Source organism: Geodermatophilus ruber, assembly GCF_900114385.1.
Classification (GTDB): Bacteria; Actinomycetota; Actinomycetes; order Mycobacteriales; family Geodermatophilaceae; genus Geodermatophilus; species Geodermatophilus ruber.
In genome coordinates, this window is the sequence record NZ_FOSW01000016.1 from 1 (window position 1) to 55,619 (window position 55,619).

Annotated in this window: 56 protein-coding genes, 1 tRNA gene and 1 pseudogene (1 of these 58 running past the window's edge); 30 read left to right on the forward strand and 28 right to left on the reverse strand. The window is 72.8% G+C overall.

The features are described 5' to 3' along the window. Positions 1-77 precede the first annotated feature (77 nt). The 3 genes from BMZ50_RS20295 to BMZ50_RS20305 all read left to right on the forward strand — a co-directional run bounded on the left by BMZ50_RS20295 (position 78) and on the right by BMZ50_RS20305 (position 1,934). Positions 78-689 carry a signal peptidase I gene (locus tag BMZ50_RS20295; RefSeq protein ID WP_091328881.1) on the forward strand — a complete coding sequence of 204 codons (612 nt, stop codon included), beginning with the start codon at positions 78-80 and terminating at the stop codon, positions 687-689. Continuing rightward, positions 686-1,297 (forward strand): hypothetical protein, encoded by a 612-nt coding sequence (locus BMZ50_RS20300; RefSeq protein WP_091328883.1) that lies wholly within the window; start codon positions 686-688, stop codon positions 1,295-1,297. The genes BMZ50_RS20295 and BMZ50_RS20300 overlap by 4 nt, the downstream gene beginning before the upstream one ends. A 202-nt stretch (positions 1,298-1,499) precedes the next feature. Further along, positions 1,500-1,934 carry a fibronectin type III domain-containing protein gene (locus tag BMZ50_RS20305; protein WP_091328885.1) on the forward strand — a complete coding sequence of 145 codons (435 nt, stop codon included), beginning with the start codon at positions 1,500-1,502 and terminating at the stop codon, positions 1,932-1,934. Positions 1,935-1,968: 34 nt separating this feature from the next. Here the strand turns inward: BMZ50_RS20305 and BMZ50_RS20310 are convergent, their stop codons facing one another. Further along, on the reverse strand, positions 1,969-2,667 hold the full coding sequence (locus BMZ50_RS20310) for a response regulator transcription factor (protein WP_091328888.1): 699 nt from the start codon (positions 2,665-2,667) through the stop codon (positions 1,969-1,971). 244 nt (positions 2,668-2,911) lie between these two features. Between BMZ50_RS20310 and BMZ50_RS20315 the strand changes: the two genes are divergently transcribed. After that, the gene (locus tag BMZ50_RS20315; protein WP_091328890.1) at positions 2,912-4,117 is read left to right on the forward strand and encodes an acyltransferase family protein; all 1,206 of its coding nucleotides are present in this window, start codon (positions 2,912-2,914) and stop codon (positions 4,115-4,117) included. A 103-nt stretch (positions 4,118-4,220) separates the two neighbouring features. Then, positions 4,221-4,586 carry a DUF5335 family protein gene (locus BMZ50_RS20320; RefSeq protein WP_091328892.1) on the forward strand — a complete coding sequence of 122 codons (366 nt, stop codon included), beginning with the start codon at positions 4,221-4,223 and terminating at the stop codon, positions 4,584-4,586. A 45-nt stretch (positions 4,587-4,631) separates the two neighbouring features. Here the strand turns inward: BMZ50_RS20320 and BMZ50_RS20325 are convergent, their stop codons facing one another. Further along, positions 4,632-5,513 carry a Gfo/Idh/MocA family protein gene (locus BMZ50_RS20325; protein WP_091328894.1) on the reverse strand — a complete coding sequence of 294 codons (882 nt, stop codon included), beginning with the start codon at positions 5,511-5,513 and terminating at the stop codon, positions 4,632-4,634. 110 nt (positions 5,514-5,623) lie between these two features. Between BMZ50_RS20325 and BMZ50_RS20330 the strand changes: the two genes are divergently transcribed. The 4 genes from BMZ50_RS20330 to BMZ50_RS20345 all read left to right on the forward strand — a co-directional run bounded on the left by BMZ50_RS20330 (position 5,624) and on the right by BMZ50_RS20345 (position 8,895). Beyond that, entirely contained in the window at positions 5,624-6,472 is an 849-nt protein-coding gene (locus BMZ50_RS20330; RefSeq protein WP_091328895.1) for an aldo/keto reductase, read from the forward strand. A 117-nt stretch (positions 6,473-6,589) separates the two neighbouring features. After that, the gene (locus BMZ50_RS20335; RefSeq protein WP_091328897.1) at positions 6,590-6,895 is read left to right on the forward strand and encodes a flagellar FlbD family protein; all 306 of its coding nucleotides are present in this window, start codon (positions 6,590-6,592) and stop codon (positions 6,893-6,895) included. Between the two features lie 456 nt (positions 6,896-7,351). After that, positions 7,352-8,017: a class I SAM-dependent methyltransferase gene (locus tag BMZ50_RS20340; protein ID WP_091329076.1), complete on the forward strand. Its 666-nt coding sequence runs from the start codon at positions 7,352-7,354 to the stop codon at positions 8,015-8,017. After that, a complete protein-coding gene (locus BMZ50_RS20345) occupies positions 8,014-8,895 on the forward strand; it encodes a class I SAM-dependent methyltransferase (protein ID WP_091328899.1) in 882 nt (293 codons plus the stop codon). The genes BMZ50_RS20340 and BMZ50_RS20345 overlap by 4 nt, the downstream gene beginning before the upstream one ends. 81 nt (positions 8,896-8,976) lie before the next feature. Here BMZ50_RS20345 and BMZ50_RS20350 read toward each other — a convergent pair whose 3' ends face one another. Then, complete coding sequence (locus BMZ50_RS20350) at positions 8,977-10,083, reverse strand: lysylphosphatidylglycerol synthase transmembrane domain-containing protein (protein ID WP_218146361.1); 1,107 nt, start codon at positions 10,081-10,083, stop codon at positions 8,977-8,979. Between the two features lie 97 nt (positions 10,084-10,180). Between BMZ50_RS20350 and BMZ50_RS20355 the strand changes: the two genes are divergently transcribed. From BMZ50_RS20355 to BMZ50_RS20370, 4 genes are all read left to right on the forward strand, one after another. Further along, positions 10,181-12,520, forward strand: a complete 2,340-nt coding sequence (locus BMZ50_RS20355; protein ID WP_218146362.1) for a CDP-alcohol phosphatidyltransferase family protein — start codon at positions 10,181-10,183, stop codon at positions 12,518-12,520. Between the two features lie 35 nt (positions 12,521-12,555). After that, the gene (locus tag BMZ50_RS20360) at positions 12,556-13,635 is read left to right on the forward strand and encodes a glycosyltransferase family 4 protein (protein WP_091328901.1); all 1,080 of its coding nucleotides are present in this window, start codon (positions 12,556-12,558) and stop codon (positions 13,633-13,635) included. Positions 13,636-13,840: 205 nt separating this feature from the next. Beyond that, positions 13,841-14,899 carry a helix-turn-helix domain-containing protein gene (locus BMZ50_RS20365; RefSeq protein ID WP_091328902.1) on the forward strand — a complete coding sequence of 353 codons (1,059 nt, stop codon included), beginning with the start codon at positions 13,841-13,843 and terminating at the stop codon, positions 14,897-14,899. Between the two features lie 73 nt (positions 14,900-14,972). Then, positions 14,973-16,157, forward strand: a complete 1,185-nt coding sequence (locus BMZ50_RS20370) for an LLM class flavin-dependent oxidoreductase (protein ID WP_245753776.1) — start codon at positions 14,973-14,975, stop codon at positions 16,155-16,157. Between the two features lie 132 nt (positions 16,158-16,289). Here the strand turns inward: BMZ50_RS20370 and BMZ50_RS24400 are convergent, their stop codons facing one another. Both BMZ50_RS24400 and BMZ50_RS20375 read right to left on the reverse strand, forming a co-directional pair. Further along, positions 16,290-16,454 carry a hypothetical protein gene (locus BMZ50_RS24400; protein ID WP_177212909.1) on the reverse strand — a complete coding sequence of 55 codons (165 nt, stop codon included), beginning with the start codon at positions 16,452-16,454 and terminating at the stop codon, positions 16,290-16,292. Positions 16,455-16,692: 238 nt separating this feature from the next. Beyond that, a complete protein-coding gene (locus BMZ50_RS20375; RefSeq protein ID WP_091328906.1) occupies positions 16,693-17,037 on the reverse strand; it encodes a hypothetical protein in 345 nt (114 codons plus the stop codon). Positions 17,038-17,812: 775 nt separating this feature from the next. Between BMZ50_RS20375 and BMZ50_RS20380 the strand changes: the two genes are divergently transcribed. Then, the gene (locus BMZ50_RS20380) at positions 17,813-18,607 is read left to right on the forward strand and encodes a hypothetical protein (protein WP_143087237.1); all 795 of its coding nucleotides are present in this window, start codon (positions 17,813-17,815) and stop codon (positions 18,605-18,607) included. Between the two features lie 820 nt (positions 18,608-19,427). Further along, positions 19,428-19,868, forward strand: coding sequence for a hypothetical protein (locus BMZ50_RS20390; RefSeq protein ID WP_091328912.1), 441 nt, complete (start codon positions 19,428-19,430; stop codon positions 19,866-19,868). Positions 19,869-19,896: 28 nt separating this feature from the next. Here BMZ50_RS20390 and BMZ50_RS20395 read toward each other — a convergent pair whose 3' ends face one another. The 3 genes from BMZ50_RS20395 to BMZ50_RS20405 all read right to left on the reverse strand — a co-directional run bounded on the left by BMZ50_RS20395 (position 19,897) and on the right by BMZ50_RS20405 (position 22,949). Beyond that, positions 19,897-20,547 carry an HAD-IA family hydrolase gene (locus BMZ50_RS20395; RefSeq protein WP_143087238.1) on the reverse strand — a complete coding sequence of 217 codons (651 nt, stop codon included), beginning with the start codon at positions 20,545-20,547 and terminating at the stop codon, positions 19,897-19,899. Positions 20,548-20,727: 180 nt separating this feature from the next. Continuing rightward, positions 20,728-21,657, reverse strand: a complete 930-nt coding sequence (locus BMZ50_RS20400; protein WP_143087239.1) for a hypothetical protein — start codon at positions 21,655-21,657, stop codon at positions 20,728-20,730. Positions 21,658-21,941: 284 nt separating this feature from the next. Further along, positions 21,942-22,949, reverse strand: a complete 1,008-nt coding sequence (locus BMZ50_RS20405; protein WP_143087240.1) for a hypothetical protein — start codon at positions 22,947-22,949, stop codon at positions 21,942-21,944. A 670-nt stretch (positions 22,950-23,619) separates the two neighbouring features. Here BMZ50_RS20405 and BMZ50_RS23825 point away from each other — a divergent pair. After that, positions 23,620-23,841, forward strand: coding sequence for a DUF2964 family protein (locus BMZ50_RS23825; protein ID WP_143087241.1), 222 nt, complete (start codon positions 23,620-23,622; stop codon positions 23,839-23,841). 502 nt (positions 23,842-24,343) lie between these two features. On the opposite strand, the gene BMZ50_RS20410 is transcribed toward BMZ50_RS23825, so the two are convergent. After that, a complete protein-coding gene (locus BMZ50_RS20410; RefSeq protein WP_177212910.1) occupies positions 24,344-25,237 on the reverse strand; it encodes a tyrosine-type recombinase/integrase in 894 nt (297 codons plus the stop codon). 690 nt (positions 25,238-25,927) lie between these two features. On the opposite strand from BMZ50_RS20410, the gene BMZ50_RS20420 reads away from it, so the two are divergent. After that, positions 25,928-26,518, forward strand: a complete 591-nt coding sequence (locus tag BMZ50_RS20420) for a hypothetical protein (protein WP_091328922.1) — start codon at positions 25,928-25,930, stop codon at positions 26,516-26,518. A 49-nt stretch (positions 26,519-26,567) separates the two neighbouring features. Here BMZ50_RS20420 and BMZ50_RS20425 read toward each other — a convergent pair whose 3' ends face one another. Further along, positions 26,568-26,855, reverse strand: a complete 288-nt coding sequence (locus BMZ50_RS20425) for a hypothetical protein (RefSeq protein WP_143087242.1) — start codon at positions 26,853-26,855, stop codon at positions 26,568-26,570. A 90-nt stretch (positions 26,856-26,945) separates the two neighbouring features. Then, a complete protein-coding gene (locus tag BMZ50_RS20430) occupies positions 26,946-28,097 on the reverse strand; it encodes a DUF429 domain-containing protein (protein ID WP_091328926.1) in 1,152 nt (383 codons plus the stop codon). 427 nt (positions 28,098-28,524) lie between these two features. On the opposite strand from BMZ50_RS20430, the gene BMZ50_RS20435 reads away from it, so the two are divergent. The 3 genes and pseudogenes from BMZ50_RS20435 to BMZ50_RS25325 form a co-directional block, all read left to right on the forward strand. Next, the gene (locus tag BMZ50_RS20435) at positions 28,525-28,734 is read left to right on the forward strand and encodes a hypothetical protein (protein ID WP_091328928.1); all 210 of its coding nucleotides are present in this window, start codon (positions 28,525-28,527) and stop codon (positions 28,732-28,734) included. 207 nt (positions 28,735-28,941) lie between these two features. After that, entirely contained in the window at positions 28,942-29,154 is a 213-nt protein-coding gene (locus BMZ50_RS25320; protein WP_091329083.1) for a helix-turn-helix domain-containing protein, read from the forward strand. A gap of 74 nt (positions 29,155-29,228) precedes the next feature. Then, a pseudogene (locus tag BMZ50_RS25325) lies at positions 29,229-30,254 on the forward strand (tyrosine-type recombinase/integrase); the annotation flags it as partial. Between the two features lie 200 nt (positions 30,255-30,454). On the opposite strand, the gene BMZ50_RS20460 reads toward BMZ50_RS25325, so the two are convergent. The 9 genes from BMZ50_RS20460 to BMZ50_RS20500 all read right to left on the reverse strand — a co-directional run bounded on the left by BMZ50_RS20460 (position 30,455) and on the right by BMZ50_RS20500 (position 37,438). Beyond that, positions 30,455-30,527, reverse strand: a tRNA-Ala gene (locus tag BMZ50_RS20460). A 116-nt stretch (positions 30,528-30,643) separates the two neighbouring features. Continuing rightward, complete coding sequence (locus BMZ50_RS20465; RefSeq protein WP_091328936.1) at positions 30,644-31,057, reverse strand: VOC family protein; 414 nt, start codon at positions 31,055-31,057, stop codon at positions 30,644-30,646. A gap of 20 nt (positions 31,058-31,077) precedes the next feature. Further along, a complete protein-coding gene (locus tag BMZ50_RS20470; RefSeq protein ID WP_091328938.1) occupies positions 31,078-31,491 on the reverse strand; it encodes a helix-turn-helix domain-containing protein in 414 nt (137 codons plus the stop codon). Between the two features lie 29 nt (positions 31,492-31,520). Next, a complete protein-coding gene (locus BMZ50_RS20475) occupies positions 31,521-32,138 on the reverse strand; it encodes a M23 family metallopeptidase (RefSeq protein WP_245753771.1) in 618 nt (205 codons plus the stop codon). A gap of 353 nt (positions 32,139-32,491) precedes the next feature. Continuing rightward, positions 32,492-33,565, reverse strand: coding sequence for a hypothetical protein (locus tag BMZ50_RS20480; RefSeq protein WP_091328942.1), 1,074 nt, complete (start codon positions 33,563-33,565; stop codon positions 32,492-32,494). Further along, the gene (locus tag BMZ50_RS20485; RefSeq protein WP_091328944.1) at positions 33,562-34,221 is read right to left on the reverse strand and encodes an SCO family protein; all 660 of its coding nucleotides are present in this window, start codon (positions 34,219-34,221) and stop codon (positions 33,562-33,564) included. The genes BMZ50_RS20480 and BMZ50_RS20485 overlap by 4 nt, the downstream gene beginning before the upstream one ends. Next, positions 34,218-34,988: a YcnI family protein gene (locus BMZ50_RS20490; protein ID WP_091328946.1), complete on the reverse strand. Its 771-nt coding sequence runs from the start codon at positions 34,986-34,988 to the stop codon at positions 34,218-34,220. Before BMZ50_RS20490 ends, BMZ50_RS20485 begins: the two co-directional genes overlap by 4 nt. A gap of 30 nt (positions 34,989-35,018) precedes the next feature. Then, entirely contained in the window at positions 35,019-36,797 is a 1,779-nt protein-coding gene (locus tag BMZ50_RS20495) for a copper resistance CopC/CopD family protein (protein WP_091328948.1), read from the reverse strand. Then, positions 36,794-37,438, reverse strand: coding sequence for a zf-HC2 domain-containing protein (locus BMZ50_RS20500; protein WP_091328950.1), 645 nt, complete (start codon positions 37,436-37,438; stop codon positions 36,794-36,796). Before BMZ50_RS20500 ends, BMZ50_RS20495 begins: the two co-directional genes overlap by 4 nt. A 77-nt stretch (positions 37,439-37,515) precedes the next feature. Between BMZ50_RS20500 and BMZ50_RS20505 the strand changes: the two genes are divergently transcribed. From BMZ50_RS20505 to BMZ50_RS20520, 4 genes are all read left to right on the forward strand, one after another. Beyond that, positions 37,516-38,073, forward strand: coding sequence for a sigma-70 family RNA polymerase sigma factor (locus tag BMZ50_RS20505; protein WP_425432022.1), 558 nt, complete (start codon positions 37,516-37,518; stop codon positions 38,071-38,073). A gap of 105 nt (positions 38,074-38,178) precedes the next feature. After that, positions 38,179-38,796 carry a DUF47 domain-containing protein gene (locus BMZ50_RS20510; protein WP_091328954.1) on the forward strand — a complete coding sequence of 206 codons (618 nt, stop codon included), beginning with the start codon at positions 38,179-38,181 and terminating at the stop codon, positions 38,794-38,796. A gap of 5 nt (positions 38,797-38,801) precedes the next feature. Then, positions 38,802-39,803: an inorganic phosphate transporter gene (locus BMZ50_RS20515; RefSeq protein ID WP_091328956.1), complete on the forward strand. Its 1,002-nt coding sequence runs from the start codon at positions 38,802-38,804 to the stop codon at positions 39,801-39,803. Between the two features lie 313 nt (positions 39,804-40,116). After that, positions 40,117-41,118: a sulfite exporter TauE/SafE family protein gene (locus tag BMZ50_RS20520; protein ID WP_091328958.1), complete on the forward strand. Its 1,002-nt coding sequence runs from the start codon at positions 40,117-40,119 to the stop codon at positions 41,116-41,118. Positions 41,119-41,207: 89 nt separating this feature from the next. Here BMZ50_RS20520 and BMZ50_RS20525 read toward each other — a convergent pair whose 3' ends face one another. Continuing rightward, positions 41,208-41,795: a helix-turn-helix domain-containing protein gene (locus BMZ50_RS20525; protein ID WP_091328960.1), complete on the reverse strand. Its 588-nt coding sequence runs from the start codon at positions 41,793-41,795 to the stop codon at positions 41,208-41,210. 107 nt (positions 41,796-41,902) lie between these two features. Between BMZ50_RS20525 and BMZ50_RS24860 the strand changes: the two genes are divergently transcribed. Then, positions 41,903-43,489 carry a methyltransferase domain-containing protein gene (locus BMZ50_RS24860; protein WP_091328962.1) on the forward strand — a complete coding sequence of 529 codons (1,587 nt, stop codon included), beginning with the start codon at positions 41,903-41,905 and terminating at the stop codon, positions 43,487-43,489. A 6-nt stretch (positions 43,490-43,495) separates the two neighbouring features. Here BMZ50_RS24860 and BMZ50_RS20535 read toward each other — a convergent pair whose 3' ends face one another. The 6 genes from BMZ50_RS20535 to BMZ50_RS20560 form a co-directional block, all read right to left on the reverse strand. Beyond that, positions 43,496-44,476, reverse strand: coding sequence for an NAD-dependent epimerase/dehydratase family protein (locus BMZ50_RS20535; RefSeq protein ID WP_091328964.1), 981 nt, complete (start codon positions 44,474-44,476; stop codon positions 43,496-43,498). 115 nt (positions 44,477-44,591) lie between these two features. Further along, on the reverse strand, positions 44,592-45,089 hold the full coding sequence (locus tag BMZ50_RS20540; RefSeq protein WP_091328965.1) for a DUF5994 family protein: 498 nt from the start codon (positions 45,087-45,089) through the stop codon (positions 44,592-44,594). A gap of 224 nt (positions 45,090-45,313) precedes the next feature. After that, positions 45,314-47,203 carry a translational GTPase TypA gene (gene typA / locus BMZ50_RS20545; RefSeq protein WP_091328967.1) on the reverse strand — a complete coding sequence of 630 codons (1,890 nt, stop codon included), beginning with the start codon at positions 47,201-47,203 and terminating at the stop codon, positions 45,314-45,316. Positions 47,204-47,305: 102 nt separating this feature from the next. Next, the gene (locus BMZ50_RS20550) at positions 47,306-47,659 is read right to left on the reverse strand and encodes a hypothetical protein (protein ID WP_091328969.1); all 354 of its coding nucleotides are present in this window, start codon (positions 47,657-47,659) and stop codon (positions 47,306-47,308) included. A gap of 107 nt (positions 47,660-47,766) precedes the next feature. Continuing rightward, a complete protein-coding gene (locus tag BMZ50_RS20555) occupies positions 47,767-48,462 on the reverse strand; it encodes a DsbA family protein (RefSeq protein ID WP_091328971.1) in 696 nt (231 codons plus the stop codon). Between the two features lie 384 nt (positions 48,463-48,846). Further along, the gene (locus tag BMZ50_RS20560; RefSeq protein ID WP_091328973.1) at positions 48,847-49,410 is read right to left on the reverse strand and encodes a YceI family protein; all 564 of its coding nucleotides are present in this window, start codon (positions 49,408-49,410) and stop codon (positions 48,847-48,849) included. Positions 49,411-49,504: 94 nt separating this feature from the next. Here BMZ50_RS20560 and BMZ50_RS20565 point away from each other — a divergent pair, with 94 nt between their 5' ends. The 5 genes from BMZ50_RS20565 (at position 49,505) to BMZ50_RS20585 (ending at position 55,428) form a co-directional block, all read left to right on the forward strand. Beyond that, a complete protein-coding gene (locus tag BMZ50_RS20565; protein WP_091328975.1) occupies positions 49,505-50,008 on the forward strand; it encodes a MarR family winged helix-turn-helix transcriptional regulator in 504 nt (167 codons plus the stop codon). Positions 50,009-50,086: 78 nt separating this feature from the next. Further along, entirely contained in the window at positions 50,087-51,274 is a 1,188-nt protein-coding gene (locus BMZ50_RS20570; RefSeq protein WP_091328978.1) for a sensor histidine kinase, read from the forward strand. A gap of 52 nt (positions 51,275-51,326) precedes the next feature. Then, the gene (locus tag BMZ50_RS20575; RefSeq protein ID WP_091328981.1) at positions 51,327-52,025 is read left to right on the forward strand and encodes a response regulator; all 699 of its coding nucleotides are present in this window, start codon (positions 51,327-51,329) and stop codon (positions 52,023-52,025) included. Positions 52,026-52,193: 168 nt separating this feature from the next. Beyond that, positions 52,194-52,967: an ABC transporter ATP-binding protein gene (locus BMZ50_RS20580; protein ID WP_245753772.1), complete on the forward strand. Its 774-nt coding sequence runs from the start codon at positions 52,194-52,196 to the stop codon at positions 52,965-52,967. Position 52,968: 1 nt separating this feature from the next. Beyond that, positions 52,969-55,428, forward strand: coding sequence for an ABC transporter permease (locus BMZ50_RS20585; RefSeq protein ID WP_091328985.1), 2,460 nt, complete (start codon positions 52,969-52,971; stop codon positions 55,426-55,428). 43 nt (positions 55,429-55,471) lie between these two features. Here BMZ50_RS20585 and hrpB read toward each other — a convergent pair whose 3' ends face one another. After that, positions 55,472-55,619: the 3' portion of an ATP-dependent helicase HrpB gene (gene hrpB, locus BMZ50_RS20590; protein WP_091328988.1), read on the reverse strand. Its footprint extends 2,333 nt past the window's final position; the window shows 148 of its 2,481 coding nt (coding positions 2,334-2,481); its start codon lies beyond the right edge, outside the window; its stop codon occupies positions 55,472-55,474.

Below are 55,619 nucleotides of genomic sequence, written 5' to 3' on the forward strand. Positions count from 1 at the left end.
CTGGTCTTCGAGGGCACGCAGCGCAACGGCACCGCGCGCTGAGCCCCGCCCCGAGCTGACCGACCGGAGAACCCGCCATGACCGCCGTCCTCCCCCTCCCCGCCCCGGGGGCAGCCCGCCCGCTGCCCCCGGCCGCGGCCCGGCCCCGCACCACCGGCACCCTGCGCCCGCTCGCGGCGTTCCTCACCCGCTGGTCGGTCCGCGCCCTGGTGGGGATCGCCGTCCTGGCCTTCGCCGGCCTGGCCATCGGCCCGCACGTCCTCGGCTACCGCACGATGACCATGCTCACCGGCTCCATGGCCCCCGCCATCGACCCCGGCGACCTGCTCATCACCACACCCCTGGACGTCGCCGACGTCACCGAGGGCATGATCATCACCTACCACATCCCCATCGACGACCGCCGCATCGTCACCCACCGCGTGATCTCCGTCGACCACGCCGCCGACGGCACCGTCACCGTGCACACCAAGGGCGACGCCAACGACCACGCCGACCCCTGGACCGCCATCCTCCTCGGCGACACCGCCTACCAGGTCCAGGCCGTCATCCCCGAGGCCGGCCACCTCATCGCCGCCCTGCGCACCCCCTGGCTCAGCCAGGCACTCGTCTACGGCGCCCCCACCCTGCTCGCCGGCTGGCTCCTGCTCACCATCTGGCGCCCCACCAAGGACCCGGAGGAACAGTGACCACCACCCGCCGCATCCTGGTGACCCTCGGCCTGACCCTCGCCGTCATCCTCACGGCCGGCCTGCCGGCGCAGGCCGCCTTCACCGCCAAGGCCACGCTCCCGCAGACCGCGGTCAGCACCCTCACGGTGGCGCCGGTCTCGAACCTGGCCGTGACCGCCTCCTGCACCCTGGTGACCAGGACCGACACCACGACCACCGTGACCGACGCGGCCGGCACCGTCCTGAGCCGGTCCACGACGTCGTCGTACAGCTACGCCCCGACCGACACCGTGGTCACCGAGGGCCCGCTGGACCGCGGAACCACCAGCTACCCCAACGCCGACGGCACGACAACGACGGTCACCAAGGCCGACCACCGGTACACCACCTTCTCGGTAGAGGCGTCCTGGACCGGCAGCCCGACCCGTGGAGTCATCGGCTACGAGATCGTCGCCATCCTGCGGGGTCAGCCGAATCTGTCCTTCGGACTGCAGGCGGGGACGAGCGCCTCTGTGTCCGACATCCCCAGCTCCTACCTCAGCGCCGAGCCGAGGGTGACGGTCCGCACGCACACGAGCTACGGCTGGACCGAGCAGGCCAAACCGCAGGGGCCGATCACCTGCTGACCATCCGACAGCGGGCCCGGCCCGAGCTCGGTCCGGGCCGGCTGTCGTGCGGAGAAGGGCTCAGGCGACGAGGCGGCGGCCCGCGCCCGTTCTCCCGGAAATCCTTGCGGATTTCCCGCGGAGGGCCTGCGGCCCGGGCGGCAGTGTGGTCCGCAGCACCCGGGACATCCGTCCCGGACCGATCGAGGCGAGGAGGCGCGCGATGACGATCCGCAAGCGGATCATGACGATCCTCGGGCTGGTCGTCGCCGCCCTGCTCGCCGGCACCGTGGCCGCCTCGGCCGCGTACAAGGACACCGCCGCGCTGCCCCAGACGTCGATCGCCACACACGTCATCGCGGCGCCCACCGGCGTCGAGGCGACGAGGGCCAACTGCTCCAACGCCCGGTGGATGGACGTGACGGTCACGTGGCAGCCCAGCACCTCGGCCCGGATCAGTGGGTACGAGATCAAGGCCTACCGCGACGACGGGCGCGTGTTCACCGTCGCGACCACCGGGACCGGCACCACTTCGGCGACCACGCGCACCGACAAGCACGAGGGCGCCCCGACCACGTACACCTTCACCGTCACCACGCTGACCAGCTCCGGCTGGACCAGCCCCGAGTCCCTCCCGTCGGGGAGCGTCACCTGCTGAGCCGCGTCCCGACCCGCGGAGGGGCCGTGCGCCATCAGGCGACGAGGCGGTAGCCGACCCCCCGCACGGTGCGGATCTCCGCGGCGGCCAGGCCGGCGGCCTGCAGCTTGCGGCGCAGGTTGGACATGTGCGCCTCGACGAGGCGGACGCTGCCCTCCCAGTCGGTCTGCCAGACCTCGCGCAGCAGGGTCTCCCGCTGCAGAACCCGGCCGGGCCGGGAGGCCAGCGCGGCCAGGAGGTCGAACTCGGTGCGGGTGAGGTCGACGACGGCGCCGTCCACCCGCACCTCGCGGCTGTCCTCGTCGATCTCCAGATCGGCGAGCCGGCGCACCGATTCCTCGGCCGGGGCCGGTCGTGGCGCCGGGACGCGGGGACGGCGGAGCATCGCCTGGACGCGCGCGACGAGCTCGCGCGGCGAGAAGGGCTTGGCCATGTAGCCGTCGGCACCGACCGCGAGGCCGATCAGCAGGTCGACCTCCTCGGCGCGGGCGGTGAGCATGAGGACGTAGCACTCACTCTCGGCCCGGATCTGGCGGCACACCTCGGTGCCGTCGGCGTCCGGGAGGCCGAGGTCGAGGACGACGACGTCGGGCACCTGCCGGCGGACCTCGGCCAACGCCTCCGTACCGGAAGCGACCGCGCGGACGTCCATGCCCGCCTTGCGCAGGACCGTGCAGACCAGTTCCCGGATCTCCTCGGTGTCCTCCACGACCAGCACGGACTGCTCGGGCACGACCTCTCCTCCCCACGGGTGGACGGCGGTGGCGGCACGTCCGTCACCTGACCGGGTGATCGGCCGCGCCGCGGCCGGCCTTGAGCTGCCGTGTGGCGCCTCCCCCCAAGGGAGGAGCGCCGACGCCGGCGCCGTGAGGTGAGTCACACCTGCTACGCGCTGACCGGGTGCGATGACCGGGAGTCGCTTCTCCGTCACCGGTTCGTGATGCGAGCCGAGGGAGGCCCTCCTAGCGTCGGGAACGATGGCTTCGGCAACCGGGACCGAGACACGGTCCGCGCACGCTCCCTCCGGACGGCGGATCGACCTCGACGTGGTCCGCGGCATCGCGATCGTGCTGGCCCTGGGCTGGCACTTCAGCCGCCATCCCAGCGGCAATCCCGTGCTCGACGCGCTCCAGTGGCCGGGGGGCACCTTCGGCTGGGCCGGCGTCGACCTCTTCTTCGTGCTCAGCGGCTTCCTCGTCGGGCAGCTGGTCCTGCGCGAGCACGCGCGCACTGGCCGCTTCGACGGCCGACGGTTCACCGTGCGGCGCGCGCTGAAGCTCTGGCCGGTGCTCTACGTCTTCCTCGCCGTGCAGGCGCTGGTGGGCACCGAGCCGTGGGACACCTACCTCTGGCAGAACGCGCTGCACCTGCAGAACTACGCCGGGACGTCCCTGGTGCATCTGTGGTCGCTCGCCGTCGAGGAGCACTTCTACCTCGCCCTGGTGCTGCTGTTCCCGCTGTTCGCCCGCCGCCGCGGCTCCACCCGCCTGCTCATCGGGGTCCTCGCCGGGGTGCTGGTGACCGCCCTGGCCCTGCGGGTGTGGGGCACCGCCGCGGACCTGTCCGACGTGACGCTGCAGTGGCGCACGCACTTCCGCGCCGACTCACTCGCCGCCGGCGTGCTCCTGGCGGTCGTCGCCGTCCACCGGCCGGAGCTCTTCGCCCGGCTGCTGCAGCGGCGCCGGCTGTGGGCCGGGCTCACGCTGGCCGGCATCGCGTTCCTCGCCACGGTGGGCAAGGACGGCGCCGTCGGGACGACGATCGGCTACACGGTCGCCTACCTGACCGCCGCCGCGTTCCTCCTGCTGCTCCACAAGGCCGAGTGGGTGCCGCGCGTCCGGTGGGTGACCGCGCCGATGGCGGCCCTGGGCCGCTACTCCTACGGCGTCTACATCTGGCACATCTTCGCCGCGCAGGTGCTGCTGGGCTGGCTGCCCGGTGTCGCCTACGAGTCGTGGACACCGGTGGAGCAGGTGCTCAAGTACGGCGCGGCCGTGGCGGTCGGTGTGGTCGCGACGGTTCTGGTGGAGAAGCCGGTGCTGCGTCTGCGCGACCGGCTCCTCCCGGCCTCGGCCGAGGTGACCACGCCCGCCGTGCCGGCGTCGGGGTGGGGGGCGGGCCCGCGGCCCGAGCCGAGTGCCTGGGCCCACCAGCCGGAACGGCAGCTCGTCGGCCTGCGGTGATTCGCTCCCGGGCCGCGGCACGGTTACGGCCCGGACGCCCGGGGAACACCGCGAAAGTCCGCCCAGGCCCGGCGGTTCACCACCGGCCCTTCCGGAGGCCGCCATGGCCGTGGTTTCCCCTGAACAACGCACCGAGTGGACCAGGCTCACCGACCGACTCACCGCCGAGTACCGGGGATACGACGTCACCGTCGAGGTGCTCGACCCCGAGATCGGGGACCAGCCGCTGGTCGACCGGCTGCCGTTCGACAACGTCACCTACGACTACAAGGACGACGTGGCGGTGGTGGCTGCCGCCGAGGACCCGGAGCACGAGGACGTCGCCCTGCGCCACATGGTCAACCACCCGCGGGAGTTCGTGGTGGATCTGATCCCCGAGGGCGCCGCGCTCAAGATCACCGATGACGGCGGGACGACGACTCTGGTCAGCCTGGTCCGCCATCAGGACGCCAGCAGCCAGGGCGCCTGAGCCCAGCGGCCCGTGGCTGCACGACCGCTGCCGGTCCCGGCCGGGTCAGCCGTGCAGCACCAGATCGGTCTCCGCGGACTCGACCAGCCGCTGCAGGTGCAGGCCGTGCTCGATGTCGAACTGGTGCGACCGCCCGTCGCTCACCGCCCGGGCGAACTCGGCCACCATCCGCCGGTGCGAGTCGGGCGTGACGGCGCCGATGGCCTCGACGTCCGCCGTCCCCTTCGGGCCGGTGACCTCGACGAAGGCGACGTCGGGGCCCCGGGTCCTCCCGGCGTAGAGCGTGGCCTGCGAGACGCGACCCACCCGGTGCTCGAGCGTCATGGCCGTCCAGCCGCGCGGGTCACCGCGGGCGTGCATGCCGGCGATGGGCCCCAGCGCCGCCTCCAGCAGGTCCAACAGGTCCGGCCCCTGGTCCCGCAGCACCCCGCGGGCCAGCCGCCAGGTGGGCGTCGCCGCCCCGCGGGCGTGCGTACCGGTGAGCAGCCGGCCGGTGCCCCCGACCGGCTCGACGTCGGGCACGTCATTCTCCAGGAAGCGGCGGACGTCGTCGGTGAAGCGCCAGGTCAGCGAGACCATCGTGGGGACCTTCTCGCGGACGGCGACGGAGGTGAGCTCCTCCGCCCCGGCGATGTCCCCGCCGATCGGCTTCTCCAGCAACAGGCCGCGGCCGTGCCGGGCCGCCCGCTCGGCGTACTCCGCCTGGACCGGCGGCGGCACCGCGAACACGACCGCCCGGCACCGCTCCACCAGGTCCTCGAAGCGTTCGCACGGCGCCGCCCCGTAGCGCTCGGCCAGCTGCCGGACCGGTTCCGGGGAGCGCCCCCACACCCCCACGAAGTCCACATCGGGACAGGCCGACAACGCCGGTGCGTACACCTCGCTGGCCCGGCGACCCGTACCGGCCAGGCCGACGGGAACTGCCACGGCCCGACCTTAGGTGCGCCCCCGGTCCGCCGCCGGGAGCCGCAGACCGGTCAAGGCCTGTCCTCACCCTCTGTATCCCCTTCCTCCACGTATCCCGAGGAGTGCCTGCCATGACCGCAACCACCCACCGCACCGTGACCCTGCCCAACGGGACCGTCGTCCCGGCGCTGGGCATGGGCACCTGGTACATGGGGGAGGATCCCGACGGGCACGACATCGAGCTGGGCGCCCTGCGCACCGGCATCGAGATCGGCCTGAACCTGATCGACACCGCCGAGATGTACGGCGACGGGGCCGCCGAGGTGCTCGTCGGGGAGGCCATCGCCGGCCGACGCGACGAGGTCTTCCTGGTCAGCAAGGTGCTGCCCCACCACGCCACGCTGCAGGGCACGATCGCGGCCTGCGAGGCCAGCCTGCGGCGGCTGCGCACCGACCACCTGGACATGTACCTGCTGCACTGGCGCGGGCCGGTGCCGCTGGCCGAGACGGTGGCGGGGTTCGAGGAGCTGGTCCAGGCCGGGCTGATCGGCTGCTGGGGGGTGAGCAACTTCGACGCGCCGGACATGGCGGAGCTCGTCACCGTGCCCGGCGGGGCGCGGGTGCAGACCGACCAGGTCCTCTACAACCTGGCCCGGCGCGGCCCGGAGTACGACCTGATCCCGTGGTGCCGCGAGCACGGCATGCCCCTCATGGCCTACTCCCCGGTCGACCACGGCCGGCTGCTGGAGCACCCCGCGGTCCGGGACATGGCCGCGGCCAAGGGAGTGACCCCGGCTCAGCTGGCGATCGCCTGGGTGTTGCGGCTGCCCGACGTGTTCGCCGTCGCCAAGGCCCGTAACCGGGCGCACGTGATCGAGAACCGTGCCGCCCTGGAGATCGGCTTCACCGAGGCGGAGCTGGCCCAGCTGGACATGATCTTCCCGCCGCCGTTCACCAAGGTCCCGCTCGAGGTGCTCTGACCGGTGATCGCGGTCCACCCCTACGGGTGGGCGACCACGGCCCGGCTCAAGGAGGGGGCGGCCCTCGCCGACGGGGATGGTGCCCGAACCGGATGCCCGTACAGCAGGAGGACCGCCATGATCGGCCTCACCCGCCGCAGCGGCGAGCGCTGCTCCCTCGACCCCGACACCATCGAGCGGGTCGAGGCGCGCCCCGAGACGGTCGTGTTCCTGACCGACGGGGCCAAGTACTGCGTGGTCGAGACCGTCGACCAGGTGATCCGGCGCGTCCTCGACGACCGCGCCGCGGTGATCGCCGCGTGCTACCTGCTCGACCGCGGCGAGGACCCGGACCCGCTGCAGCTCAGCCGCCGGGAGACCGCACCTCCGGCGCACGGACCGGTGCCGGTCCGCCCGGGCCGGTTGCCCCAGCCGTCCGTGTGACATGTGACAGTCACGCGCGGGCACGGCGGCACCAGGGAGCAACCCTGCCGGCTCCGTGATGATGTGGCTCCGTTTCGACGTGGAACCGAGTCGGCTCGAGTACCTCCCGGCCGTTGTCGCGGAAGGCGCGTTCACTCGTGCCGCCGCCCGGGTCTTCATGGTGCACTCTGCCCGCGTCCCCGCCGGCGATGGAGCACGAACTCGGCACAGAACTGGTCATCCGCCGGCCGCACCGGCCGAGCCACGATCCGTCACCGACCTGAACCACCTCGTCGGCCCATCCGTAGTCCTCTACACAGGCAGTCACGGAGGCACGATGGACACGGTTCCACCGAGACGATGGCCCATCTGGGTCCAGTGGTGAGACAGGACGAGCGCGCTGCATTTCACGCGGCGCTGCAGCGGGCCAGGGAAGCCGCCTATCCTCCCGGCGAGTACGTCGGGCAGGAGAGTTTCATGCGCGCCGACGAGATTCGGCAACTGGCTCGCCGCTCCCGCATCGGCCGCGGCGTCTCGGTTCTCGACCTGTGCTGCGGAGTGGCTGGTCCCGGCCGGTTGATCACGGCGGAGTCGGGCTGCCGATACCTGGGCCTGGACTACTCCGCCAGCACTGTGGAGATCGCCCGGGCCCTGGCCGGTGACCTGCCGTGCCGCTTCGAGCAGGCCCACGTCCCGCCGTTGCCCGACGGTCGCTTCGAGGTCGTGCTCCTCCTGGAGGCGATGCTGGCCTTTCCCGACAAACGGGTCCTCGTCAGGAACGTGGCTCGCGCGCTGGAGCCGGGGGGCCGCTTCGCCTTCACCCTCGAAGAGGGCCGCCCGCTCACGCCGAGGGAGCGGGCCCGGATGCCCGACGCCGATACCGTCTGGCTCATCGAGTCGGCGGAGTTGACGGCAGTGCTGCGTGAGGTCGGGTTGACCGTGACCTGGCAGGAGGAGTGCAGCGCGTCCCATCACGCGACGGCGGTGGCAATGCTGCAGTCGTTGCGCGCCGACTCGGCCGAGATCGCCCGCCAGATCGGGGCGCGGGCCCTGGCCGAGTTGATCACCGCTCATCAGCTGTGGAGTGAGTGGCTCGGCGGTGGACGGGTGCGCAAGTTCGCACTGGTGGCGGAGAAGCGATGAGCTACCCCTACACCCGCTACCTGGCCGCGAAGAAGAGCGTGGATGACCGGGCCCTCAATGGCCGGGTGCTGGCCGACATGCGCCGCCTGATGCCGGCGGGCGCGGCGCAGGTTCTGGAGATCGGCGCCGGTCTGGGGACGATGGTGGCCCGCCTGCTGGAATGGCGGGTCATCAGCGCCGGCGAGTACACGCTGCTGGACGTCGATCGCCAGCTGCTGCGGGATTCCCGCGCGTGGCTCGGCGAGTGGGCGACCACCCGGGGGCTGCGCGCCGAACCGCTGCCGGATGGGTTGCGGTTGGGCGATCTGCGGGTGCGCATGGTAGCTGCCGAGCTCGGCAGCTACCTGGAGGCCGGGCACGGAGAACCGGCCGAGGTGTTGATCGCCAGCGCGTTCCTGGATCTCGTGGACGTGCCGGCCGTCCTGCCCGGACTCCTGCGGTTGCTGGTCCCGGGTGGCGTGTACTGGTTCACGATCAACTTCGACGGCGAGAGCATCTTCCAGCCCGATCACCCCTGCGACGACGACATCATGCGGGCCTATCACCGCAGCATGAACGAGCGCGTTCGCTTCGGCCGGCCCGCCGGGGAGAGCCGGACGGGGCGCTACCTCTTTCGCCACCTGCGCTCCGCCGGAGCGCCGGCGCTGTCGTCGGGTTCGTCCGACTGGGTCGTGCACGCCGGACCGGACGGGAGCTACCCGGATGATGAGGCCTACTTTCTGGACAGCATCCTGCAGACGATCCAGGACGCCCTGAAGGACCGGGTGGAGCCCGCCGACCTTGCCGACTGGATAGCGGTACGCCGCCGACAGCTGGCCAGCGGTGAGCTGCTCTACATCGCACATCAATTCGATTTCGCGGGCAGGGCGCCCGGATAGCGAACCGCCCATCGGGGTCGCGCTCGGGTGCCCTCCCCCCGCGCACGGGCAGTGGCCACTCACCACCCGCCGCAGCGGCACCTACCCGACGGCCGCCGGTGGACCTCCCGTCGGACACCGCCGATCGAGGTCGGCCTCGTCGGGCGGCGGGAGTCGCCCAGCTCCACTCCCCGATCGCGCCGCACCAGCACGGCGGCCGCGGCTGGCAGCGTCGGCGAGAAGCATGCCGGCGCCGGGGACGACGGCGGCCAGGGAGAGCACGCCGTAGACGATCGCGACGGTCACTCCGGTGGCGGCGCCGAGCCCGGCTGCTGCGAAGGCCCAGGCGGCGGCGCCTTCGCGGAGCCCCCACCCGCCGATGCCCAGGGGGAGCACCATCGCGGTCTGGACCAGCATCGCCAGCGCGACCAGTTCGGCCATCGGTGCGGTGCAGCCGGCGGTGCGCGCGGCGATGACGAACGTGGTGGTGTGTCCGGCGATGACCAGCACCGAAGCCACCATCAACTGCGGCCACACGTCTCCGGCGAGCAGGCCGTGGCGCACATCGCCGGCCACGGTTCGCGCGGCGGCCGTCAGCCTCGATCGGCCGCGGCGAGCGGCACGGCGCACCGCCAGGGCAGCACACGCGGTCGCACCCGCGACACTGGCCAGGACGACCGGCAGCACCGGGCGGACCGGCGACGGCAGGGCAAGCAGCACGATGCCGGTCAGCGCGGCCTGGACCAGCTGCCCGCTGAACCGTTCCCAGCCCACCGCGCGCAGGGCACGGCCCACGTGACCGGCTCGCCGGCCGTGCACGACCCCGCGGTGCAGGTCACCGACCACCCCGCCGGGCAGCACGGAATTGAGGAACTGGGAGCGGTAGTAGGCGCCGACCGCGGGTGCCAGGGGCATCCCGACGCCCAGAGCGCGCGCGACGACGCGCCACCGCCAGGCCGAGCACACCGTGGTCATGACAGTGATCGCGACGGCACTGCCGACCGCGGGAAGGGTGACCGCGCGCAGCCCCTCCTGGAAAGGCGCAGCGCCGAGGTGCTGTCCGAGCACCAGCAACACGGCCAGGCCACAGGTCAGCCGTAGCAGGGGCGGCCCGGCGCGGTGCACGACCGGGCCCATCCCGATAGGCACGACGCGCAGAGGCACCACGAAGAGTGGCACGCGGCGGCCGGCCACGCGGTTCACCCGCATGGTTCCATGCAAGCCTGTCCGGGGCGCGTGGTGAACCGTCGCGACCGCGGATCCGTAAATCCCGTCAGAGGTGACGAGGGATCATTACGGAGGCGCCGTGCGCACGATCCGGCTCGAGATGATCCTGGGCGCGCTGACCACGCCCGCCCTGCTCGGCATCCTTTCCGTGACGGTCGGTCTCGACGTCGCCGGCTGGCTGATCGGACTGGCTGCCGGCTGGGCGGTGACCGCGCTGCTGGCCGTCGGCCGGGTCCGCAGCGAACAGCCGGCGATCCTTCCGCCGGACTGGGTCACCCTGACCCGGGCTCTGCTGACCGCCGCCGTCGCTGGGCTGGTCGCCGGCTCTGTCGACCGGCCGGCGCGGGTGACCATGCTGGTCGCCCTCGCCTCCGTCGCGCTCGCCCTCGACGCCCTGGACGGACGTCTGGCCCGGCGCACGGGAACCGCCACGCCGTTCGGCGCCCGCTTCGACGGCGAGGTCGACGCCTTCCTCATCCTGGTGCTGAGCGTCGCGGTGTCCCGGGACTACGGCGGCTGGGTGCTGGCCATCGGCGCCGCCCGCTACGCGCTGCTGGTCGCGGGGTGGGCGGTCCCGTGGCTGGCCGCACCGCTGCCACCCCGGTACTGGGGCAAGGTCGTCGCCGCCGTGCAGGGCATCGTCCTCACCGCCGCGGTGTCCGGGGTACTGCCCCGCCCGGTCGGCATGATCGCAGTCGGCGCCGCGCTGCTGCTGCTGGCCGAATCGTTCGGCCGCAGCGTCATCTGGCTGTACCGCAGCGGCGCCGGCCCGCGCACCCGCCGGGCGCTGCGGGGTGCCACCGCGCTGGTCGCTGCCGCGGTCGTCTGGGCCGTTCTCGTCGCTCCGGACCGCCTCGACCGGCTCACTCCCGCCGCCTTTGCGCGCATCCCCGTCGAAGGGCTCGCCCTGGTGGCGATCGGGCTGCTGCTGCCGCCCCGGCCGCGACGTGTCGTAGCGGCGACGGCCGGAGTCGCGTTCGGCCTGCTCACCATCCTCAAGATCCTCGACGCGGGCTTCCACGAGCAACTCGGCCGGCCGTTCGACCTGGTGCTCGACTGGGGCAATCTCGCTCCGGCGATCGGTGTGGTGCGCGATTCGATCGGGGCCGCGGCCACCGACGTCCTTCTCGTCCTGGTCGGGCTCGCCCTCGCGGTGCTGGTCGCCGTCGTGACCGCGTCGGCGGTCCGGGTCAGCACCGTGACGGCCCGGCACCGGAGGGGCTCGGCTCGCGGGATCGCCACCCTGGGCGTGGTGTGGGCGGTGTGCGCCGCACTGTCGCTGCAGCTCGCGCCGGGAGCCCCGATCGCCTCGACCAGCACTGCCGATCTGGCCGTCGCGCACGGGCGTGCCGTCGAGGGGGCCGTGCGCGACCAGCAACGCTTCGCAGCGGCCAGCCACTCCGCCGACCCGTATGCCGACCTTCCCGCCTCGGACCTGCTCACCGGCCTGCGCGGCAAGGACGTCATCGTCGCCTTCGTCGAGAGCTACGGCCAGGTCGCCCTGCGGGGCGCCAGCTTCTCTCCCGGCGTCACCGCCGTCCTGCGCAGCGGCACCCACCAGCTGGCGGAGGCCGGCTACTCGGCCCGCAGCGCCTACCTCGACTCGCCCACCTTCGGCGGTGCCAGCTGGCTCGCCCACGCGACCCTGCAGTCCGGACTGTGGATCGACAGTCAACAGCGCTACGACCAGCTGATGGCCAGCGACCGGTTCACCCTCAGCGTCGCCTTCGGCCAGGCGGGCTGGCGCACCGTCGGCGTCAACCCCGCCAACGACGGAGGGTGGCCGCACGGCACGTCCTTCTACCACTTCGACCAGCTCTACGACCGGCACGGCCTCGGCTACCAGGGCCCGGCCTTCAGCTGGGCCACGATGCCCGACCAGTACACCCTGGCCGCGTTCCAGCGGCTCGAACTCGCCCCCGGGCACCGCCCCGTGATGGCCGAGATCGATCTCGTCTCCTCGCACACCCCGTGGACCCCGCTGCCGACCATGGTGCCCTGGGACCAGGTCGGCGACGGCTCGATCTTCGATCCCATGCCCGCCCAGGGGCCTTCGCCCGACGTGGCCTGGCGAGACCCGGAGACCGTCCGCCGGCTCTACGGGGAGTCCATCCAGTACTCCCTGCGGGCCCTCATCTCCTGGGTCACCACGCTGAACGACGACGACCTCGTCCTCGTCCTGCTCGGCGACCACCAACCCGCCACGACGGTCAGCGGCCCCGAGGCCAACCACCAGGTGCCCATCTCCGTCGTGGCCCACGACCCCGCCGTGCTCTCCCGCATCGCCTCCTGGCACTGGCAGGACGGGCTGCTCCCGAGCCCGACGGCGCCGGTGTGGCCCATGGACGCCTTCCGCAACCGGTTCCTGGAGGCCTTCAGCACGGCCTCCCTCGCGCTGCCGATCCGGCCGCCACGGTGAACCACGATCGCCTGGGCCGGTTGCGGGCGCCCGCTGTGAGCACGGTCCATGTCGTCGTCCCCGAGGGGATCGACGACCCGACGCGCCCCAGCGGCGGGAACCGCTACGACCGCCGGATCTGCGACGGGCTGGCCGCGCGGGGCTGGGACGTGCGGGAGCTGCCGGTGTCCGGCTCCTGGCCGGCGCCGGACACCGCTGCCCTGTCCGCACTCGCCCGGGCGCTCTCGGGCCTACCCGACGACGGCCTGGTGGTGGTCGACGGGCTGATCGCCTCCTGCGCACCGACGGTCCTCGTGCCGCAGGCCTCTCGCCTGCGGCTCGTCGTCCTCGTCCACATGCCGCTCGGCGACCGGGACGGCGCCGCGGTCGCGGAGCGGGCCGTCCTCACCCGGGCGCGTGCCGTGCTGGCCACCAGCCGGTGGACCCGCCGGTGGCTGCTCGACCGCTACTGCCTGCCGCCGGGCGCGGTGCACGTGGCGCAGCCGGGAGTCGACCTGCTCGACCCTTCGCCGGCGAGCCCGGGGGGCGGCAGGCTGCTCTGCGTGGCCGCGCTGGTCCCGCAGAAGGGCCAGCACCTGCTCCTGGAGGCACTGGCCGGCATCACCGGGCCGGCGTGGTGCTGCACCCTGGTCGGCTCGCCACACAGCGATCCGCCGTTCGCCGCCCGGCTGCGGCAGCTCGCCGGCACGCTGGGCATCGCCGATCGCGTCCGGTTCGCCGGATCGTGCCCGCCTGACCAGGTCGGTCGCGCGTACCAGTCGGCGGACCTGCTCGTTCTGCCCTCCTGCGCGGAGACCTACGGCATGGCGGTCACCGAGGCACTGGCGGCCGGAGTTCCGGTCCTCGCCACCGCCGTCGGCGGCGTGCCGGAGGCGCTCGGTGAAACCGACGTGGGTCTGCCCGGGCTGCTGGTGGCCCCCGGTGACCGACCCGCCCTCACCGCGGCACTGAGCGCCTGGCTGACGACGCCCGACCTGCGGCATCGGCTCACGGGCGCGGCTCTCCGACGGCGCAGCACGCTGAGGGGCTGGGGCGCCGCCAGCGAACGCGTCGCGGCGGTGCTCAGCGCCGTACGGGAGGAACCGTCCGGCCCCGGGCTCTGTGCGTCCCTGTGACCGAGGGTCCGTGCCAGGGCCAGGAGGTGGGCTGCGCCGTGGCCAGCGGGGCGTGGGGGCGATGCGGTCGGTGGGCGGTGGTGCCCAGGTGCTGCCGACGGCCGCGGCCCGAGCGGAGGCCGGGTGTTCAGAAATCGCACAGCCCGGCGCGTTGTGACCCACCGCATACTCGGCCGGAGGAACCCGATCCCACCGAGGAGGGACCATGTCCACGGTCGACGCCTGGGAGACCTTCCAGCGCGGCGAGGTGCCCGTCGGGGTCCGCGACGAGGTGCTCACCTCCTGGCGCCGGTCCCGCTGGAGCGGCGTCGACCCCCGGCTCGACGTTCCGCCGGTCGGCGAGGCCGACGACGACTCGCCCTTCGTCCGCGTGGCCGCACCGGTCCTTCTCCGTATGGCCGACCTGCTCGCCGACAGCCGCACCTGCCTGTCCCTCACTGATCGGAACGGCCACGTGGCGTGGCGCTGGGTCTCCGACCGCACGCTGAGTGCCGAGTGCGATCGGTCCGGGATGCAGTTCGGCTCCGTCTTCGACGAGCAGCAGGTCGGCACCTGCGGCATCGGTGCGGCGCTGGAGACCGGCCGGCTGGCCACGGTTCTCGGCGCCGAGCACTTCGTCGAGTCCTTCCAACGGTGGGCCTGCGTGGCCGCGCCCGTGGTCCACCCGATCACCGGGCACACGGTCGGCGTGGTCAACGTGACCTGCCGGGCCGCCGAGGCCAACCACTTCATGCAGGTCGCCGCACGCTCGCTGGCCGACGAGGTCCGGTCGGCGCTGTCCGCGAGCGCGACGGATGTCGAGCACCGTCTCCTCCGGGCTTTCCTCCACGCGCGGCAGCGAACCACTGCACCGGTCCTGGCCCTCACCGAGGACCTGCTGCTCACCGATCCCGCCGCCTCCGAGCTCGGCCTCGACCACGCCGAGACGTGGGCCCGGGTCACCGAGGCCGGCCCCGGCGCCACGGTGATCCCCTTGGGCGACGACGTGGTCGCAGAGGTCATCCGCACCGGCGCGGACCACCGCCGGGACGGCGCCGTGCTGGCGCTGCGCAGCGCCTCAGCGGAGACCCCCGCGGGGCGGGTGGGGCCACCGGAGCGACTCATCGGACGCCGGCTGACTCCGCTCGAGCAGGCCGAGTCCGACGTCATCGCCAGCACCTTGGCCGAGTGCGGTGGCAACAAGTCCGCGGCCGCAGCCCGACTCGGCATCTCCCGCGGCACCCTCTACCAGAGGCTGCGGCGCTACCGCCCGCTCACCGCGTAGGTCCCGATCCCGCAGCAATCCCGCTGCGTGCCCTCGTCCCCCGACGTACCCGAGGAGTGCTCGCGTGTCGAAGATGCGTTTCGGCCTGTTCATGCCGCCGTTCAACAGCCCGCCCACCCAGAACCCGACGACCTCGCTGCAGCGCAACATCGAGACCATCCAGCTGCTGGACCGCCTCGGATACGACGAGGTCTGGGTCGGTGAGCACCACTCCGCCGCCACGGAGATCATCGCCGACCCGCTGACCTTCCTCGCCCACGTGGGCCCGCAGACCCGCCACATCAAGCTCGGCACGGGGGTCGTGTCCATCCCGTACCACAACCCACTCTGGATCGCCGACCGCGCGATCCTCGTGGACCACCTCACGCGCGGCCGCCTCATGCTGGGCGTCGGCCCGGGATCGCTGCCCACGGACGCCGCGATGATCGGTCTCGAGCCTGAGCAGCTGCGCCCGGCCCTGGCCGAGGACCTCGACGTCCTGGTCCGGTTGCTGACCACCGAAGAGCCGGTATCGGTGAAGACCGACCGGTACGAGCTGGTCGAGGCCCGCTGCCAGCTGGCCCCGTACCAGGACCCGTGCTTCGAGATGGCGGTGGCCGCCACGGCCTCCCCCACCGGCCCGCGGCTGGCCGGGAAGTACGGGATGGGAATGCTGTCGGTGGGCGCCACCACCGAGATGGGTTTCGACGCCCTGGCGCTGCACTGGGATGTGCTGGAGGCCGAGGCCGCCGCCGCGGGGCAGACCACCGACCGGTCCCGGTGGCGGCTGATGGGCCCCATGCACATCGCGGAGACGCGGGAGCAGGCCGTCGAGGACATCCGCTACGGCTTCGACGCCTTCGTCGACTACACGCAGAAGACGCTGGCCCTGCCGCCGGTCCGCATCCCCGGGGACACCTTCGAGGAGAGGCTGGCGTGGATCGACGAGAGCGGCTGGGGGGTGGTGGGCACACCCGACGACGCGATCGCGCAGATCCAGCGGCTGGTCGACCAGTCCGCCGGCGGGTTCGGCTGCTACATCCTGCTCCAGCACGACTGGGCGAACTGGCAGGCGACCCAGCGGAGCTTCGAGCTCTTCGCCCGCCACGTCATGCCGGTGTTCCAGCCCTCCCAGAAGCGACTGCTGGCCGCCGAGGCATGGGCCCGCAGCAAGCACAGCGAGCTCGACGCCAAGAACGGCGCGGCCATCCAGGCCGCGACCGACCGGTACGCCCAGGAGAAGGCCGCGCAGCAGCCGGCCGGCGCCGGCCAGGCCTGACCCGGCGGGAGGCCGCCGGAACTCCCGGCGGCCTCCCGCCCCCCCGCGAGCGGCGCGTCGACCGGTCCGCAGACCGGGATACGAGGAGCCCACAGTGACCATCGACGACGCGCGCCCCCAGGCGGGTCAGGGTCACGAACTGGCAACCGGTGTGGTCTGCGCCGAGGCGATCAGCCATGCCGAGTTCTCGCGCACGACCACGCAGGTGAGGTGCCCGACGCCGGGAAGGGCGGCGAGGCCCGGGAGGACGGCGCCTCCGCGGTAGATGACGGCGAGCTTGTCGGAGCGGGTGGCCACGCCGCGCCAGTTCTTCAGGGCGTTGAATTGAGCGCTCGACGACGTCGCGGGGCTTGCGCCTCCGGTCGTAGCTGACCGTCTGGCTGCCACCGCAACCCCACTGGGAGCATCTGGGTCAGCAGGAAGGCGCGACGCTCCCCTGCCAGTTCGTGCTGGTCACCGGACGGTTGCACTCCATGCGAGCACCCTCAGAAAGAAGAACAGGCGGCCCACGCGGGACCGCCTGTTCCATCTGGTGTCACTCGGACTGCGAGTTCTCCAGCTCCTGAATGCTCTTGTCCACCTCGTTGACGAAGGACCCGAAAGCGACGAAGGACACGATGATCGCCAGCAGGCAGATCGCCGAGCCGATAATCGACATGACCCGCTTCGACTTCCAAATCCCGATGACGCCGAGCACGAGGCCGACGACGCCGAGGATCACAGCGATGTAGTTGACGAACGGGATCCAGCTCAGGAACAGCGCGACAATGCCGAGCACCAGGCTGGTGATCGCCAGACCGGCGCCCTTCTGCTGCTGCACCGGCTGCTGCGGATACCCGTACTGCGGGGCCTGCTGCTGCTCATTGTAGGGCGTGCTCATCTTTGGGTTCTCCCGTTTGTGGTTGGCCGGCAGGTACTACCGAACCGTGCGGCGCAGACCGTACTCGACGGCGGCCGCAAATGCCTGGAAGGGAGTGATGCGTGCAACGGCTCGGTGCGCAGTCGGTATCGCCCTCCACTCCTGTCCCGCACACACCGCGACTCGCGTTCGGAACACTGACAACACCAGTCCCAACCGGCCTCGAGGATCGAGAGAATGCGCTCCTTAAACTTGGCGGCCTTCTCGGTGAAAGTGAAGGCGATAACGTTGGACTGGCCGATCTTGTCGCCGGCAAGCTGTCTCTGCAGACCAAGAAGGGCAACGCGCGAAGTGAAGGTGTCGGCGCTGCTGGCCGGGCGCATCGCACACGCGGACTCGATCGATGCCGGCCCTGGCTCGGGAGGCGGCGGACCGGATGGGCGCCCTGCTGCTGCCAGGTAAGGGTGGGCAAACTGCAACCACAACTGCGACCAGAGACGACTCAGGCCTCCCTCCCGGAGGAGAACGGCCTGGTCATCGGGGTGGAGCTGAGGGGACTCGAACCCCCGACCCCCACACTGCCAGGCCGTCATGATCGCGTTCGCGGACATCCGCAGAAGTCCGAAGCAGCGCTCTGAGCAGCAGATTCACGCTGTTCCGAGACAAGAGCGGACGCAGGCGGACGGCCACGAATTCACCGCAACTGCAACCAGAACTGCCACCACCGGGAGCCGCCTCCACATGGTTGCGCCCGATCCTGACGGCGCGCCTACCGCCTTGGGTCAGAGCCTCCCGCGTGTCCCTGAAGGCGGCCTTAGAGACACCACTGGCGTCGGTAGCGTGCTCGCCTGTGGTCAGGTTCTGGCAGGTGGACTTCTATCCGATGGAAGCGCACACAGCCGTCATCGAGGCACATCCCCGCTGGGTCCTGACCCCGGTCAAGAGGTTGGCCAAGTGCGGCACAGCTGTGACGCGGGCGTACAGCCAGGCGTTGCGAACAGGGCCTCCCGTGGAGGCAAAGACCTCCTGGGGACGCTTCGTCTTCACCCCGGACGCGCCGCCGTTCGCGCCGAGCCGCGTTCCAGCCCTCGGGTCGCTTGGCATGGGCGAGATCCACGAGGTCCAGCCGCCACCGCTTTCACTGCTGGACGCGCCTGACTACGACCGCCGTCTCGGCCTCCTGACGTTCCTCCATGAGCACCTGCTCCGTCTGGCTGCTGCGCTCGACTGGTACACGCAGCCCTTCGAACAGGCCCGGCTCGCGGTCCTCGCTAGCGACCTCCGCTACGTGCTCCGGTCACCCATGAAGGCCAGCCCGGACCGGCGACATCGCGCGGGGGTGACGATGGAAGTCGACGGCAACGGCGACGCCTGGCTGGAGTTAGCGGTGCTGACCCAGGCGGGCGACGTCGTACACACCAGCCCGCCCCTGATGACGCATGAGAGCGAGCGCGGATTCAACGCTGTTCGTCGGACCATCCATTGGTCGAGCCGGACAACGGTCACCGTCGACGCCTGGCCGCTTGACGACCCGTTCGGCCCAGAGGGAGGCGGCAAGTACATGGCCGAAGTCAGGGGTGATGTCTCTTAGTGGGCCGCTTGAGGACACCGCGCGGCGTGCTCCTGCCAGCACGAATGACGTTGCTGCGAAACTCGCTCGGTGCCCCTCATCATCGCCGTGCTCATCGCGGTTCTCCCTGCGGCCGTGATGCTCGGCGGCCGCAGGTGGTCTGTTGGAGGTGTCGCTCTGTGGGTACTCAGCGTCGGCCTTCTGGTCCTGTGGGTCGTGGCCTTGGACCGGGACATGACTCAGGCTGACGAGATGGGCGGCCCCGGCAGCATCCTGGCCGGAGTCGGGTGGTTGATCGGGGGCGTGGCGACCGCCCTGGCTTCCGTCTTGGTGACGAGCCGAAGACGCGGCTCGGGCGTCCGCCCCTGAACCGAGGTCAGGGGGGGCGCTAACCCAGGGCGTCCCTAAGTGGGCCGCTTAGGGCGAGTTTCGCGGGCTCCCCGGGCCAGACGTCCTGGCTGCATCTCGGGCGCTCGCATCCGCGGCGTTAGCCCGATCTGTCACCCCTCATTTGCCGTACTCAGCTCGCGTGAGTTCGGCAGCAAGGGGTGAAACGGGTGGACAAGTCCGTCTGCCGGCGAGTGTCCTCTCTGCACGCGTGGCGAGGCAAACGCAATCTGCGTGAGTACCCCGTGCGGTCGCGAGGGCGGGACTGCCGTCATCGGGGGCGCACCGACAGCGACCTCTCCGTCGTCACGGGAGCCGGCACCGCCGGTCTCATCGCCCTCGCTCTGGGCCGGCTTTCCCATCTCGTCGTGAGCGGACCCGGCAAGATCACCGGGCCGAGCGGCGCGGCTGCCGCCGAGGCCGCTGACAGCGACGAACACGGCACACTCCCTGCGTGCATGAACTTCGGAGCGCCCTGGTCCGGTTGACGGTCGGGCAGCAGCCGACCGAGGAGCTTCCCGACCTGGCGGCACGCGCCCTCGCCGAGGGCATCGACGCGCCAGCCTTGCGCGAGTTGACCGGCCTGAGTCGGGCGGACGTTCGGGAGGCCCGAGACCTGTTCCTGCTCGCGATGGAGCAACTGGGTGCCGACGTCCCCGTGTCCCGTTGGGATGCCGTCCGGTTCTGGGCCGCGGAAATCGTCAATGGCGCGCTCACGCCCTACGAGGGCGCTCGCCTCATCTGGTTCCACGGCTACTTGGAACTCGACTGCCCTGATGAGTTGACCCCGTTCGTCGGCCTCGCCAGCGAATGGGAAGACGATCCCGCCCACCGCGCCCTCTATGAGCAAGACATCCTGAACGAGGCGCGCCAACTCATCGGTCAATCCGCATAGAAGGCGGCCCGAATAGGGACATACCCGGCTAGGAGGGTCCCAGCCAGTTCCGAATAAGAGGTGCGGCGCGGTGCAGTGAAGCCGCGACCTCATGTGCACGGACTAATACCGCTGCCTCATGAGTCGTCGCGAGTGCGAGCACTCGCATTCCGGCTGCCAGCCCTGCCTCTACCCCCGCAGGCGCATCCTCCACGACCAGGCAAGACGCTGGGTCTACCCCGAGCAGTCGGGCGGCAAGCAGGTAGCCCTCCGGATCAGGCTTACCCCTGGTAACCGCCTCGGTATCCACCAGAACCATTGGGCTCGGGGCTCCGCCTGCCGTGAGGCGACTGCACACCGTGGCAGACCGCCCAGAAGTGACGATGGCCCATTCAGCTAATGGGAGCTCCGCAAGCAGCGCGGCGGCCCCGGGGTACAGCGGAAAGGCATTGCCCTCTCCAGCGACGTACTTCCGCAACAGCGTGTACTCAGCTGCTGGATCGAGCAGCGGCGCGACTTCGGCGACGGTCTCAAGCGGACGGCGGGCGTGTGTGGCAGCCCAGACCACGTCGGGCTCCAGCCCCCGCAAGCTGGCCCAGCGATCCCAGACCCGCCGATAGGCCGTGTAGGAGTCCACTAGCACGCCGTCGACATCGAAGAGGACAGCACGCCGGCCGGTGCGTTGGGTCACCTCGATCACCGGTACACCCTGTCAGGCGCTCCGGGCCTGGCTCCTGCGCAAAAGGAAAGACGTGCTCACAAAGGGCTGCCCTCGCCACTCCGCCACCATCCCTGGGACGGCCCGCCGTGTTCATGTGTCCCTTGAGGCCGCCGGGTCGCCCCGCGGTGCGGCTCGCACCGGACGCACGGATGTGCGGTCTCAGCTGCCGACGGCCAGACGGAGTTGGTCGTCGGCACGCCACCAGCCATAGCCCTGGGAGACGGCGCACCCGTCGAGTGCGACGACCGTCTCCTGGCTCCCTCCCATGTTGAGCACGGCGAAGCTGGTCTGTTCGTGACGGCTGCAGCTCGGGTCATGACGCACGTGCCCTAGCGCCGTGTTCAGCGCCCGGAGCCGGTCCCCCGACAGAATGCGGTGTCCGTCGAGGTGGCCGATGCGGTTGCCGTCCGCATCGGTGGTGATGCGGTACTCACAGACCGACACCGGGTCGGACAACGGCTCGGGTGCAAGGCCGTCGTCGGCTCCGCTCAGCCGGTCTCGCTCATCCAGCGACAGGATGTCCTTGAACGCGTCCGGGCACTGCGTGTCCACCGACAGCTGGCTCTGGATTCGGGCGTCCGACCGCTCCCGGACCACCGTCGTGACCAGTGAGTCGTAGGCGGACCGTGCCTGCGCGGTCGGGGCGCCACAGGTATCCACGGGCGCTCGCACGGCTCGCGTCCCACCATCGCCGTGCAGGTACACGACGAGCGGGTCGTACCCGATGGCAGCACAGGCGATGCCCGACACCGGGGAGTCGTCGGGCGCGGCGTAGGCCTGGAGGAGTGGATCCAGCCCGCCGCTGACGCGCCGCACGACCTGGAACATCCACATGCCGTCGTCCGGGACGGCGCGGCTCTCCCGCGTGCAGATGTAGACCTCCGTGGCATCCGCGCCGCCTCCCGACAGGTGCTCGGGGGTCTGCACGGGGCAGGCGGCCTCCGGTTCCACCGCGGGTCCAGACGAGCTCGGCGCCGGAGTGGCGGGCGAGCCACCGCCGGGTGTGTGCTGCCCGGTGACGGCGGTGCCGCAGCCCGCGACCACGACGGCCAGCAGCGATCCCGCAATGCACCTGCTCAGGACCCGCATGCTGGCAGGATGCACCCCTTTTCTCCCAGGGTTCCTGCGGCGGCCCCCTCGACGTGCCGCCCCGTCACCCGCGCAAGGTGATGCCGTGGAGAAAATCGGCATTCGGCGGGTCAGCTTCGTACCCACTAGCTCATCTTGCTGCCGAACTGATCCGCTCTTGAGTACGGCTCATGAGGGTAATCGCATAGGGCCAACTGTCCGTCGCGGACGCGCCTCAGAAGGCAGCTTTAGGGCGCGCCCTGGGGTCTGTTCGTCCTGCCCGCCCGACCCCGACACGGTGGAGATCACGCCTCGCTGATGGGCTCCCCGGTCGACCGGAAGATGAAGTGCCAGGACTCTCCGCGCCCTTCTCCCTTGTACCAGTCGTCGAGAGGCTGCCGGGTCAGCTCGCCGTTCAGTTTGATCGGGCGGTTAGTCCCGGCGATCGGCAGAGTCGCCGAGAACTGGATCGAGTCGGCGGCTTTCGCCTCGTCGTAATCGCTTGTCAAGAGCTCCGATAGGTGGACCTGCAGGGGGAACGCGGCGGGACCGGTCAGGACAACGCCGTCTGTGCGCAGTTCTGCCCCGTGGGCACTCGCCGGGCTCTTTGGTCTTGGCTGCCCGATAGGTGACGTCGGGATGGAAGGACTTATCGAAAGCTCCTTCACCGTGTCGCCGTACGCGATCGACGCACGCATCGCGTGTGTGGGGAGCATTAGTGGGCTGGTGCCCATGTGCTCGACGAACGGCGTGACGTAGCCGTTCAACGACTTTCTCTCGGCGCCACCAGTGTTGCCGCCGGAGTTGAGCCACATGTCGACCTTCAGCAAGGTGGACGGCGGGTGGCCGATCGACGGGAGCAGCAGCCGGAGCAGTTCGTGGCGATAGGCGGACCGGGTCGACGTTCCTTCGCGCATCGGCACGTCGCGCCCCTGACCATTCTTCACGACGTACGGCACGCGGTCGGTTCCGAACGCGAAGGCGTGCACCTTCTCCGTCGCGCTGATGTGCACGAGCATGTGGCGAAGCACGTCGAGTGGCGTTTGATCGAACTGCCCCACCATCCCCTGCCACCAGTCGGCAGGGTCGGTCGCACCAGGATCGACTACTTCACCGCTCCGGTCGTCGAAGCCGACGATGAGCACGACCGGTTCACCCGCCGCACGGTTCGCGAGTCCGGCGAGCTGACGGGCCTTGTCCTTCTCCGGCCACCGTCCCTTGCATTCGACGAAGTCGTCTTCGGGGGGCACGTTCGCGTTGCGGCGCGCGTCGATTGCGGCAACGACGCGGCCTTCCAGCTCGACAGCGCGCATGTGGCGCAGGGTAGATGGGGTGACCGACATGCAGATAAGGCCACGCCCAAGCGGCTCGGGAGGCTCGCCAAGTGGCCCGGAATGGGCCGCTCAGGGACACCGGCACGAAACGATGTTGCTCAAGCACGCCTAGATGCTCAAACTCGCATGTGTCAGATGAGGACGTCCGCGAGGTTCGCCACCGGACCTTGCAGGGTTGCGGGTTCAAATCCCGTCGGCACAACTAGCTGGGGCCGGAGCTCAACCAGGTAGAGCGCAGCGCCCCAGTCAGCTCAGCTGGCCGGGGCGTTGTGTATGTGGGCGTCGCCCTAAGTGGGCCGCTCAGGGCGACGTGTCTCGCGGTAGTTCAGCCCCGCAGGCGTCGCACAGATCCCCCGCTCCCAGCGGCGCGCGGCAGTTCGGGCACGTGAACCGGGGCGGGCCGTCGGGCGGAACGGTTGGCGGTGGCGATGTGGGCCAACGCCAACGGTCACGACGACGCCACCTGTCAGGCACCGGTAGAGGCACGGCCTTCATCCTGCCCGCGGGTGTCCCTGAGTGGGCCGTTATGGGACAGAGGGCGGCTGCAGGGACACCCCTGACTCGCCGAGCTAGAAGGTCGCTACACCCGTCTGGGGGCTCTGAACGAGACATGGTGCTCCCGGCACGTGCGTCGTCCTATCGTTCGGGCATGGCACCCGGGGAACGACCGAAAGGGCTCCTGCCCCGACTACTGGGCTTCGCGCTCGCTCTGGCGGGCATCGCGCTGTTCTTCCGCGGCGTTGGCATCTTTCGGCACGGTGGCTCGTTCCTCGCTGGCGCTGCGCTACTGATCGTCGGAGTCATCTGCTTCGTCGTCGCAACCATCTGGGCGCGACGTTTGAAGGCGCGCTACCCCCTCGAACGCCGTTGAGAATCGTCGACGCCAGACAAGAGACTCCGGACCGTCTCTAAGCGGGCCGCTATGAGACAGGACCGACGGCGGGCGTAGTCACTGGCGGGCTGATGGGAACGGCGGCACAGGAGCGGGCTCGTCCCGCGCGGGACCTGCGGCCACGGCTTGTTGGAGACGATCGAGGTGGGCCTGATCGGACACCTCTACATCCAGGACCCGGTGCGCTGGGGACCCCGCCATCCGGAAGCCCCGTGGCTGAAGATGCGTCCGCCAAAGCCAATCGAGCCAAACAGCAGCCCACGCGCCCTCGTCCCCGCGTCCCGATATCTGCCTCCACCGGCCGGGCGAAGACTGCTCGCACGGGCAGGAGCTGTGCCACCAATAGGCATCGCTCACGGTCAGGGCGTATGCACCCGCGGGCCGCTTGTTGAACCAGCCCGGGGTCGTCACGGCCAGACGCTAACGCCTCACCCTGAACTCCGGGTGCGGTGTCTCAAAGTGGGCCGCTCAAGGACATCGATCAGCTGGCCCAGCCAGCGAGGAAGCCGGCGACCTGATGCGAGGCGTGGCGCTCGAGCGCTTCGCCGGTGATGTCGTAGCTGCTCAGGGTGGTCTCGGGGCGGGCGTGGCGTAGCAGCCGCTGGACGTCCCGCAACGGGATGCCTTGGTTGAGCCCGACGGTGCCAACTGTCCGGCGGAGCGCGTGCGGGCCGATGGGCCGGGCAATGCCGGCCCCCCTGGCGGTCGCGGCGACGTAGCGGTGCACGGCGCGCCGCTCCATGCCGGCGCCCGAGCGGGTGCGCAGCAGCGGCCCGGTTGTCCGGCCGTCGACGGCGGCCTGCACGGCCGCGAGCGCCGGAATGGGCACGGGCACGCGAGCGGGCTTGTCGCCCTTGCCCAGGACGATGAGGGTGGCGTAGCCGCGCACGGCGCCGAAGGACTCCACGGTCAGGCCGGCCATCTCCGTGGCGCGCAGGCCCATCATGCCGCCGAGCACGGCGATGGCGTGGTGGGTCGGGCCCAGGTGACGGGCGGTGGTCAGGAAGGCCGCGTACTCCAACACGGTGAGCACCTCCCGCCGCTGCAATTCCCGCTGGATCTTGGGGCGGGTGACGCGGGCGCACGGGTTGGCGGCGACCAGCTCCTCCTCGTAGGCCAGGCGATAGATGCTGGCCACGGCGTCGTAGTGTCCGGCAACCGAGGCGCGGGACAGCCCGGAATCGGCGACGGTGCGCAGCCACAGTTCGACGTCGGCGCGCCGGGCAGCCAGCGGGTCCATGCGGCGGTCGGCGCACCACCTGCTCCAGCGGGGCAAGTAGGTGGCGTAGGTCAGTTGCGTGGAGGGCTTGAAGCGGGACAGCCACCAGGCGGCGAGGTCATCCCAGGCGGCATGCCCCGAGGGCGGCAAGGTCACAGAGCTCACAGACGTGAAGACCCACGCATCTCTCCGAACTGTCGCCTGTCGCCTCGCCCCTTCGACGAAACAACGCGAAAGAGGAACCCCGGTCGCCCAACGGGGTGAGTGACCGGACCAGCCGCGGCGTCCTTGAGCGGCCCACTCATGGACATCAGTCAGCAGGTGCTCAGATGCCTGGCCTGGCATGACACCGGTTCATCGGAGCCTCGTCCCCGAAAGGCTGACGCGCGGTTGCGTCAGGGGACGGCTGCGTGTCGGGGCGGCTACCTTCACGCCGTGGCGACCGAGCGTAGACAGCCCTCCTGGTTGATACCTGCGTTCATCGCCCTCGTGGCGGTCGGGCTGGTGTTCGTCATCGTGGGGATTGCCAACCAGGTCTGGTTCGCAGTCGTCCTAGGGACTGTGGGAGTCCTCGGGAACACGTTGGGCCTATGGGCACAACTCCTCACCCGCCGCTCGCAAGCAGCCCGTCGAGGCGACTGACCTGATTAGGCCGACGGTGGGTGCTGTGGTCGGACACACGACCGCGCCACCTGTCCCCAAGGCCGCCCTCACGGCGAGCGGCCGGTGTCCCAGAGCAGGCCCATTTGGGACGGTCGCTCCAGGCTGTCTCCTCGGCAAGGTGGACCCGAGCGACCCGCCTCCCCGAACCGCGTCACGGGCAGCCGAGCGGCATGATCGCCCACCGTGGAAGGTGACTGGAACGACGCCGTCTCGATGCGGCTTGCCTGCCTGGCGCTGGACAAGGGTCGGTTGACCGACGACCTGGTCACTGCGCTGGCGGTGCGGGGAGCGCTCCTGGTCGATCTCGCGCTGCGCGGCCGGCTGACGGAGACAGCCGACGCCGTGGAGGTCGACCACGAGCCCAGTGGCTTCGCCCCGGCCGACAAGCTCATCGCCGGCGGGGCTCCGTCGTTGACGGAGCTGCTCACGCGCGGGCCGGTCGACCAGTACGACCTGGCGGCCGAACACCTGCGGCGCGGTTCCTGGACGCTCAAGCGGCGGCTCTTCCTCCGGCGCTATGTCGATCATCAGGAGGATCGGACACGGCGGGACGAGTGGGCGATGAAGTCACGATCTGGCCGCGAATGGACCCCGCCCGACGCCGCCCTGGCCGCGATCGCGGGTGTCCTGGGGCTGCTGCCGACCGGGCGCGCCCTGCCGACGGAGTCGCTGCTGGAGGCCACCGGCCCGGTACGAGGGCTGGTCGAACTGGTCGTCGGGGAGGTGAATCGACGAGTGGTCCTCGGGAGGGCGGTGCGCTGGGCGGACGCGTAGGAAGCCGCCCTGGCTCTGAGCGGCCCACTGTGGGACAGACCGGAGCAGATCACGGCTGAGGTGGCCGGCTCGTCGTGATGCCATAACGCCGCCGTGCCCAGACGCGGAAGATCAGCACGACCGCCAGCAGGATGGCAGCACTGACCAGGCCCCAGAGCCATCCCTGTAGCAGCAGGCCGATGACGAACAGCACCACCATCCCCGCTAGCGTTTGCATGACAGTGCGGGTAAAGGGCACTCCGAAGCGCTGCTGCGTCCAGGCCGCGTTCCCTGCCTCCACGCGCCCAACCCCTGCCTCGTACCGCTTCTGCCACGAGTTCTCTCGATCACCGTTCATGATCGACACTGTGGACGGACCCACCGCCAGCCGCCACTCATGATCCACAAGCGGGTGTCCCAGAGGCCGCCTTCAGAGATGCGTCGCCCGTCAGAGCTCGGCCACGGTAATGCGGGCGCCGGGGTCTTCGTTCTCGCCGGCATGGCGCTTGGAGGCCGCGATGCGGTCAACCCGTACGTCGTCCGCTTCCACGCGTAGCCCTGTCCCTGTGCGTACGCCTAGTACGCCGTCGAGGGCATCGATCGCCGCTTTGATCAAGTTGTCGAGGTCCGGCTCGTTACGCCCTCTCTGGTCCTGACCGAGCAAGAACTCGAGCTCCACCTGAACTCGACAACCGGCCGGAAGCGTGCAGCCGGAGAACGCCGACCGGAGATCCGCTTTCCAGCGCTGCTCATTGACTCCGGCTGAGTAGCCAGTGGGCCTGCCGCGGACCACCCGCTCGAAGCGGCCGGGTGTCGGCACGCTGGCTAGTCCACCAGATCGTTCGGGTTGCTGCGGTCGGTGCAGCGGCGGGGGCGGCGCGACGATGTAGCCGACTTCGACGTCGCCGTAGACCTCCAGCGCGCTGCGCCGGTGGTGCCACAGCCACGCGAGGTGCGCGCAGACGATGGCGTCCAGTTCGTCTTCCACGCGGGTGAGGTCGCCGCGGCGCGGCGCGGCAAGTGCTTGTTTCAGTTCCGCCCACCGCGGATTACTGAGGAGTGCCAGCTCCGGGATGGACTCGAGGTGCTGCACGAACAACCGGAATCCCGGCGCCCGTCGTTGATCGTTGCCCTTCTTGTAGTCCAAGCGGTACGGGAGCTCGAACAGCCCCACAAGCGCAGGGTGCGGATAGACCTCGATGCAGACGCCGACGTCACCGCCGGTGGGCGTTCGGGGATCCACCGCCCATCCGAAGTGCTGAGCCAACCTCATGGCCCGCGTGTCACCACCGGGAAAGCGGGTGTGGTTGGAGGTGTGAGCAGACGCCCCGAAACCGCCGAATGCCTGACCTATGAGCCTCTCGGGGACGCGTTGACCAGTCTCGTTCGGCACGATCAGAGGGGCGTCGACAGCGGCGACGACGACGTGACCAGGCTGCGCCGCTATCCATTCAGCAATCTGATCGTCGGTCCTGGCACACGCAGATCCCGTCAGGCGGCCCGTTTCGTCGACGGCTGCCAGCCCTGTGGCACCGGTTGACCAACCGAGATCGACACCCAGGAAGACCGACGTGCTGCGCGCCGCCTCAGCACCATTCATCTTCCTAGTCTGCCAAGACGGCGCTCACTGCCTGGCCGCGCAGGCCCAGCTGGAGAAAACAAGATCACGGGCCCTCACACCTTATGCACCTAGGGTCCGCCGATTCGTGGTGACGGGTTTCTGGAGACTCGCGCGAAGCCTTGACGGCATGGGAACCAGCGGCAGCCCCGGCTACCAAGCGCGACGGCGGGAGCGAGAGCGGCAACGGCGCCAGCAGGCTGGGCGCACGCCGATGAAGAAGGCCGGCTCACCCAAGCCCGGCTCCGGCGTGGAAGAGCGAGACCGCCGGACAGCAGCGACGGCCTGCGGCTGGTGCGGTGGGCCGATCACCCCGGGGAGCCGGGGGCCGATTCCGAAGTGGTGCTCGGCTACCTGCCGGCACCGCGCCTGGGAGCAGGCGAGGGCCGCTACCTCCGGTCTGTCCGCGGTGGAGGTCGTCGAGCGGCGCGTCGAGGTCCAGGTTCCTCTCGTGCCCACCCGCCGCGACTGGCCAAGTCTGCTCGGCGAGCTCGCCGGCCAGTTGAACGACGGGCGGGTCTACGACCGCGACCTGCCTGCCCTTGCGCGGGCACTGCAACCCGTACTGGAGGCCTACCGGAGACGGGCCCACCTCACCGGCGCCCCCGATGTGCGCTGAATCCGAGGCTCCTGAACTTCTCCAGCCAGCAGCAGCCCGCCGCTCGAGTCTCCAGTCCCCCGCGCACGGCCACGTTCGTCTGGCTGGAGAGGAACTGGAGGTCGGCGGCAGACCGCTCCCCCACTGTCGTAGGGAAGCTTCACGCAGCAATCCGCGACCGAACCGGGAGAGGCCGACATGGGTGATCCGCAGCCGCTTCGGGACGTCATGGCCGCCGGTCGGCTTCTCCTCACGCCAGAGGAAGCGGCGGAGGTCCTCCGGGTCGGCCGCACAACGGTGTACGCGCTGATGAAGTGCGGGGATCTGCGTGCCGTACACATCGGCCGCAGTTGCCGGATCTCTCAGGCAGAGCTCAACCGCTACGTCCGCCGGCTTGAGGCTTCCCCGTCCCGTCCACAGCCTTCGCCGGACGCCGCGTGAATCCACAGTGCGCCTACTCATCGCGTGAGCGGTCTCCCAGACTGAGCCTCCGGAAGCGCGCCGAGAGGTAGCTGATGGCGGGACGCGCGTCGAACGGCGAGTCGACGATCTACAAGGGCGCCGACGGGCGCTGGCACGGCTACGTCTCCGTCGGCTTCACGCTCGACGGCACGCTCGACCGCCGGCACGTCAGCAGCAAGAAGCGAGGCGTCGTGGTCGCCAAGGTCCGAGAGCTCGAGCGCAAGCGCGACGCCGGGACCATCACCGACACGTCGACCCCAACCGTGGGTGCCTGGCTCGAGCACTGGCTCACCACCATCGCCCCGCGCCGCGTTCGGCAACGAACGCTCGAGAGCTACGAGTCGGCCGTCCGCCGGCACCTCGTCCCAGGCATCGGCCGCCACCGCCTCGACCGCCTCCGGCCGGAGCACCTCGACGGGCTGTACACGGCCCTGCTGAACGACGGCTACTCCCCCGCCACGGTGCTCCGGCATCACCGGATCCTGTCCCGGGCCCTGACCGTCGCCGTCCAGCGCGGCCACGTCCCCCGCAACGTCGCCGCCCTGGTCGACCCGCCCGCGCAGCAGCCGAGCGACCTGGCCACCGCCCTGGACCTCGGCGAAGCCCGCGCCGTCCTTGAAGCGGCCGCCACCGTGCGCAACTCGGCACGCTGGACCGTCGCCCTGGCCCTCGGCCTGCGCCAGTCCGAGGCGCTCGCGCTGCAGTGGAAGGACATCGACCTGCTCAACAACACCCTCATGGTCCGGCGCAGCATCCACCGCGTCCGCGGCGGTGGCCTGATCTACGAGGAGCCCAAGAGCAAGCGCAGCCAGCGCACCCTGGCGCTTCCGCTACCGCTCGTCGCAGAGCTTCACCGGCACAAGGCCGCCCAGCTCGGTGAGCGGATGCTGGCCGGCTCCGAGTGGCACGACGAGGACCTCGTCTTCGCCCAGCCCAACGGCCGGCCGATCGACAAGAAGAGCGACTACGACGAGTGGACGCGTCTGCTGCAGAAGGCCGGCGTCCGCCACGTCCGCCTGCACGACGGGCGACACACCGCCGCCACCCTGCTGCTGACCGAGAACGTCCACCCGCGGGTGGTCATGGAGCTGCTCGGCCACAGCCAGATGCGCACGACCATGGACATCTACAGCCACGTCATGCCGGCCCTCGCCCGGGAGGCCGCCGACCGGATGGGAGCCCTGCTGCTGACAACTAAGGGCAGGCAAACTGCAACCACAACTGCAACCAGAGACGACTCAGGCCGCCCTCCAGAAGGAGAACGGCCTGGTCATCGGGGTGGAGCTGAGGGGACTCGAACCCCTGACCCCCACACTGCCAGTGTGGTGCGCTACCAGCTGCGCCACAGCCCCGTACCGACCCGGTCTGGTGTGTCCGGGCCGTCGACAACTGTACAGGGCCGGTGCGGTCGACCGGCGCAGGGGGTGGAGATGCGCGGCGTGGTCCTCCCCACCGCGACGGCGCAGGGTCAGCCCTGCTTCATCTGCGCGATACGGAGGTGGTTGCCGAAGGGGTCGCGCAGCCCGAAGTCGATGCCGTAGGGCTGGTCGACGGGCTCCTCGGTGATCTCCACGCCCTTCGCCTTGAGCTCGGCGTGGGTCTTGTAGGCGTCGTCGCACTGGAAGAACAGGTGCCCACCGGCGGCACCCTTGCTGATCAGGTCGCGCACCTGAGCGGCGGTCTCCTCGCTCATGGACGGCGGCCCCGGCTTCTCCAGAAGGACGGCGCGGTCGGGCTGACCCGGCAGATTGACCGTCAGCCACCGCATGGGGCCGAAGTTCATGTCGGACTGGACCTCGAAGCCGAGCTTGCCGACGTAGAAGTCGAGCGCCTGGTCCTGGTCGGGCACGTAGATCTGGGTGATGGTGATCGCGGTCAACATGGGGAGAACGCTAGGGAGGGTCACGCCCCCGGCGCTTCTCCGAAACTGCTCGGTCGCGCCCACGCCATGGCGAAGCAGGTGGGCACCGGCGGCAGCGGCCCACGACGCCGGTAGGCGCTGGGCGGCTCCCCCACGATGTCCCGGAACACCCGGCTGAACGTGCCGAGGCTCGAGAACCCGACGTCCATGCAGATGTCGGTGACGCTCCGGTCGCCCGACCGCAGCAGGAACATCGCCCGCTCCACCCGCCGGCGCTGCAGGTACCGGTTGGGGGTCTCGCCGAAGGTCGCCCGGAAGGTCCGGATGAAGTGCGCCTCGGAGACGAGCGCGATCCGGGCCAGGGTGGGGACGTCGAGCGGCTCGGCGTAGGCGCGGTCCATCGCGTCCCGGGCGCGGAGCAACCGCCGGTTGGCGTCCTCGGCGGCACGGCTCACGCCGCGATCACATCACGGGCGGTCGCGGGTCAGATGTCGACGCCCCGCTCCCGCAGCCACGGGAGCGGGTTGATCCGGTCCCCGCCGACACCGCCCTCGTGCACCTCGAAGTGCAGGTGCGGGCCGGTCGACTGGCCCCGGTTGCCGAGCAGGGCGATGGTCTCCCCCGCCTCCACGTACTGCCCCGGCTCCACCAGGATCTGGTCCATGTGGCCGTAGACGGTCACGTCACCGTTCTCGTGGAGGATGTAGACCGCCAGCCCGAACCCGCTGGCCGCCCCGGCCCGCAGAACGACGCCGTCGACGGCCGCGTACTCCGGTGTGCGCATGGGCGCGGCCAGGTCGATGCCGTAGTGGAAGGTGCCCCAGCGCCCGCCGTACCCGCTGGTCAGGCGCGCACCCGCGACCGGGAGCACCGCCTTCGGGCGGGCCGCCTCGGCCGCCGCCTCCGCGGCCGCCGCCTCCGCGGCCGCTGCCTCGGCCCGCGCGGCGCGCGACGCGGCGACCTCCGCGAGCCGCGCCTCCGCCTCCGCCACGGAGATGGAGGCCTGCGGCAGCAGCTCGACGTCCTGATCGGCGGCGAACAGCGCATCCTGCGCGTCCTGCACCGCCCCCTGCTCCGCGGCGGCCTGGGGGGCACCTGTCACGCCGGTCACCCCGGCGACCAGCCCGCCCGCCACCAGCGCACCGAGGAGCAGCGACCCGCGACGCAGGCCCGCCGCCGGCCGCCGCCCATCCGCAGCCGCGGCGCGGTGCGACCGCGAGCGGGCGGGGGCGGGACCAGCCGAGGGGTTCGGACCGGGACGCCGACCAGCCATGCACCTACCCGTCTCGTGGGGGAAGAAGCCCGTCGCCGGGCCCGATGGGGTTGCCCCCGATCGAAACACTCCGTGACGATTCCGTGACCAGGCGTTCGGCGTGTTCGTCGGGACACGCCGCGTGGTCTGCCTCACACGTCCCGCCCGTCACAACCCGGGGCAGGCGGCCCGCGCGGGGCCGGTCAGCCGACCGGCAGTGCCTGGTCGACCGCGCGCGGCCGGGGCCCCTCGGCCTCCCGGAACCGCCGCACCGCGGCCATCCCGCCCGGCACGCACCCGGCTCCGAGCGCGACCAGCACCGCGACCGCGGCGCGGGCCGGCAGCTCCGGCCCCGCGGAGAGCACGTGCGCGGTCCACAGGACGTCGACGTCGGGCAGGCCCTGCACCAGCAGCAGCCAGCCGAGGACCACCGCGAGCAACCCCGTCATCGCGCCCCGGCCGCGACGAGCGGCGACGAAGCCGAGCACCGCGACGGCCACCGCGGTCACCCCGGGCAGCAGCGCGGAGGCGATCGCCCCGGCGTGCGAGGAGACGCTCGCCGGCGGCTCGGGCGTGGCCAGTGCGTGCCACAACGCGGCGGCCCCGCCGAGCAGCAGGAGGGCCCCGAGCGGCCGCGGCCCGCGGGCCAGCAGGCCGGCGGCGACGGCGGCCAGCGCCAGCGCGGCGTAGATCGGCCACACCGCCCACGGCGGGGGTGGCGGGCTCCAGACCAGCTCGCCGCGCACCTGCACCTGCTCCCCGCCGTAGGTCATGGGCACGACCCACTCGGAGACGACGTGGCTGCGGGTGGGGTCGGCCGCGACCACCGGCGGCAGCACGCCCTCGCTCATCCAGTGCGTGCGGTGGTCGTGCCACGTGTACTGCGGCTCGGTGGAGACCTGCGCCCACTCCGGCTCGGCGGCCGGGTCGGCGCTGGGCGGCAGCGCCGCGCGGCCGTAGCGGTCGAGGTTGATGTAGGTGGCCGGGCTGCGGGAGTTGCGCCAGACGCCGTCCGGGCCGATCCGCAGGTAGGGCTCGTCGGAGTAGCCGGGCACCTCGACGTCGGTCGCCGTCGGGTTGACGACCTCGAACTCGTCGCCGAAGGACAGCACCCGCACCGAGACCCCCGGCAGCGCGGGGGTCACCGACAGCACCCGGCCGTCGAAGTCGCTGCCCGCGGCCCCCCCGCCGACGTGGGCGGCGGCCGGGCCGGCGACGAGCAGCCCGGCCAGCCCGGCGAGGACGACGACCAACAGGCGGCCGAGCGCCCGTCTCACGCCCCGGCCACCACGCGCTCGAGGTCGGCGGCCATGTCGCGGCTGGTGTTGCCCGCGTCGAAGGCGACGTGCGCCAGGTCGTCCGCGCCGTAGAGCAGCACGTGGGTGGAGTGCAGCCGGCCGTCGTCCTCCGCCTGCGGCACCCCCGCCGCCAGCTGCGCCTGGTCGATCTGCTGCTGGTCACCGGTCAGCCCGACGAAGCGGGTGGGCAGGTCGGCGTCGAAGCGGCCCAGGTACTCCGCCAGCACCGCGGGGGTGTCGTGGCCCGGGTCGGTGGTCACGAAGACGAAGGTCACCTGCTCGGCCACCGCCGGGTCCAGGCCCCGGAGGGCGACGGCGGCATCGGCGAGGGTGGTCGGGCAGACGTCGGGGCAGTTGGTGTAACCGAAGAACAGCAGCGTCGGCCTGCCCTCGGTGGCGGCGGCGAAGTCGTAAGCCGCCCCGCTGGTGTCGGTGAGGGTGAACGACGGCCGCTGGTACGGGTCGGCCAGGTCGATGCCCGCGTAGGTGTCCTCCGGGCCCTCGACCGCCGCCGGGGCGCCCGACGAGTGGTCGTGGCCCTCCCCCTCGGCGGCGGCGTCCCCACCGCAGCCGGCCAGCACGAGTCCGGCCGAGACGACCAGGGCGGCCAACCGGCTGCGGTGGTGCGAGCTCACGAGGACACGGTACGTCGGCCCGCCCGCCAGCCGAGGACGACGCCGCCGAGCCCCAGCAGGACGGCGACCACGGAGAGCACGAGCGCCACGGTGCCCGTGGAATCGCCGGACGCGCTCTCCGAGGTCGCGGCCTCCTCGACCGGCGTGTCGGCGGCGGCCGGCTCGGGAGTGGCGGTGTCGTCGCCGTGGCTGCCGCTCACCGCGTCCGAGCCACCGGCCAGCGTCAGCACCGGCGCGGGCCGGTCCGGCTCCGGCTGCCCCTCGACCGCGGGCTCGATCCAGGCGGACTCGGTGCCGTCGCTGTAGCTCTGCACGGTCGGGAACACCAGCTCCCCGGTCTCCGGGAACGGGCCCCCGGAGAGCGCGAACTCCTGGAACTGGCCGGGCGCGATGCCGCCGCCGTCCGCGGCGCGGAACTCCACGACCGAGACGTAGGAGGTGACCTGCTGGCCGTGGTTCTCCAGCGGGGTAGACAGCTCCGAGGTGGTCAGCGTGGCCGTCCAGCCGGGCACCGGCTGGACGCGCAGCGAGGCGAGCGCGGCCTCCGCCGGGATGGAGATGCGCAGCGCGACGGTGCTGGCGGTGTCGCTCTCGTTGGGGACGCGGAAGGTCAGTTTGCCGAACCCACCGGGCGCGGCGTCGGAGGACGACACGCCGACGTGGGCCGCGGCGGCGCCGGCTCCGGCGACCGCGGCGGCCAGCGCGGTGAGCACCGCGAGCAGGACGACCGCCAGGCGGGCCAGGGGGCGGGGCAGGGACGTGGACACAGTTCTCCTGTCGGATGGGAGCGGACGGGGTCAGCGCACCGGGAAGGTGGTGCTGGCGGTTCTGGCGGTGAATTCGTCGAGCCGCACGGTCACGGTGAGGGTCCAGGTGCCGGCCGTCGGGATCACCATGCCGTCCCCGATGGAGTGGCCGGGCCCGGCCGGTGCCAGGGGAACCTCGATCGGACCGAGCTCCTGGGCCGGCTCGGTGAGCGCCACCCGGATCTCGACCGGCTGGATCAGCTGCCCGGCCGCGTCGAAGAGGTAGACGTGCAGCGTGTTGGGCCCGGTGGTGGCCGGGTCGACGGAGATCTGCACGTTGCCGTCGGCGCCGGCCGTGGTCTCCAGCGGCACCATCACGTCCACCGGGCGGGCGATCTCCGCGCGGGCCGGTGGGGTGCCGACGAGGACCGCGGACAGCGCGAGGACGACCACGGCCAGGCCCGCCTCGACCAGCACCGAGCGGCGCAGCACGGGCCGGTCCTCCGCCGCGGCCTGCGCCTGCACCTCGGCCCGCGCGCCGGCCGCCGAGTCGACGGCGGGATCGGCCTCCGCCTCCTCCGCGGCGGCGAAGGCGTGGGCGGTCACCCGGCGGCGGCCCGCCGGGCGCGGCCGGGCGACGCCGAGGTGCTGCTGCACCCACACCCGGGAGATGCCGGCGGCGGCGAGCACGAGCAGCACGACGGCCAGCTTGGCGACCAGCAGCCAGCCGTAGGTGGTGGTGACCAGCGCGACGGGCGACCCCACCTCCCGCACCGCCTGCACGACGCCGGTCACCACCAGGGCGGTCACCGAGCCGGCGGCCAGCCGGGAGAACCGCGGCAGGACGTCGGCGAGGTCGGCGCCGTCCCGGGACAGCACGCCGGCCAGCAGGCCCGCCAGCCCGCCCAGCCACACCGTCATCGCCGCGACGTGGACCGTGGTGGCGACCACCGCCAGCCCTGGCCACGGCCCGGCGACGGGATGCCCCACCGCCGCCACCGTGACCACCAGCCCCGCGGCGAGGACGGAGCCGAGCAGCAGCGCCGGCCGGGACGGGGGCACCGCCCGCCGCCACACGGCGCGGAGCACGAGGGCGAGCGCGGCGGCGAGCCCGACCCGGACCAGCAGCGTGAGGCCGTGCACCGAGGACGCCGTGGCGCCCAGCAGGGCCGGGTCGAACGCCGAGCCGATCCCGCTGGCCGCGGCGTACGGCCCCTGCAGCAGGAACGTCAGCACGGCACCGAGGGCCACCGCGGCCAGCCCGCCGGCGGCCATCCGCCGCAGCCGCGGGGAGGACCAGCCGGACGGCCAGCAGGTGAGCAGCAGGACCGGCACGCCCACGCCCAGGGCGAGCCCGGCGAAGCCCAGCCAGCGGGCGGCCGGCAGCGCGGCGGCGACGGCCGGGTCGACATCGACCCCGTCGTCGGCCGCCCCGACGGGGACGAGTTCCCCGTTCCCGACGACGAAGGAGAAGGCCCCCGAGATCGGGTGCGAGTCGGCCGACACCACCCGGAAGGTGACGAGGTAGCCGTCCTCGGGCAGGTCGCCGCGCAGCGGGATCGTCACCGCGCCGCCGTCCACGGCCGGGGTGCCGGTGTCGACACGGTCCCCTCCGGAGCCCAGCACGCGGGCGTACCCGGCGCCCAGGGACACGCCCTCGCTGAACTGCAGCGTCACCTGCTCCGGCGCCTGCGCCAGCCGGGCGCCCTCCCCCGGGTCGGTGGCGACGAGCTCGGCGTGCGCGGCGGCCGGTCCCGCGGTCACGACCCCGAGCCCGAGCCAGGCGGCCACCAGCGCGAGCAGCAGCAGCGCCGGCGAACGGCGGCTCACGCCGGGACCCGCTCGCGGGCGACGGCGGGCACCGCGCGCCGGCGGCGGCCCCGCCAGGCGATCGTGGCGATCAGGGCCACGCCGGCGAGGAGCACCAGGTGGGCGGCGGCGCGTTCGGCGTGCACCTGCCCGGCGCGCAGGTCGGCGACGGTGAGCACGGCCAGCAGCACCACGAACGTGCCGAGGAAGGGCAGCGCCCCGCCGGCCAGGCGAGGCGCCGCCGCCACGGCCAGGAAGGCCGCCGCGACGGCGAGGTTCCAGGCGCCGGACTCGTGCGCCATGTGCACCGGCGCGCTCATCGCCGCGGCGCCCGCGCTGAGGGAGGGCCAGGCGAACCCCGCCTGGGCCACGCCCACCGCCAGCAGGGCCAGCCGCAGCGCGGTGGCGGACAACCGGGACCGCGCGGCCGCCGCGGTGCCGGGCAGCTCGCGCGGCAGCGCGGTCAGGACGGCGGCCGTGAGATCGGGCACAGCCGGTGCCGCCGCCAGGCGGGCCCGCCGGGTGACCAGCTCGGCCTGCCGGGCCCACGCCGCGCACGCGGCGCAACCGGCCAGGTGTCGGTCGAGGTCGGCGGCGGGCATCCCGAGCGGCTCGCCGTCGAGCCGGGCCGAGATCGCCTCGCGGAATCCGGGACACTGCATGCATCAGTAGTCGTCGGCGAGACCCTGCTGGTTCCCCTCAATTTCGGGAGCGGCCCGCGCACCGTCCGCCGGGGATGATGAAACGCGTGGACGAACTGGAGCGGACCGCCGCGGCGGCCGTCGACGGGGACCCGCTCGCCGCGGCGGCGCTGGTCCGGGCGACCCAGTCCGACGTCTGGCGGCTGTGCGCGGCGCTCGGTGACCGGGAGTCCGCGGACGACCTGACGCAGGAGACCTACCTGCGTGCCTTCGGCGCGCTGCACCGGTTCGAGGGGCGCTCCTCCCTGCGCACCTGGCTGCTGGCCATCGCCCGCCGCGTCTGCGCCGACGCGGTGCGCTCCCGCCGGCGCCGCCGCCTGACCCTGGTCCGCGAGGACGCCGACCTGGAGGCGCTGGACCGCACCGACGGGGCCGACCGGGTCGGCGAGGGCGCCGTCGTCGCCGACCTGCTCGCCCGGCTGGACCCCGAGCGGCGGGAGGCCTTCGTGCTCACCCAGCTGCTGGGCCTGCCCTACGCGCAGGCCGCCGAGGTCGCCGGCTGCCCGGTCGGCACGATCCGCTCCCGCGTGGCACGGGCCCGCGCCGACCTCGTCGACGCGCTGGCGGAGGACGGGCGGGGCGCGGCGCGCGGGTGACGCCTGGGGAAACGGCGGGGAAGCGGAGACCTATGCTGCCCGACGGCCCTGCGGCCGCCAGGAGGCGCGGGCGGCGGCATTCCCCTCCCGGACCGGAGCCCTGCGTTGCCCTTCAGCCTGACCCCCAAGGATTCGAGCTTCTACCCGCTGTTCACCGCCTCGGCACAGAACCTGGTGGCGGCCACCGACGTCCTCGGCGAGTTCATCCACGACCAGGCCCGCCGCGGCCCGCTCGCCGACAAGCTGCGTGAGCTCGAGCACGTCGGCGACCAGTCCACCCACGCGATCTTCCGGCAGCTGAACTCCAGCTTCGTGACGCCGTTCGACCGGGAGGACATCTACAACCTGGCCAGCGACCTCGACGACGTCATGGACCACATCGAGGCCGCCGCCGACCTCGTCGTCCTCACCGGCCTGGGTGCCCTGCCGGCGGAGATGGCGCAGCAGACGGCGCTGCTCCAGCGGGCCGCTGTCACGACGGCGGAGGCGATGCCGCGGTTGCGCTCGCTCAAGGACCTCTCCGACTACTGGATCGAGGTCAACCGGATCGAGAACGAGGCCGACAAGCTCTACCGACGGCTGCTCTCCCGGCTCTACAGCGGCGAGTTCGACGCGCTGGAGATCCTCAAGCTCAAGGAGGTGGCCGACCAGCTGGAGGAGGCCGCGGACGCCTTCGAGCACGTGGCGAACGTCGTCGAGACGATCACCGTCAAGGAGTCCTGAGCCGGATGGACGCGGCCTTCGTCGCCCTGCTCGTCATCATCCTGGTCGCCCTGGCCTTCGACTACACCAACGGCTTCCACGACGCCGCCAACGCCATCGCCGTCGCGGTCTCCACCAAGGCGCTCACCCCCCGGGTCGCGCTGGCCCTGGCCGCCGTCATGAACCTCGTCGGGGCGCTGCTGTCGACCGAGGTGGCCAAGACCGTCGGCGCCGGGATCATCGCCCCGCCCGAGGGCACCGGCGGGCTCGAGATCGTGTTCGCGGCGCTCATCGGGGCGATCGCCTGGAACCTGATCACCTGGTGGTTCGGGCTCCCCTCGTCCTCCTCGCACGCGCTCATCGGCGGCCTGGTCGGCGCCGCGCTGGCCGCCGCGCACACCGTGCAGTGGATGGGCGTGGTCGAGAAGGTCGTCATCCCGATGGTCGTCTCACCGCTGGTGGGCTTCGGCCTGGGGTACCTGTTCGTGCTGGCGATCCTGTGGACCTTCCGCCGGTCGAACGTCGCGCGGGCCAACCGCGGGTTCCGCTACGCGCAGATCGCCAGCTCCGCGACCATGGCCCTCGGCCACGGCCTGCAGGACGCACAGAAGACGATGGGGGTCATCACCCTCGCGCTGTTCACCGCCGGGGAGATCGACGACTTCACCGTCCCCCTGTGGGTGGTCCTGGCCGCGGCCCTGGCGATCAGCGCCGGCACCTACGCCGGCGGCTTCCGCATCATGCGCACGATGGGGCGGCGGATCATCCAGCTGACCCCGGCGGGAGGCTTCTCCGCCCAGACGGTCGCCTCGGGCGTCATGGTCACCACCGCGACGGTGTTCGCCGTCCCGGTGTCCACGACGCACATCACGACCACCTCGATCATGGGCGTCGGTGCGACGCGCCGGCTGTCGGCGGTCCGGTGGGGCGTCGCCGGCAACATCGTGGTCGCCTGGATCGTCACGCTGCCCGCGGCCGGCGCGATGGCCGCGCTGGCCTTCTTCCTCACCTCCGCCGTCGTCGGCTGAGGGCACCGGTGACCGGCCACCCCCGAGCCCTCTCGCTCGGCCCACGGGGGCGCGCTCGTCGCAGCGGAGCCGGGGCGCGACGAATCCCCTTGACGCGTAAGTCTATCGATCTGGTAGACATTGGGCCGTGACACGGACGACGGCGCTGCTCCTGGTGAGCCGACGGCACGTCGATCTGCTGCGCGTCTGCACCGCCGCCTGTCCGGTCTGCTGAGCCCCGCGCCCCCGAGAGCGCACTCCTGCTCGATCCGCGCTGTGCCGCGCCCTGCTGCGCGCCCGCGGTCCGCCTCGTGAGATCCCGGAGTCCAGCCCCGTGAAGACACTCGTCCTGCTCGCCCTCGTGGGCTTCGGCGCGCAACTGGTGGACGGCAGCCTGGGCATGGCCTATGGCGTCACGTCCACCACGCTGCTGCTGGCCATCGGCACCAACCCGGCCGCCGCGTCGGCCACCATCCACCTCGCCGAGATCGGGACGACGCTCGCCTCCGGCCTCGCGCACTGGAAGTTCGGCAACGTCGACTGGAAGGTCGTCGCCAAGATCGGCGTCCCCGGCGCGATCGGCGCGTTCCTCGGGGCGAACGTGCTGTCGAACCTGTCCACCGAGACCGCCGCGCCGGTGATGTCGCTGATCCTGCTGTCGCTCGGCGTCTACCTGCTGATCCGGTTCACCCTCCGCGGCGTCGACCGCCGGCACCTGGGCAAGCCGATGCGCAAGCGCTTCCTGGGCCCGCTGGGCCTGGTGGCCGGCTTCGTCGACGCGACCGGCGGCGGCGGGTGGGGCCCGGTGGGCACCCCGGCGATCCTGGCCAGCGGCCGGATGGAGCCGCGGAAGGTGATCGGCTCGATCGACACCTCCGAGTTCCTCGTCGCCCTCGCCGCGAGCCTGGGCTTCCTCGTCGCGCTGGGGACGCAGGGCATCGACCTGATCTGGGTGCTCGGCCTGCTCGCCGGCGGCCTGGTCGCCGCCCCGATCGCGGCCTGGCTGGTGCGGCACGTGCCGCCGCGGATGCTGGGCTCGCTGGTCGGTGGCGTCATCGTGCTGACCAACACCCGCACGCTGCTGCGCAGCGACTGGATCGACGCCTCCGACCCGGTCCGCTACGCGGTCTACGCGGTGCTGTACCTGATCTGGGCCGCCGCCGTCGTCCACTCCTTCCGCGAGTACCGCAAGGACCGCGCGCTGGAGTCCGCCGATGCCCTCGCGGCCGGGAACGGCCGGACGCACGACGAGATCGAGCTGCCGGCGGACGCCGCCGACGCCGCGGACCTGGACCGCAGCCTGACCCGCGGCCGCCCCAGCGCCCCGCAGGACTGAGAAGGGCCCCTCCCAGGCCCCCTCCCCGGCACGGCCGGGGAGGGGGCCTGCCGCCGTCCATGGGGACGTCCTGCCCCCAAGGCCCCTGCTCAGCGTCCGGCCGGGCGGGCGCGGACGTGCATCCGCTCCCCCTGCGGGCCGAACAGCATGAGCACCTCGGCGTCGCGGTCGCCGGCGCTGCCGAACCAGTGCGGCACGTGCGTGTCGAACTCGGCCACCTCGCCAGGGGCGAGCACGAGATCGTGCGTCCCGAGCAGCAGCCGCAGCCGCCCCGAGAGCACGTAGATCCACTCGTAACCCTCGTGCGTCTGCAGCTCCGGACGGTCCCCGCCCGTCGCCCGGGGCGGGATGAGCGCCCGGTACGCCTGGAGCCCGCCGGGGCGGCGGGTCAGCGGCCACATCGTCATGCCGTTGCGGCGGATCGGCCGCGGGTGCACCCGCGGATCGGCGGCCGACGGCGCACCGACCAGCTCGTCGAGCGGCACATGGTGGGCGCGGGCCAGCGGCAGCAGCAGCTCCAGCGTCGGCCGCCGCTGCCCGGACTCCAGGCGCGAGAGCGTGCTCACCGAGATGCCGGTGGAGGCCGAGAGCTCGGCGAGGGTCGCGCCGGCCTGCTGCCGCAGGGCGCGCAGCCGCGGTCCCACGCCGGTCAGCACGCCGTCCACATCGTCAGCCATGTCCCCATTTGCCGATATGGCAACGGAAGTTGTCAAGAGCAGGCCGCCGATCGCAGAGTCGGTCCGTCCCTGCGAGGCGAGGGACCGAACCCAGCGGAGGAGCCGACATGGAGCAGCAGTACGACGTCGTGGTGGTCGGCGGGGGCGCCGCCGGGCTGAGCGGGGCGCTGGCCCTGAGCCGCGCCCGCCGCTCGGTGCTCGTGGTGGACGACGGCGCACCTCGCAACGCCCCCGCCGGCCACGTGCACAACTACCTGGGCCGGGAGGGGACGCCGCCCGGCGAGCTGCTGACCGCCGGCCGGAGGGAGGCCGCCGGGTACGGCGCCGAGTTCCTCGCCGGAGAGGCCACCGGCGCGCGGCCGGTCGACGACGGGTTCGTCGTCGACCTGTGCAACGGCTCGTCGGTGCGGGGTCGCCGGCTGCTGGTGACGACCGGGCTGGTCGACGAGCTCCCCGACGTGCCCGGGGTGCGGGAGCTGTGGGGGCGCGACGTGCTGCACTGCCCGTACTGCCACGGCTGGGAGGTGCGCGACCAGCCGGTCGGCGTGCTCTCCACCGGCCCGCTCGGCGTCCACGGCGCGTTGCTGTGGCGGCAGTGGAGCGCCGACGTGACGCTCTTCCAGCACACCGGGCCGGCGCCCACCGACGAGGAGCGGGAGCAGCTCTCGGCCCGGGGCATCAGCGTCGTCCCCGGGGAGGTCGCCGGCCTGGTCACCGCCGGCGACCGGCTCTCCGGCGTGCGGCTGGTGTCCGGACAGGTCGTGCCGCGGGCCGCCCTGGTGGTGGCGCCGCGATTCACCGCCCGGTCCGGCCTCCTCGACGCGCTCGGGCTGCCCGCAGTCGACCAGGAGATGGCCGGGCACGTGTTCGGCAGCGCCGTTCCGTCCGATCCGTGGGGCGCCACCGCGGTGCCGGGGGTCTGGGTCGCCGGCAACGTCACGGACCTGCGCGCTCAGGTGATCAGCTCCGCCGCGGCCGGGCTGAACACCGCGGCGGCCATCAACGCCGACCTCATCGCCGAGGACACCCGCCGGGCGGTCGCCGACCGCGCCGGCCAGCACGGGCACGGGACGGCGCACCGCCACGCGTGCACCGCGCAGGACGCCGCCGCCTGGGACGAGCGCTACCTGTCCTCCCCGAGCGTGTGGAGCGGACGGCCCAACGCGGCGCTGGTGGCCGAGGTGGCCGACCTGCCCCCCGGCCGCGCGCTGGACCTGGGCAGCGGAGAGGGCGGGGACGCCGTCTGGCTGGCCTCCCGGGGCTGGCGGGTCACCGGCGTGGACTGGTCACCGACTGCGCTGCAGCGGGCCGCCGTGCACGCGGCCGAGGCCGGCGTCGGCGACCGGGTCGAGTGGGTGACGGCCGACCTGACCACCTGGACGCCACCGGCCGGCGCGTTCGACCTGATCGCAGCGGCCTTCCTGCACCCGACGGCGGCGGAGCGCGCGGCGCTGCTGGCCCGGCTGGCCTCTGCGCTCGCGCCCGGCGGCGCGCTGGTGTGGGTGGGGCACGACTACACCGAGGAGCGCGCGGTCTGGGGCGCGGACCGGTTCGCGGACGTCGACGACGTCGTCGCCGACCTGCCCGGCGACTGGGAGGTGCTGGTCGCCGAGCAGCGCCCGCGGGAGGCGCGCGGCCACGAGGGCGGGGCGCCGCCCCTCGTCGACGTGGTGGTGCGGGCCCGCCGCCGCTGAGCGCTCTCAGCGGGCGGCGAGCAGCTGCTTCTCCAGCTCGGCGGGCAGGCCGGGGGACGGCCGACCGTGAGGGGGCGGGGGCAGCTGGTCGACCGTCTGGAGCCAGGCCCAGGTGGCGGCGACCGACTCCGCCAGCGGCCGGCTGGGCAGCCCGAGCGCGCGGGCCCGCGTCGTGTCGACGTCCCAGGCGGTGCGGGCCACCTCGGCGGGCAGCCACAGCGGCAGGTGCTGCCACGGTTCCACCCCGGCCGCCAGCAGCTCCTGCTCGGGCACCGGCACCCACTCCGCGTCGCTGCCGGTGACCTCCCGGACCAGGTCGAGCAGGCCGCCGAAGGTGGTCATGCCGGCGGGCCCGGTCGCGCTCACCCCGCCGGAGGCGCCCGCGGCGGCCAGGTCGACCAGCCAGCCGGCCAGGTCGCGGGCGTCGACGACGGCGATCGGCTGGTCGAGCGCGGCGGGGACGACGACCCGCCCGCCGCGGGCGATCCGCCGCAGCCACCAGCCCAGCCGATCCACGCGGTCGTCCGGGCCGACGATCAGCCCGGCGCGCGCGGTGAGGAAGCGGCCGGGCAGCGCGGCGCCGAGGATGCGCTCGGCGTCGGCCTTGATCGGGCCGTACTCGTCCTCGTCGCTGGTCCAGGTCGGCTCGTCGTCCTCCGGGCCGATCGGCCCGGGTGGCCAGTGGGCGTAGGCGTTGAGGCTGCTGACGAAGGCGTAGCCGTGGACCCCGCCCAGGACCGCGGCGGCGTTGCGGGCCGCGGCCCGGGTCTGGCAGGAGGTGTCGACGACGAGGTCGGGCTGCCAGTCCGCCAGCGCCGCCGGCAGCGCGGCGGGATCGTCACGGTCGCCGTGCAGCGCCCGGACGCCGGCCGGTGGCTCCCCGGAGACGCCGCGGGTGAAGGTCGCCACCTCGTGACCGCGGTCGAGGCCCGCCGTCGCCACGTGCCGGCCGAGGAACTGGGTGCCGCCGAGAACCAGGAGTCGCATGCCTGCAGCTCAGCCCAGCCGCTCCCCCGCCGTCCAGCCGGTTCACGACCGGCGTAAGACCCCGTCCGGAGGCTCGCCGTGAGCGTGCGAACGGTGAGGGGGACGGGGTCCTTTCTCAGACCGCGCGGGTCACCGGCAGCACGGGCACCTGCGGCAGCGGCGTGGAGCGCGCGGCGGCGAGCACCATCTGCGGCGAGCGCGGCAGCCCGCGGCGGGTGCACAGCCGCAGCGCGCGGGTGCCGGTGATGACGTCGGTCTCCGGCGGGACGGCGAGCAGGTCGGCCCGCCGGGCGCCGCCGGCCCAGCTCAGGCAGACCACACCCGGGTCCATGCTGCGGAACCCGCCGGTGCGCACGACCCGGCCGCCGACGAGGACCTTGCGCGGGGCCGGGAGCCAGGCGTCGAGGGCGTAGGTGAACCGCTCGATCCGCACCCCGCGCTTGTCGAGGGCGGCGACCAGCTCGGGCACCTCGACGGCGAGGTCCCGGCTCCGGGGGAACCAGGCGCCGTCGAAGGCCTGTTCACCGGACCCGGCATCGCTGCGCAGGCTCACCCGGACGTCGATGCCGCCCCGGTGACCCTCGTTGTCCAGCGTTGCGCGGGTGGTCCTCATCAGCGTTCGGCCGCCTCTCTCGTTCGCCCCGGCCCGGTGCACACGGGCCCGAGGCGACCGTAGGCAGCGGGAGCGGGGGGCTCCGGCGAGCCGCGGATGGGCGGGTCGCCGGGCCCCGGCTCGTCATCACGGCCGGTAACGAAACGATCACGGCAGCCTCCCGGCCCGGTACGCGCGAAACCCCCTGCCCGCGGGTGCGGACAGGGGGTTTCGCGCGCAGGGGGTCAGGCCTTCGGCTTGCGGTTCTTGGCCTTGCCGCGCTCGCTCTGGTCGAGGATCACCTTGCGCACCCGGACGGCGGCCGGGGTGACCTCGACGCACTCGTCCTCGGCGCAGAACTCCAGCGCCTGCTCCAGGTTCAGGATCCGCGGCGGGATCAGCCGCTCGAGCTCCTCCGCGGTCGAGGACCGCATGTTGGTGAGCTTCTTCTCCTTGGTGATGTTGACGTCCATGTCGTCGGGCCGGGAGTTCTCCCCGACGATCATGCCCTCGTAGACCTCGGTGCCCGGGGCGACCATCATCGAGCCGCGCTCCTGCAGCGAGAACATCGCGTACGAGGTCGCCACGCCCTGCCGGTCGGCGACCAGCGAGCCGGTCGGGCGGGCGCGCATGTCGCCCAGCCACGGCTCGTAGCCCTCGAGGTTGTGGTTGAGGACGCCGGTGCCGCGGGTCTCGGTGAGGAACTCGGTGCGGAACCCGATCAGCCCGCGGGACGGGACGATGTACTCCATCCGCGCCCAGCCGGTGTCGTGGTGCACCAGGTTCTCCATGCGCCCGCGGCGGGTGGCCAGCGCCTGGGTCAGCGTGCCCACGTACTCGCCGGGGGTGTCGATGGTGACCCGCTCGACCGGCTCGTGCAGCTTGCCGTCGATCTCCTTGGTCACGACGGTCGGCCGCCCGACGGTCAGCTCGAACTCCTCGCGGCGCAGCTGCTCGACGAGGATGGCCAGCGCCAGCTCGCCGCGGCCCTGCATCTCCCAGGTGTCGGGGCGCTCGGTGGGCAGCATGCGCACCGAGACGTTGCCGACCAGCTCCTGGTCGAGCCGGTTCTTGATGAGGCGGGCGGTGAGCTTCTTGCCGGACTTGCCCGAGATCGGCGAGGTGTTGATCCCGATGGTGATCGAGATCGACGGCTCGTCGACGGTCAGCGGCGGCAGGGGGCGCGGGTCGTTCGGGTCGGCGAGGGTGTCGCCGATCATGATGTCCTCGATGCCGGCGATGGCGACGAGGTCACCGGGGCCGGCGCTCTCGGCCGGGGTCCGGGTGAGGCCCTCGGTCATCAGCAGCTCGGTGATCTTGACGTTCTTGACCGTGCCGTCCGTGCGGCACCAGGCCACCTGCTGGCCGCGCTTCATCTCACCGGAGTGGATGCGCAGCAGCGCCAGCCGCCCCAGGAACGGGGAGGCGTCCAGGTTGGTGACCTGCGCGCGCAGCGGCTCCTCGGCGTCGTAGCTCGGCGCCGGGATGGTCTCCAGCAGCGTCTTGACCAGCGGCGCCAGGTCCGGGCTGTCCGGCACGGTGCCGTTCTCCGGGCGGTTCAGCGACGCCTGACCGGTGCGCCCGTTGCAGTAGACGATCGGGAACTCGAGCGCATCGGGGTCCAGGCCGTTGTCCTCGAGCAGCTCCATGAACAGCTCGTAGGTCTCGTCGACGACCTCGTCGATCCGCGCGTCGGAGCGGTCGGTCTTGTTGACCGCCAGGATGACCGGCATCCCCTTGCCCAGCGCCTTGCGGAGCACGAAGCGGGTCTGCGGGAGCGGCCCCTCGGAGGCGTCCACGAGCAGGACGACACCGTCGACCATCGACAGGCCGCGCTCGACCTCGCCCCCGAAGTCGGCGTGGCCGGGGGTGTCGACGATGTTGACGACGACGGGGTTGCCGTTCTCGTCGGCCAGGTGGATCGCGGTGTTCTTGGCGAGGATGGTGATGCCGCGCTCACGCTCGAGATCCATCGAGTCCATGACGCGGTCCTGCGTGGTGTCGGCGTCCGTGCCCTCGCCCTTGGCGCGGCCGAGGGCTCCGGCCTGACGGAGGAGGGCGTCGACCAGGGTCGTCTTGCCGTGGTCGACGTGGGCGATGATCGCCACGTTGCGCAGGTCGTCGCGGGTGGGCATGCGGAAGGGCACCTCGGAAGAGTTCGGGGAGCCGCCGCACGGTCGCGCGCGGGGCATCAGGTGTAACGGCCGCCGGCCCGGCGACCTTCCCACTTTAGGTGTTCAGCGCCGGGTGACCGCTGCCTGCGGCCGGTCGGCCACCGCGAACGTCACCCCTGCAGCGGCGATCGTGACCAGACTCACGGCCAGCCAGGCCGCCATCCCCACGCCCAGCGCCAGCACGTGGGCCAGCACGAACGCACCCACGTAGAGCCCACCGAGGCCGAGAGCGACCGCCCAGCCGCGCCGCTGCACCCACAGCCACGCCGCACCCAGGCCGCCGAGGGCGAAGAGCGCGCCACCCAGCGCCCGGATGCCGGTGCTCTGGGCGACGCCGAAGCCGGCGGCCAGCCCGACCGCGACGAGGACGGCGGAGGGGAAGCGGGTGCGGGCGCGGGTCAGGGTCGAGCTCGTCATGCCGCCCAGTCTCCCCTCCCCGCGTCCGCCTCCCGGCGCGGGCCGGGCCGGTTCTTCCGCCGGCCAGGGGCGCACGGGGCGGGCCGACGCCTCCGGCCGGAGCTCCGTCAGCTCCGGGTCGCGGCAGCGACGGCGGCGGCGAGGCCGGCCGCCGTCCGGTCGGCCAGCGCCTTCCCGTCGACCAGCACGGTGGGAGTGCTCGTGACCCCGGCCCGGCTCGCGTCGTCGGTGACCTGGCGGGTCCACTCCGCGAACCGCAGGTGGGTGATGCCGTGGGTGACGGCGGCGCCATCGGCTCCGGCCTGCGCCGCGAGCGCGGTCAGTTGCGCGTCGGTCAGCCCGCGGCTGCCCTCGGCCGGCTGGTGGGCGAACGCCAGGTCGTGGAAGGCCAGGAACGCCCGCGTGCCTGCCGCGTCGGCGACCACGGCCGCCGCGTTCAGGGCCCGGGTCGAGTACCGGTCGGTCGAAGCCCGGTCGAGGACGGCGATCGGGTGGTAGCGCACCTGCGCCGTCCCGCGCGCGGCCAGGACGGCCAGCGTGCCGCCGGTCTCGGCCTCGAAGCGGCTGCAGACCGGGCACTGGAAGTCCTCGTAGACGTCGACGGTCACCGGCGCGCGGGGCGAGCCCGCGACGAACGCCGTCCCGCCGTCGACCGCGCCGGCGGGCACGGCGGCGTCGCTGCGCGCCGGCCCGTGCGACTGGACCGCGATGACGGTCAGGACGGCGACCATCAGCACCGCCACGGCGACGGCGACCCGCACCGCGGGGTGGCCACTCCGGCCGGCGCCTCGTCCAGGGTGCATCCCGACCTCCCTCCGGACGGCCGGACCGGCACCCGCGCGACCCCCGCGCCGCCCACGACCGGCCACGGGACGACGGGGACCGGCCGGTCCTCCGACACGCTGCCGACGCTGCTCCCCGGAGCCGGGGATCCGCTGGGGAGCGACTGGGAACCTCCTGGGAACCGCCGGAGCCGCCGCCGACCAGTTCCACCGGCAGGCGCGGTACCAGGACGGGCAGGACCTGTGCCGGAAGCCCTGCGCGCCATTCCGCACGCCGATCGGCGTCGGCCCGGTACGGCTGCGCGGATACGACGAGGGGCCTGGGCGGCGCTCGCCCAGGCCCCTCGGAAAATACCCACTGCCCCCCACCGCTCGCAGGCTCGCGGCGGGACCCTGCAGCGGGCGTCAGGCGGTGCGGAGCACGCCCTGGATCTCGAGCTCGACGACGATCTTGTCGGCGACGACGACGCCGCCACCGTCCATCGGCATCGCGATGTCGACGCCGAAGGCGGCGCGGGAGATCTCGGTGCGGGCGGAGAAGCCGGCGCGCGTGCCTCCGTAGGCGTCGGGGCCGAAGCCCTCGAGCTCCAGAGCCAGCGAGACGGGCTTCGTGTTGCCCTTGAGGGTGAGCTCACCGTCGACGATCCAGTCGGCACCGTCGGCGCGGACGCCGGTGGAGCGGAAGGTCATCTGCGGGTGGTTCTCGACGTCGAAGAAGTCGGCGGAGCGGATGTGCGCGTCGCGCTGCTCCTGCCGGGTGTCGATCGAGGCCAGGTCGATGGTGGCGGTCACGCTGGACTGCGTCGGGTCCTCGGCGGTGACGATCTCGCCGGAGAAGTCGCGGAAGTAGCCGCGGACCTTGCTGACCATCATGTGCCGGACGACGAAGCCGACGGTCGAGTGGGTGGCGTCGATGTCCCAGGTGCCGACGACGTAGCCGGGGATCTGGACGTGGGCGGTGCTGGTCATGGGAAGTCCCTCCGAAGTCTGGTTGAGCGTTTGACTTTCTGCTCGGTCCGCAGCCTAGTTGATGGCTCAATCATTCCGCTAGTACCCTAGTGGCATGACCGCGGTCGCGCACGGGGCGCCGAATGACCGGGCCCGCCCGGCGGGCGAGCCGCGCTGGCTCGACGCCGAGGAGCAGAAGGCCTGGCGCGCCTGGCTGTACAGCGCGCAGCTGGTGCTGGACCGGCTCGACCGCGAGCTCACCCACGAGACGGGCATCTCGCACGCCTATTACGAGATCCTCGTCGCACTGTCGGAGACCCCCGGCCGGATGCTGCGCATGAGCGAGCTGGCCGACCGCTGCCTGTCCTCCCGGAGCCGGCTCTCGCACGCGGTCTCGCGGCTGGAGGAACGCGGCTGGGTCCGGCGGCAGGTCTGCGCGGAGGACGGCCGCGGGCAGCTCGCCGTCCTCACCGACGACGGCTTCGAGGCGCTGGAGGCGGCCGCGCCGGTGCACGTGGAGAGCGTGCGCACGCACCTGTTCGACCAGCTCTCCCCCGAGCAGGTCGAGGCGATGCGCGACCTCGGCGAGACGCTGCTGCGCCACCTCGCCGCCCGCTGAGGCTGGTCCCCCGGGCTGACGCGCGGATCCCCCCACGGGTGGACGACGCCCCACCGCGGGCTGCCTAGGGTCGTCGCGATGGACGGCCGCCCCCCGCTCGAACACCTCGCCGCGTGGTTGCGCGACCACCCGTTCCACGTCGACGTCGCGCTCGCGGCCCTCACCTGCCTCGCGACCGTCGTCCTGCCCGCGGGCAGCTACTGGTCGAACCCGTCCCAGGCGTTCCTCATCGGGTTGCTGCTCACCGTGCCCCTGGCGTGGCGGCGGCGGGCGCCGATCCCGGCCGCCGCCGTCGTCGTGGCCGCCGGGCTGCTCGAGCTCGTCGCCGTCGAGACATTCCTGGCGGCCAACGTCTCGGCGCTGCTCATGATCTACGCGCTGGCCGCCTACGCGCCGCGGTGGGCGGGGCGCGCGGGGCTGGCGATCGGGCTGTTCGGCGCCGTCCTCGCCGCGCTGCGCTTCTTCTCCGCGAACGCCGGCGACGCGCTGATCGTGACGGCGGGCTCGATCGGCGTGGCCGTCGTCGCCGCCTGGGCGCTGGGCGACCTGCGGCGGGCCCGGGGGCTGCGGATGGCCCAGCTGGAGGAGCGGGCGCGGCTGCTGGAGCTGGAGCGCGACCAGGAGATGCGGCTGGCCGCCACCGCGGAGCGGGCCCGCATCGCCCGGGAGATGCACGACGTCGTCGCCCACTCCCTGTCGGTGGTCATCGCCCAGGCCGACGGCGGCCGGTACGCCGGGCGCACCGACCCCGAGGCGGCCACCGGCGCGCTCGAGGCGATCGCGGCCACCGGCCGGCAGGCGCTGGCCGACATGCGCGGCCTGCTCGGCGTGCTGCGCGAGGACGGCGGCGAGGAGTACGCGCCGCAGCCGGACGTCGCCGCGGTCTCCGGGCTGGTCGAGGACGTGCGGACCAGCGGGCTGGACGTCGACCTGCTCGTCGAGGGCGCGCCGCGGGAGCTGCCGGCCGGCCCCCAGCTGGCCGCCTACCGGATCGTCCAGGAGTCGCTGACCAACGTCCTCAAGCACGCCGGGCCGGCCAGCCGCGCCTGGGTCCGGCTGCACTGGCGCCCCGACGCGCTCGAGCTCTCCGTCCTCGACGACGGGCGGGGCGCCTCGGCCGCGATGGTCGAGGCCGACGGCGCCGGCCAGGGCCTGGTCGGCATGCGCGAGCGCGCCCGGCTGCACGGCGGCCGGCTGGACGCCGGTCCCCGCCCGGGCGGTGGTTTCGGCGTGCACGCCGTCCTCCCCTACCCTGCCCGGCGATGACGACAGCGAGCGAGCAACGAGCGAGCGCGGAGTCGGGCAAGGCAGTGGACCGATGAGCGAGCCGATCCGGGTGGCCCTGGTGGACGACCAGCAGATGGTCCGTGCCGGCTTCCGGATGGTCATCGACTCCCAGCCCGACCTGGCCGTGGTCGGCGAGGCGGGCACCGGCGCCGAGGCGGTCGGGGTGCTGGAGCGCGTGCCGGTGGACGTCGTCCTGATGGACATCCGGATGCCGTCGATGGACGGCATCGAGGCGACCCGGCGGGTCACCGCGCTGCCCGACCCGCCGCGGGTGGTCGTGCTGACCACCTTCGACCTCGACGAGTACGTGGTCGCCGCCATCGGTGCCGGCGCCAGCGGCTTCCTGCTCAAGGACGCGCCGCCGGAGGAGATGCTCGCCGCCGTCCGCACGGTGCACGCCGGCGACTCGGTGATCGCGGCCAGCTCCACCCGCCGGCTGCTGCAGCACGTCGCGCCGATGCTGCGCGGCGCCGCGCCGGTGGCCGCCCCCGACGACCGGGCCCTGGTCGAGCTCACCCCGCGCGAACGCGAGGTGCTGGTGCAGATGGCCTACGGCGCGACCAACGCCGAGATCGCCGCGCACTTCGTGGTCAGCGAGGCGACGGTGAAGACCCACGTGGGGCGGGTGCTGGCCAAGACCGGCTCGCGCGACCGGGTGCAGGCCGTCGTCCTGGCCTACCGCACCGGCCTGGTGCAGCCCGCCGACCTGCTCCGCAACGCCCCCGCCTGACCGCGGTCGCCCCTCAGGCCGGGGCGGGCACCGGACTGTCCGACCGGGGGATGACGCCTGGTCAGACCACAGGCTGGCACCACGATCGCCCCGTGCTCCGACGCGACGAGCACCCCCCGACCGGCAGCGTGATCACCGTTCCCGTCCACGCCTTCCGGAGGTCGCCCCGTGTCCGCACCCGTTCCCGTCATGACCGTCCCCGGCGAGCCGCCCTCAGCGGCCGCCGCCGTGCGCGCCACCGGGCTGACGAAGACCTACGGCAGCGGGGAGACCGCCGTGCACGCCCTCGCCGGGGTGGACGTCGCCTTCGCCCGGGGCGCCTTCACCGCGATCATGGGGCCGTCCGGGTCGGGCAAGTCGACGCTCATGCACTGCCTGGCCGGGCTGGACGCCGCGACCGGCGGGCAGGTGTGGCTGGGCGACACCGAGCTGACCCGGCTGCGCGACGACGAGCTGACCCGGCTGCGCCGCGAGCGGATCGGCTTCGTCTTCCAGTCGTTCAACCTGCTGCCGGTGCTCGACGCCCGGGAGAACATCGTGCTGCCGCTGCAGCTGGCCGGCCGCCGTCCCGACTCCGCCTGGTTCGACGCGGTGATCGCCCGGCTGGGTCTGCGCGAGCGGCTGCGGCACCGCCCCTCGGAGCTCTCCGGCGGCCAGCAGCAGCGGGTCGCCGTCGCGCGGGCGCTGCTCCCCCGGCCCGACGTCGTCTTCGCCGACGAGCCCACCGGCAACCTCGACTCCCGGGCCGGTGCGGAGGTGCTCGACCTGCTCCGCAGCAGCGTGCGCGAGACGGGCCAGACCGTCGTGATGGTCACCCACGACCCGATCGCGGCGGCCTACGCCGACCGGGTCGTGCTGCTCGCCGACGGCCGGCTGGCCGGCGAGATCGAGCACCCCACCGCCGACTCCGTCGTCTCCGCGCTGCGCGGGCTGGGCGCCTGAGGTGCGCTCGGTCGTCCTGGCCCAGATCCGCACGCACGCCGCGCGGCTGGTCGCCTCCTGCCTGGCCGTCGTGCTCGCCGTCGCGTTCGTGGTGGCCACGCTCGTCCTCAACCAGACCACCCGCGACACCGTCCTGACCGCGGCGGGCGCCCAGTACCTCGGCGCCGACGTGGTGATCAGCACCGAGGACGGTTCCTCGCTGGCCGACGACGTCGAGACGCTGCGCACCGTGGAGGGCGTGCGCGCGATCGCCCCGGAGTGGGAGGTGGCGGTGCAGGCGGTGGTCCCCGGCCGCACCGGCAGCCAGTACCTCGACGTCTCCGCGGTGGCGGCCGACCCCACGCTGCGCTGGCAGCAGCTGGCCGACGGCGCACTGCCCGACCGGCCCGGGGAGGTCGCGGTCAGCGAGCGGGTCGGCGCCGCGGTGGGCGATGAGCTGACCGCGGTCTCGGTCGCCGCCGACGGCACCGAGTCCACCACCACGGTCACCGTGACCGGCGTCGTCGACCTGGGCGGCGATCCGGGTGCCGGGCTGTACGGCCGGGCCTACGTCGTGCCCGAGCAGGCGCAGGCCTGGGGGGCGGTCGATCCCACCGAGGTGCGGGTCGCCGGCTGGCCCCGCGCCGACGAGCAGCTGCTGGCCGCCGCGGTCCGCGACGCGCTGGACGGGCGGCTGACCGTGCGCACCGGCACCGAGCAGGCCGAGGAGCGCGCGGCGAGCATGCTCGGGAACTCCTTCGCGCTCACTGCCATCCTGCTGGTCTTCGGCACCGTCGCGGTGGTCGTCGCCGGGCTGGTCATCGCCAACACCTTCGCCGTCCTGCTCGCCCAGCGGACCCGCGAGCTGGCGCTGCTGCGCTGCGTCGGTGCCACCGGCCGGCAGGTGCGCCGCAGCGTGCTGGGCGAGGCCGCGCTCACCGGCCTGGCCGCCTCCGCGCTGGGCGTCGGCGCCGGCATCGGGCTGGCCGCGGCGGTCTCGGCGCTGGCCGAGGGCGTCGAGTCGCCGGTGCCGCTGTCCGGGCTGGCGGTCCCGCTCCTCGCCGTCGTCGCCGGGCTCGCGGTCGGCACGCTGACCACGCTGCTCGCCGCGTTCGCCCCCGCCCGGGCGGCGACCCGGGTGGCGCCGCTGGCCGCGCTGCGCCCCACCGGCCCGGCGCCGCTGCGCTCCCGGGCGGGGCTGCTGCGGCTGCTGCTCGGCCTGCTGCTGCTCCTGCCCGGTGCGGGCCTGCTCGCCCTCGGCGTGCTGATGTCCGACGTGTTCGTCGCCCTGCCCGGCGGCGTGGCCAGCTTCCTCGGCGTGGTGCTGCTCGCCCAGCGGGCAGTGCCGCCGGTGGTGCGGGCGGCCGGCGGGCTGGTCACCCGGATCGGCGGGGTGCCCGCCCGGCTGGCCGCGGGCAACGCCACCCGCAACCCCCGGCGCACGGCGGCCACCGCCACCGCGCTGCTCATCGGGGTCACGCTCACCACCGCGATGGTGGTGGGCACCGCGTCGACCCGGGCCACCGCGACCGCCGGGCTGGCCGCCGCCTACCCCGCCGACGTCGTCGTCGAGAGCCTGTCCGGGGAGCTGCCCGGGACACTGCTCGGCCGGCTGCAGGCGGTGGAGGGTGTCGCCCAGGGTGCCGCGCTGCCGACGGCGCTCCTCACCGGTCCCGACGGGCAGGAGTGGGCGGCCTACGGGGTCGACGTGTCGACCGCCGTGCCGGTGCTGCGCTCGACCGCCGACACCCCGCTGCCCGACGCCGGTGAGGTGCTGCTGCCGGAGTGGATGGCCGATTCCTGGGCGGTGACCGACGGGTCCCCCCTGGAGCTGACCGGACCCGGCGGCGGGTTGTCGCTGCGCGCCCAGGTGATCGCCGAGGGCCCGCTGCTGCTGACCGCCGCCGAGCTGACCGCGCTGGTCCCCGACGCGACGGTCGGCCAGTTGTGGCTGCGCCTGGACGACGCCGGGGACCCGGCCGCGGTGGTCGACGCGGTCACCGCCACGGTCGGCACCGCGGTCACCGACGCGCAGGTCACGGGGGTGGTCAGCCTGCGCGAGCAGATGAACGAGGTGCTCGACATGCTGCTGCTGGTGGTCACCGGCCTGCTCGGGGTCGCGGTGGTCATCGCCCTGATCGGCGTCGGCAACACCCTGGCGCTGTCGGTCGTCGAGCGGCGACAGGAGAACGGCCTGCTGCGGGCGCTCGGGCTGACCCGGCGGCAGCTGCGCGGGCTGCTGGCGTGGGAGGCGGTCCTGGTGTCCGGGGTGGCCGCGGTGCTGGGCGTCGTCCTCGGCGGGATCTACGGGCTGACCGGGACGGCGTCGGCGCTCGGCATGACCGGCGGGGTCGTGGTGACCGTGCCGTGGCTGCAGGTGGCGGTGATCGTCGCCGTCGCCACGGTGGCGGGGCTGCTGGCTTCGGTGCTGCCGGCCCGCCGCGCCGCCCGCACCTCGCCGGTCGCCGCCATCGCGAGCTGAGCGGAGTGGATCCGTGCGCGTCACGCCCACGGATCCACTCCGCTCAGCGGCCGCGCGGGGCGGCCCGCCGGGTCGCGGGGGCGGTCGCCGGGTCCTCCGGCCAGGGGTGGCGCGGGTAGCGGCCGCGCAGCTCGCTGCGGACGGCGGGATAGCCGGTGCCCCAGAAGCCGGCCAGGTCCGAGGTGGTCGCC

Coding starts and splice junctions, on each gene's coding strand:
- BMZ50_RS20295 (WP_091328881.1), top strand. CDS start 78: ATGACCGCCGTCCTCCCCCTCCCCGCCCCGGGGGCAGCCCGCCCGCTG.
- BMZ50_RS20305 (WP_091328885.1), top strand. CDS start 1,500: ATGACGATCCGCAAGCGGATCATGACGATCCTCGGGCTGGTCGTCGCC.
- BMZ50_RS20315 (WP_091328890.1), top strand. CDS start 2,912: ATGGCTTCGGCAACCGGGACCGAGACACGGTCCGCGCACGCTCCCTCC.
- BMZ50_RS20320 (WP_091328892.1), top strand. CDS start 4,221: ATGGCCGTGGTTTCCCCTGAACAACGCACCGAGTGGACCAGGCTCACC.
- BMZ50_RS20330 (WP_091328895.1), top strand. CDS start 5,624: ATGACCGCAACCACCCACCGCACCGTGACCCTGCCCAACGGGACCGTC.
- BMZ50_RS20335 (WP_091328897.1), top strand. CDS start 6,590: ATGATCGGCCTCACCCGCCGCAGCGGCGAGCGCTGCTCCCTCGACCCC.
- BMZ50_RS20340 (WP_091329076.1), top strand. CDS start 7,352: ATGCGCGCCGACGAGATTCGGCAACTGGCTCGCCGCTCCCGCATCGGC.
- BMZ50_RS20345 (WP_091328899.1), top strand. CDS start 8,014: ATGAGCTACCCCTACACCCGCTACCTGGCCGCGAAGAAGAGCGTGGAT.
- BMZ50_RS20350 (WP_218146361.1), bottom strand. CDS start 10,083: ATGCGGGTGAACCGCGTGGCCGGCCGCCGCGTGCCACTCTTCGTGGTG.
- BMZ50_RS20365 (WP_091328902.1), top strand. CDS start 13,841: ATGTCCACGGTCGACGCCTGGGAGACCTTCCAGCGCGGCGAGGTGCCC.
- BMZ50_RS20370 (WP_245753776.1), top strand. CDS start 14,973: ATGCGTTTCGGCCTGTTCATGCCGCCGTTCAACAGCCCGCCCACCCAG.
- BMZ50_RS20375 (WP_091328906.1), bottom strand. CDS start 17,037: ATGAGCACGCCCTACAATGAGCAGCAGCAGGCCCCGCAGTACGGGTAT.
- BMZ50_RS20400 (WP_143087239.1), bottom strand. CDS start 21,657: ATGCGGGTCCTGAGCAGGTGCATTGCGGGATCGCTGCTGGCCGTCGTG.
- BMZ50_RS20405 (WP_143087240.1), bottom strand. CDS start 22,949: ATGCGCGCTGTCGAGCTGGAAGGCCGCGTCGTTGCCGCAATCGACGCG.
- BMZ50_RS23825 (WP_143087241.1), top strand. CDS start 23,620: ATGGCACCCGGGGAACGACCGAAAGGGCTCCTGCCCCGACTACTGGGC.
- BMZ50_RS20425 (WP_143087242.1), bottom strand. CDS start 26,855: ATGAACGGTGATCGAGAGAACTCGTGGCAGAAGCGGTACGAGGCAGGG.
- BMZ50_RS20430 (WP_091328926.1), bottom strand. CDS start 28,097: ATGAATGGTGCTGAGGCGGCGCGCAGCACGTCGGTCTTCCTGGGTGTC.
- BMZ50_RS25320 (WP_091329083.1), top strand. CDS start 28,942: ATGGCCGCCGGTCGGCTTCTCCTCACGCCAGAGGAAGCGGCGGAGGTC.
- BMZ50_RS20465 (WP_091328936.1), bottom strand. CDS start 31,057: ATGTTGACCGCGATCACCATCACCCAGATCTACGTGCCCGACCAGGAC.
- BMZ50_RS20500 (WP_091328950.1), bottom strand. CDS start 37,438: ATGCAGTGTCCCGGATTCCGCGAGGCGATCTCGGCCCGGCTCGACGGC.
- BMZ50_RS20505 (WP_425432022.1), top strand. CDS start 37,516: ATGAAACGCGTGGACGAACTGGAGCGGACCGCCGCGGCGGCCGTCGAC.
- BMZ50_RS20515 (WP_091328956.1), top strand. CDS start 38,802: ATGGACGCGGCCTTCGTCGCCCTGCTCGTCATCATCCTGGTCGCCCTG.
- BMZ50_RS20525 (WP_091328960.1), bottom strand. CDS start 41,795: ATGGCTGACGATGTGGACGGCGTGCTGACCGGCGTGGGACCGCGGCTG.
- BMZ50_RS24860 (WP_091328962.1), top strand. CDS start 41,903: ATGGAGCAGCAGTACGACGTCGTGGTGGTCGGCGGGGGCGCCGCCGGG.
- BMZ50_RS20535 (WP_091328964.1), bottom strand. CDS start 44,476: ATGCGACTCCTGGTTCTCGGCGGCACCCAGTTCCTCGGCCGGCACGTG.
- BMZ50_RS20540 (WP_091328965.1), bottom strand. CDS start 45,089: ATGAGGACCACCCGCGCAACGCTGGACAACGAGGGTCACCGGGGCGGC.
- typA (WP_091328967.1), bottom strand. CDS start 47,203: ATGCCCACCCGCGACGACCTGCGCAACGTGGCGATCATCGCCCACGTC.
- BMZ50_RS20550 (WP_091328969.1), bottom strand. CDS start 47,659: ATGACGAGCTCGACCCTGACCCGCGCCCGCACCCGCTTCCCCTCCGCC.
- BMZ50_RS20555 (WP_091328971.1), bottom strand. CDS start 48,462: ATGCACCCTGGACGAGGCGCCGGCCGGAGTGGCCACCCCGCGGTGCGG.
- BMZ50_RS20560 (WP_091328973.1), bottom strand. CDS start 49,410: ATGACCAGCACCGCCCACGTCCAGATCCCCGGCTACGTCGTCGGCACC.
- BMZ50_RS20565 (WP_091328975.1), top strand. CDS start 49,505: ATGACCGCGGTCGCGCACGGGGCGCCGAATGACCGGGCCCGCCCGGCG.
- BMZ50_RS20570 (WP_091328978.1), top strand. CDS start 50,087: ATGGACGGCCGCCCCCCGCTCGAACACCTCGCCGCGTGGTTGCGCGAC.
- BMZ50_RS20575 (WP_091328981.1), top strand. CDS start 51,327: ATGAGCGAGCCGATCCGGGTGGCCCTGGTGGACGACCAGCAGATGGTC.